The organism is Azoarcus sp. Soil_N_20 (assembly GCF_057656155.1).
In genome coordinates this window covers 57,672-114,800 of the sequence record NZ_JBDGKX010000010.1, presented here as the reverse complement: position 1 = coordinate 114,800, position 57,129 = coordinate 57,672, and the positions used below count along the sequence as shown (strand labels likewise).

Here is a 57,129-nt window from a genome sequence, read left to right as displayed (position 1 = left end):
AGGGCTACCTGGACAACGCCGCCGCCACCGCGGACGCCTTCGCCGGCGGCTGGTTCCACACCGGCGACCTTGCCGTGGTGCATGCCGACGGCTACATCGAGATCAAGGACCGGGCCAAGGATGTCATCATCTCCGGCGGCGAGAACATCTCCACCCTGGAGGTGGAGGAAGCGCTCTATCGTCACCCCCGGATACTGGAGGCCGCGGTGGTCGCCCGCCCCGACGACAAATGGGGCGAGACCCCGTGCGCCTTCGTCACCCTGAAGCCCGGTACCGCCCCGGTCAGCGCAGATGAGATCATCGACTGGTGCCGGAACCACCTGGCACATTTCAAGTGCCCGCGCACCGTGGTGTTCGCCGAGCTACCCAAGACCGCAACCGGCAAGATCCAGAAATTCCAGCTGCGCGAACGGGCACGCAGGCTGTAGCCAAGAACCCCCGACCTGGAGAATCGACATGATGGAACGCACCGACCGCGAAACCCTTGAAGCCTTTTTCGCGGCCTACAACGCCCAGGACGCCGCAACCATGGAAGCCCTGCTCGCACCGGACTTCGTGATCCGCGAATCCGAGGGCCTGCCCTATGCCGGCACCTACAAGGGCTTCGCCGGCTGGATGGAACTGCTCGGCAAGATCGCGGCGACCTGGTCCACCCTCACCCCGACCGTCCGCCACATCATCGCCGAAGGCCACCACTTCGCGGTGATGATGGACCTGACCCTGACTTCGAAGGCCACCGGGCGCACGCTGGAAACCTCCATCTTCGAACTGTGGACGGTCGAAGCCGGCAGGATCAGGAAGGTGGAACCCTACTACTGGGACACCACCGCGGTGGCGGCGCTGGTCGCCTGAGGCCGGCTCACCGGCTCGTGCCGCACGCACGACCTTGGTCGCCGCCGCGGGCCGGGCGCCTGTAGGCGGCGGTCGGCGCTCACGTCTTCGTGGGCCGTCCGGATACTTGACGAGATCGAGGTCGGAGCTGGCACAATCCCCCTCAATCCTGCCACGCCGCCGCTGCCGAAGCGGCCTTCCGGAGGCCCCCATGAACCTGCCCCGCCTCGTGCTCGGCTTGTCGATCCTCGCCGTACTCATGCTGTTCGCGGCCGGCCCCGGTACGCGGTTCGGCCTGTGGTCGTTCCCGCACGGCTTCCAGCTATTGAAATGGGCCGCGTTCCTCGGCGTCGGGGTCGCCGTCGTCGCCCTTGTCGGTCTCCTCGTGCCGCGACTGCGTGCCGGTGGCGGCTCGCGACTCGTCGTCGCGCTGGCGGTCGGTCTCGCGGTCGCGGCCGTGCCCGCTTACTGGTTGCAGGCGGCGCGCAAGGTACCGCCCATTCACGACATCAGCACGGATCTCGTCGACCCGCCGACCTTCGTCGCCGTGCTGCCGCTGCGCGGCGAGCACGCGAACCCGGTCGAACATGGCGGCGCGGCGATCGCCGAGGCCCAGCGCGGCGCCTATCCGGACATCCAGCCGGTGACGACCGGACTGCCGCCGGCGGATGCCTTCGCGCTCGCCCTCGATGCGGCGCGCGCCATGGGCTGGGAGATCGTCGCGCAGGACGCCGCCAGCGGTCGTATCGAGGCGACCGAGACGACCTTCTGGTTCGGTTTCAGGGACGACATCGTCGTCCGCATCATGCCGTCCGCAAGCGGCAGCCGCATCGATGTGCGTTCGCTGTCGCGCGTCGGAGTAGGCGATGCCGGCGCCAACGCCAAACGGATCCGCAAATACACCGTGCAGCTTGCGTCCGTGCCCTGAACAGGCTCACTGAAACCGGCGAGGGTGAAACCCGGATGGTAGACATCTCATCCGATCATCTTCTCCAGGGTCTCGAGCTTGCCCGCATAAGGCGGACGGGCGAAGGCCTCCATCGGGTTATCGGCGGCCTGGTAATAGACGCTGCGCTCGTGGCTGAAGGCGAGGAAGGACCAGATGCCGTGATAGGCCCCCAGTCCACTCGGGCCCACGCCGCCGAACGGCAGCTTGGGCTCGGCGACGTGCTGGATGACATCGTTGACAGTCGCGCCGCCCGATGACGTGCCCGACAGCACGGCGTCGATAAACTCCGCGCGCCGGCTGAACACATACACCGCCAGCGGCTTGGCGCGCCGGTTGATCTCGCCCAGCACGTCGTCGAGGTCGTCGTAGGTCAGCACCGGCATGATGGGACCGAAGATCTCCTCCTGCATGATCGCCGCGTCGCGCGGGACGTCGATCAGGATCGTGGGCTCGATCCGCCGCCCGTCGCGGACCTTGCCGCCGAGCGCGACGCGTGCGCCGCGGGCGACGGCGTCCGCGATCAGGTCGGTGAGCCGCTGCAGGTTGCGCTCATCGACGATCTGGCCGAAGTCGGCCTCGTTCAGGGCATCCCCGGGGTAGAACGATGCGCGCACGTAGCGCGCCACCTCCTCCACGAAGGCATCGCGCTGGGCAGCCTTGACCAGCACATAGTCGGGGGACAGGCAGATCTGCCCGGCATTCATGTATTTCCCCCAAGCGATGCGGGCTGCCGCCTGGGGCAGGTCCACATCCTCGTCGATGACGACGGGCGACTTGCCGCCCAGTTCCAGGGTTACGGAGGCCAGATGACGGGCCGCTGCCGCCATCACCAGCTTGCCCACCCGGGTGGAGCCGGTGAAGAAAATGTGGTCGAAGGGCAGTTCGAGCAGCGCGGCGGCAACTTCGGGGCCACCCTCGAGCACGGCCACTTCGGCCTCGTCGAACACCTCACGGAGCAGACGGGCGCACACGGCGCCGGTCACGGGCGCAAGCTCGGACGGCTTGAGGATGCACACGTTGCCGGCGGCGATGGCCCCGAGCAGGGGCTGCAGCAGCAGCGCGAAGGGAAAGTTCCACGGGCCGAAGATCAGCACCTGCCCCCTGGGCTCGCGGATGATACGTGCCCGCGCGCCGGGCGCCGCATGGGCGCTCGGCGCCACCTCGACGGGCTTCATCCACGCCTCGAGCTCGGCGGCGATCGCATCGATCTCGCCCAGCACGGCCATCACCTCGCTCACCGCTTCGAAGCCCGGTTTGCCGAAATCCGCGGCCAGGGCTTCACGGATCGCGGGAAGATGGGCAAGGATCGCAGCGCGCAGGGCCTGGAGCCTGGCGATGCGTTGGGTGGCCGAAGTCGCACGCACGCGCTGTTGGTGCTTGCCCTGCAGCGCGAAGATCCGCGCAAATTCCGTGTTGTCGGCGATGTCGGTCATGGTTTGTCCCTTTCAGTGATGGTCTGCATGGTCAGAGCCCCGCCGCAATGCGGACGCCCTGGTTGATTGCCCGCTTGGCGTCGAGCTCTGCGGCTTCGTCGGCGCCGCCGATCAGACGGACCCTGCCGTTCAGGTGCCGCAAACGGTCTGCAAGCGAACGCTCGGGGAGCTGGCCGGCGCAGACGACGACGGACTTCACCGACAGGATCCGATCCTCGCCGCCGACGGTGATGTGCACACCCTGGTCGTCGATGCGCCGGTAGTCCACGCCGGCGATCATCTGCACGCCGCGGCGCTTCAGTGCCGCGCGGTGGATCCAGCCCGTCGATACGCCGAGCCCGTTGCCCACCTTCGAGGGCTTGCGCTGGAGCAGCCAGACCTGCCGCGGCGGCGCTTCGACGTGCGGCGCGCGCAGCCCGCTGTGAGGGCCGTAGCGCGTATCGATGCCCCACTCCGCATAGAATTTTTGCGGATCCTCGGCCGCGCTCGCACCGCTGTGGGTCAGGAAGGTCGCGACATCGAAGCCGATGCCGCCGGCGCCGATGATGGCGACGCTGTCACCGACCGGCTTGTGCTCCCGCAACACCTCGAGATAGTCGAGCACGCTCGGATGGTCGAGCCCCTCGATCTCGGGGGTGCGTGGTGTCACCCCGGTCGCCAGCAAGATGTCGTCGAAGCTCCCGGCCTCGAGCGCCTCGGCGGTGACCCGGGTGTTCAGTCGCAGCTTCACGCCGTCGAGCTCGATCCGGCGGCGGAAGTAGCGCAGCGTCTCGAAGAACTCTTCCTTGCCCGGGATCTGCTTGGCGAGGTTGAACTGCCCTCCGATCTCGGCATCGGCCTCGAACAGGGTGACATCGTGGCCGCGCGCCGCGGCCGTGGTGGCCGCCGCGAGTCCGGCCGGCCCGGCGCCGACCACCGCGATGCGCCGGGGACGCGCGGCGGCCTGGATGCGGAGCTCGGTCTCGTGGCAGGCGAGCGGGTTGACCAGGCAGGAGGTGACGATTCCCTTGAAGCCGTGATCGAGGCAAGCCTGGTTGCAGCCGATGCAGGTGTTGATGGTGTCGGCCTGGTCGCGTTCAGCCTTGCGGATGAAATGCGGGTCGGCCAGCAGCGGCCGCGCCATCGACACCATGTCGCAGTCGCCTTCGGCGAGCAGCCGTTCGGCCACCTCCGGGGTGTTGATGCGGTTGCTGGCGACGACCGGGACAGCGACCTTGTCCTTGAGCAGGCGCGCCACCCAGGCGTAGGCCGCGCGCGGCACGCTGGTGGCGATGGTCGGCACCCGCGCTTCGTGCCAGCCGATGCCGACGTTGATGATGCTCGCGCCGGCCGCCTCGATCGCCGCGGCAAGCTCCACGCCCTGCGGCAAGGTCGAGCCGCCTTCGACCAGCTCCAGCATCGACAGGCGGTAGATGATGATGAAGTTGGTGCCGAGCGCCTCACGGGTACGCCGCACCACCTCGGCCGCGAAGCGCATGCGGTGGGCGTAGGAGCCGCCCCACTCGTCGGTGCGCTGGTTGGTGCGCGGCGCCAGGAACTGGTTGATGAGATAACCTTCCGAGCCCATGATCTCGACCCCGTCGTAGCCGGCGTCGCGGGCGAGCAGACTGCAGCGCACATAGTCGGCGATGGTCCGTTCGATGTCCTCCGGCGTCATTTCCCGCGGGACGAAGGGCCAGATCGGCGACTGGATCGGGCTCGGCGCGACGCCCTTGCCGTGCTTCACGTTGCGCCCGCAGTGGAGCACCTGCATCGCGATCTTGCCGCCGGCGACGTGCACGGCGTCGGTGACGATGCGGTGGCGCGCGACCTCTTCCGCGCCGGCCAGTTGCGGGCCGCGCTCGAAAGGTGTGCCCTCCTCGTTCACCGCCACCCCCCCGGTGACGATCAGCGCGACGCCGCCTCTCGCCCGTTCCGCGTAGAAGGCCGCGAGACGCTCGAAACCGTTCTCCTCGGCTTCGAGGCCGACGTGCATCGACCCCATGATGGATCGGTTGCGCAGGGTGGTGAAGCCAAGATCGAGGGGCTCGAGCAGGTGGGGATAAGCCTTCGTTGGTGGCGTCACGCGATCGACACTGTTCATTTGCGCTCCTTGATTGTTAAAGCCTGCGGGCTCACGAAGCCCGGATCGAGCGGCTCGAGCAGATCGGGATAAGCCTTCATTCAATGCGCCTCACGCGGTGTTTCCGCAAACCGCCATTCGACATAGCCGTCGGCGCCCGGGTGGGCGATCCCGCTCCGGCCGACGGGTTCGCTTTCGCCCGAAGTGAGGACCTGCAAGGTCGTCGCGTCGTCCTTCGGCACCCGGCAGACGAAGCGCCCACCGCCCGGTGCGCGGCCGACGATGGTGGCGAACATCGGTTGTCCGTCGCGGCCGTAGGGCGCCATGTAGGTCTCCACAACGCCGGGACCGGTATAGCCTTCGATCAATGCCGGCACCGGCCCGCGCAGGGCGTCGGCCTCGTGCTGGTAGTCGTAGCTCCGCGGGAAGGTTCCGGCGGGGACCGGAACACGGGTCAGGACGATGGAATGGTTGTGGGTGGCGTAGCCGCCATTGGCGAAGATCAGCCCATGGCGGCCGGCCTGGCGCAGCTTCTCCGTCATCGTCACCGCAGCGTGCATCATGCAATTGCCGATGGGACCGCCGCCGAAGGTCAAGCCGCCATAGACGCTGTGGCGTTTGTCCAGCGGCCAGGGCAACACCCGCCGCGCCATCTTGGGCACGCAGGGAAAGCAGCTATAGAGTTCGACCAGATCCAGGTCGCCGGCGCTGAGGCCGTTCAGCGCCAGCGTGCGCCGGATCGAAACGCTCATGCCCGACGACCCGTCGTAACGGTCGCGCGCGAGGAAATCCTCGGGTTCGTGGGCCGCGGCGCCCGGCCCGAGATAGACCAGCCGCTCCTCCGGCACGCCCATTTCACGGGCCTTCGCCAGGCTCGCCACGATCAGCGCCGCGCCCTGGTTGACGCTGTTGTTGGCGATCATCAGCTTGCTGTAGGGAAACGAGATCGGCCGGTTGTCGCTCGACGTATCGAGCAGTTCTTCCGGTTCATGGTGGCGGCGAATCCAGGCGCCCGGATTGTCGGCAGCGGCGGCGGACAGACCGGACCAGATCGCCGCCGTCTCTGCTTGCGCTTCGGTCAGGCTTTGCCCCCAGGCCGCACGGCAGGCATTCTCGTAGAGCGGATAGACATCGGTGGCGGTCAGCAGCCCATATTTCTTGCGGAACGGCCCCGCGCGCTGTTCCGTCACCTCGCGGATCAGATCCCGTTTCGGCGCCGCCCGGCGCGCCGCGGTGCGCAGCGCTTCGCCGCCGACCAGCGCTGCCACCGCGATCTCACCCGCACCGATGCGGTTGGCAGCCTCGTTCAACAGGCGCACGGGACTGTCGCCACTCGGCTCGTCGGTCAGTTCGACATGGGCCGGCGCGATGCCGAGTGCATCGAGGAGATAGGGCGTGATCTTGTGCGGTCCCGGCCAACAGGCGGTGGACCATGACATCTGCTCGACGATGCCCAGCGACTCGACCTGGCGCAAGAATCCGCCGCCCGCATCGCGGTCGGCCAGATCCAGCGCCACCTTCATCAGCTCCAGGGTATCGAGCGCCGCGGCATCGTCGGCCAGCCGGTCATTGATCTGGCCGACACCGACGATGACCGGGATACGATGCGCCCCGTGTTCTTTCGCGACCATTTTCTGCCCCTTTTGCGACACTCAGCTTTTCCAGACCGGCGCACGTTTGTCGACAAAGGCGCGCGGTCCCTCGGTCGCGTCCTCGGAAGCGAGCACTCTCGCGGTGGCTGCGGCCGAGAGCCGGCGCAATTCGGCCTCGTCGCACTCGGCCGCGACGCGCCCCACGGCCAGGCTCTCGCGTACCGCCAGCGGTGCGTTGGCAGCAATCCGTTCGGCCATTGCCAGGGCTTCCTGAATCCGCGCGGCCTCGTCGACGACGCGATTGACGAGACCCAACGCATGGGCGCGCCGCGCATCGATGGGCGCGCCGGTGGTGAGCATCTCCAGCGCGATCGCCCGCGGGATCGCGCGCGGCAGGCGAAACATGCCACCGGCGGCCGCCAGGAGGCCGAGCTTCGGCTCGGGCAACCCGAACATGGCGCTTTCCGCGGCGACGATCATGTCGCAGGCGAGCGCGAGCTCCAGCCCGCCGCCAAGCGCATTGCCATGCACCGCCGCGATCCAGGGCTTTTCGCGGGAGGCGAACACGAAGCCGGCAAAGCCGCCGTCGGGCGTCGTCAGTGACTGTCCGCGGCCGGCCGCGACTTCGGCCAGATCGGCGCCGGCGCAGAACGCCTTGCCGTCCGCGGCGGCGAGGATCGAGACCCGAATCTCCGGCTCGCTTTCGACCACGCGAACGATCTCTTCCAGGCGCCTGGTCATCACCGCGTTGATGGCGTTGCGCGCGTCCGGTCGATTGAGCGTCACCAGCGCAATGTGGCGGCCGATGCGCTCGAACAGGACGGGCGCGGCGGCCGTGGTTTCGCTTGTTGTCATGGCGGAGCGCTCTGTCCTCATTCGGCCGTGGCCCAGACCGCCAGCGCATCCAGCGCCGCGATTTCGTCGCCGCGCACCCACAATGGGTTCACTTCCAGGGTGACCAGCTCGTCCCCGAGCGCGAGCGCCGCGTCGCCGATGGCGGCGATCACCTCGGCGAGGCGGTCCAGATCGGCCGCCGGCGTCCCCCGAAAACCGTGCAGCAGCTTTGCCGCCCGCAGCCCGGTGAGCATCGCCCTGGCCTCCGCCGGGGTGACGGGGAGCAAGTGCAGTTGCGTATCGGCCAGCGCTTCCACCCACACCCCACCGAGACCGACGGCCAGGGTCTGGCCCCACTGCGGATCGCGTACGGTGCCGACCAGGATCTCGAGGCCGCCAGCGCACATTGGCGAGACCAGCACGCCTTCGAGCACCGCCTCCGGTTTCGCCGCGCACACTGCGGCGAGGATCGCGTCGAACGCGGCGGCAACCGCCGCGTCGCCGTGCACGTCGAGCTTCACCCCGCCGACGTCGGTCTTGTGCGCGATATCGAGCGAAGCGATCTTCAGGGCCACCGGTGAGCCCAGCGTGGCGGCGAAGTCGGCCGCCTGGTCACGGGTTGTGGCGAGCCTGGCCGGGATCACCGGCACACCGCGCGCGGCGAGGTAGTCCAGCACCGCGCGCTCGCCGTCGGGACGGGTGCCGGCGAGCGGCACCGGCGCCCGCGGGACGGCGGGCTCCTGCTTCAGCCATGCACTCCAGCGGCTGATGCGGCCGAGCGCCGCCACCACGGCCTCGACCCCGCCGAACACCGCCGGCACGCCGGTCTCGGCCATGATGTCGCGGCTCTTCTGGGTGAGCGGCCTGAACGTCTGGTTGAGCATCGCCGAGGGCTTGCCGAGCCTGGCGAGCGCGCGCCCGATCGATTCGATCGCCGGCACCCTGTCCCATTTCTCGTTCCACGGCATGCTGTAGACGCAGCCGACGAAACCGATCGCCGGATCGTCGCCGAGCGCAGTGAGCACGCGTTCGAAAAGCGCCGGGTCGCGCACCGCCACACCGGTGATATCGAAGGGATTGAGCGGCTCGCCCGGCCCGGGCACGGCTTCGCGCAGCCGCGCGCGGGTCACCTCGGAGAACGGCGGCAGGCTCATGCCGTGCGCCTCGGCACGGTCGGCGATGAGGGTGCACGCCCCACCGGAGATCGAGACGATGCCGACGCCGGCCGCCGGCAGCGGCCCGGTGTGCGCGAGCAGACCGGCAGTGACGACGAGATCCTCGAGCGCATGCACGCGGATCACGCCGAGCTGACGGCAAGCGGCCTCGAATACGGCGTCGTCGCCCACCAACGAGCCGGTGTGGGCGGCGGCGACCTTGGCGGTGAGCTCCGTGGCGCCGGCCTTCAGCATGACGATCGCCTTGTTCCGGGTCGCCGCGCGACGCGCCGCGGCGGCGAAGGTCGCGGTGTCGCGGAGGGTCTCGGCAAACACCATCACGACCTCGGTGTGCTCGTCGTCGACAAGGAAATCCACGCACGCGGCGATGTCGAGCATCGCCTCGTTGCCGGTGGCGATGCACATCGACAGGCCGATGTTGCAGTCATGCGCCATGTCCACGATCTCGAGCCCGGTGGCACCACTCTGCGACACCAGCGCGACCTTGCCCGCGAGAAAGGGCGGATGAAAGGGCATCGGCGTCATCGCCGCGCGCATCGCGAGATTGGCAAAACCCAGGCAATTGGGCCCGAGGAAGGTCACCCCCGCCGCGCGCGCGCGCCGCGTGAGCTCATCCTGGAGCCTGGCGCCTTCCGCGCCGGCTTCGGCGAAGCCGGAAGTCAGGATGACGGCCGACTTGATGCCGCTCGCGGCGACGTCGTCGAACGCATCGAGCACGGCTTCGAGGGGGACCAACAGGTAAGCGCAATCCACCGCTTCCGGAATCTCCCTGCATGACCGATAGCCCGGATAGCCATGTGCCGCCGCGCCAGTCTTGTTGACCGCATGGATGCGCCCCGCGAAACCCACGCGCCGGATGTTGGCATGCAGCAGATGCGACCAGGGCGAACGTTCGGATGCACCGACCAGCGCGACCGAGCGCGGATAGAACAACCGTCTCAGCGGCTCGGTGCCGGCACCGCCGGCATTTGTGTCATGTCGCTGGCGGTCGTGGTCGGCCGCCGTGATCTGCGTGTTTTCTGCAATGTTCATCCCGTCTCCTGCACTGATCGTGAGCCTGACTAAAACGCCGTGGCCGCGGCGCTGGGGCGCACCGCCGTCCGCTCGTGCCAGGCGGCGAGCCGCCGGTGGCGCCGGTCCAGCCCCTGCCCCACCAGGGCGCCGAACTCGAGGAAGCTGAACAGGAGGAGGTCGGCCACCGTCAGGCGCTCGCCGGCAAGGTAGGGCCGCTCGTCGAGCTGCGCTTCGAGCCAGGCGAGCCCTTCGCGCGCGGTGGCCTTCAGCTCGTCGGCCGCCATGGGCAGGCAATGGACCCGGTTCCTGAAGAGCTCCAGGCCTTCGGCCCCGCGAAAGCCCTGCGTCATGGGCTGCACCACCTTGAGATCGACCCGGCGCCACCACATGCGCGTGCGCGCCCGGGCTTCCGGGGTGGCCCCGATCAGGGGCCGATCCGGATAGCGTTCCTCCAGGTACTCGCAGATGGCCGTCGTCTCGGCGAGCGCCGTGCCGTCGTCGAGCGCCAGCACCGGGATCTCGCCGGCCGGGTTGATCGAGAGGAAGGGTTCGCGCCGATTGTCGCCGGCGATGATGTCCACCTGGGTGACCGGCAGGTCCAGGCCCTTTTCGGCGATGAACATCCGGACCATCCGGGGATTGGGACCGATCGAGCTATAGAGCTTCACGCAGCTTCTCCAATGCATGGCGTATGGGTTGTATGACGCTCCGAGGATCGCGCGTCCGCCGCCTGATCGCGGATATCCCCTTCGGCTTATCCGCCCGCGCCCGCCGGACGCGCCTCAGCCGCGAACCAGTACCGACTCTTGCCCCCAGGGTGCGGCGTTCGCCGACTTGTCCTGAAAGCCTTGCGGCAATTCCTCGGTCATGTCCCATGCTGCGCCGAGGCGGCCGTAGCCGATGAAATACGCGATGAACATGCCCAGCTCGACGATTTCGGCTTCCGTGTAGTGCTGCTGAAGCTCCGCAAACGTCTCGTCGCCGATGGAGAAATGATCGTTCGCGGACAGGTCGGCGTAAGCGATCGCCACCTTTTCGGCAGCGCTGAGATCGGGCGCCTCGTGAGGCTTCTCGAGCGAACAGACCATGCCTTCCGTCAGACCATCGTCCACCGCCGACTGATAGCGAATGGCCATGCAGCTGCGGCACTGGTTATGAAAGGCGATCCGTAGCCGAACCAGTTCCAGCAAGCGGCGCGGCAAGGTATGGCTCCGCCATAGCGTGCCGCCGAAGGCGACCAACGCCTTTGCCAGTTCCGGCGCGTGAGCCATGATGCGAAGCAGCCCCTGCTCGAGGGGCGTCGCCTCCTCCGCCTGGGCCGATGCCCGCAGGTCGGCATCCCATTGTTCCGCAGGCAACTTTGATAGTCTTGTCATATCGATTTCCTTCGCTGGTGATCCGGCGCCAGACCGGGTTGTCCGTCCTTCGGACCGCCTCCTAGAACTGCACGCGCTTGGTGTAGCCGCCGTCGATGACCACGTTGGTGCCGGTGATGTAGGACGCAGCCGGGCTGGACAGGAAGACGACCGCGCGGGCCACATCCTCCGGGGCGCCGAAGCGGCCCAGCGGCATGTCGGCCAGGGTCTTGTCGTAGAGCTCGGGCATCGCGCCCTTGATCATTTCCCAGTTGCCGCCCGGATAGGAGATCGGGCCGGGCGAGACCATGTTCACGCGGATGTTCTTCGGTGCCCACAGCTGCGACAGCTGCTTGCCGTAGGTGAGGATCGCGGCCTTGATCGCGTTGAAGGCCTGCGGGTAGATGAAGGTTTCCACCGCGGCGGTGCTCGACATCAGGATCACCGAGCCGCCGCCGGACGCTTCCAGCGCCGGTTCCAGGGTCTCGCAACCCTTGACCGCGCCCATCATGTCGAGGCGGAAGGTGAGGTCCCAGTCCATCGTGCCCTGGGCACCGGAGGAGCTGGCGTTGTGGATGAAGATGTCGCAGCCACCGAGCTTGTCCGCGGCGCCCTTCAGCCAGGTCTGGTAGGCGTCGAGGTCGTTCATGTCGAAGGCATCGCCGACGACCTGGCCGCCGCCGACCCTGAGCTTGTTGATGGTTTCATCGACGCGCTTGGCGTCGCGCGAGAAGAAGGCGATGTCGCAGCCCTCCGCGGCGAAGATTTCCAGCGCCGCCAGGCCGAGCCCGCGGCTGCCGCCGTTGATGATGACTTTCTTGCCTTTGAGTCCGAGATCCATGGTCTTTCTCCTCTTGGGGTGGAGCGGTTTGAAGGTGCCCCCGGTCGCGGCGCGCCGGATGCGCAACCTTTGCGGGGGCGGCCCGGCGTCGCCTGTTCAGGACGCCGGAACGGGTTTGCGGGTGGCTTCGGCCGCGGGCGCCTTGGCCCAGCCCAGGCCGCGGCGCAGCAATTCGTGGAACACCGGCAGGTCCCAGGCGCAGCGGTCCACGCTGGGCCAGTAGTCCATCAGCGGCTGCAGGTCGTAGTGGCCGCGGCAGTGGCCGAGGGTCAGGTAGAGCACCGCGCCCTGCCCCAGCGGGCGCACATACATCACCGGATGGCGCGCGCGGCGCCACTGGTGGCGCACGAAGCCGGTGGCCTCGCCCTCGAACTCGGTGTCGAGCAGCACGTGCACTTCGCCGTGGAGGTCCGACAGGTACAGCTCGTCGCTGGTTTCGAACGGCTCGATCCCGCGCACCAGCTCGTGCCCGGGGTCGGCGACCTCGACCCGGTAGGGTGCGATCGGCGGGTGGGCGATGAACTGCGAGCCCAGCGTCTCCATCCAGTGCGGCGCCCAGTCCGGGGTATCGACCAGGCCGCTGCCGAGAAAACGCAGGATGGAGTTGGTGCCGTGCAGCGCGTACCAGCGCCCGCCCGCCTCCACCCAGGCGCGCAGCGCCTCCTGCTGCTCCAGGCTGGGGATGACGTCGCAGGTGTAGGTCACCAGGAAGTCGGCGTTGCGGATGGCATCGAGATTGGCGTAGTCCTCGAACACGCGCACGCGCACGCGCTCATCCTCGGCGAGGAGCTTGAGCAGTTCGAGGCGGGCGAAGTCGATGTCGTGATACTTGCCCGAGGCCACCAGCACGCAGTCGATGCGGGCGGGCGGTGCGGGCGGTTGGGACAAATCGGTCATGGCGTTCATTCCTTTTCAGCCGAGCGTGCGGAGCGGATCGCGTCCGTCCCAGTTCCTTGCCTCTTCGCGCATGAAGGCGAAGAAGTCGCGCGAGGCCGGCGGCAGTTCGATGAGCTCGATCAGGCCGCCCGGACCGCCGCCGGCGTCGACGTAGATCGCCTCGCCGCCGCCTGCCATCCACACCTCCTGCTCCACCGTGGCCCCGGCCTGGCGGCACACCTCGCGCGCCGCGCCGATGTCGTCGACGACGATGCACACGTGATGCAGCCCGGCGCGCCCTTCGTCGCGCCAGCGCTGGTAGATCGACGGCGTATCGTCGTGCTGCTCGACCAGTTCGATCTGCAGATCGCCCCAGTAGCCGATGCTGACCGAGAAATCGACCTCCACCTCGGCGCCGCGGTAACGGTTCTTCTCCAGCGCGATGTGCGCCAGGCGATAGAAGGGGCCGGCGCCCATGGTTTCGGTCCAGTAGCGCAGCGCGGCGTCGATATCCTGCGGCACGTAGGCCAGCTGCATCACGGCACCCAGGCGGGCGATCAGCGGCTTGTCGGTCATCTCTGTCTCCCGTTCATGCGTTGTTCGCCTGCGCGGCCGCATCCCGCTCCATGGCGGCGGCGACCGCGGCGGCGATCTCGTGGTTCCACGGATTGCGGCGCAGGGTCAGGCCGCCGTTCACCTGCAGGTTCTGCCCGGTCATGAAACACTCGTCGCTCGCCAGCCACACCGCGGCGGCGGCGATGTCTGCCGGGGTGCCGATGCGGCCCAGCGGGTAGCACGGCAGGAAGCTGTCGAACACGCCCGGGGTCTCCTTCGCGCCGGCGGTCATCGGCGTGTCGGTGAGGCCCGGCGAGATCGAGTTGGCGCGGATGCCGCGCTCGCCGAAGTCGTTGGCGATGCAGCGGATGACGTGGTCGGTGCCGGCCTTGGTGCCCATGTAGGCGGCATGATCGTTGAGCATGATGGTGGCGGTTGCCGAGCTGATCTGGATCAGCGAACCGCCCCGCGCCATGACCTCGATCATCGCCTGGAAGAACATGAACGGCCCCTTGAACTGGAGCGCGGAGATGCGATCGATCTCGTCCTCGGTGGTCTCCAGGAAGGGCTTGAGCAGGCCCCAGCCGGTGGCATTGAGGCCGATGTCGACGTGGCCGCCCCAGTCGCGGGCGAACGCGGCCAGCGCGCGGACATCATCCTGGCGGGTGATGTCGCAGCGCCTGGCCGCGCCGCCGATGGTGGCGGCGAAGCGTTCGAGTTCGGCCTCGTCGCGCCCGGCGACCACCACCCGGGCGCCTTCCGCGGCGAAGCGGCGGGCGAGCGCCTGGCCCATGTTGTCGCGGCCTGCCGCGCCGATGACGACGGCGACCTTGCCTTCCAATCTACCCATGTCTGTCTCCCCCTTCAGCCGGCGGCGACCAGCGACGCGCCGTTGTCCAGTACGATTTCGGCGCCGGTCATGTGACCGGATTCGTCCGAGGCCAGGAACAGGACCAGGTTGGCCACGTCCTCGGGCGCGCCGGCCCCCGGCATCCGGCCCACCACCGACACCGCCAGCGGGGTGTCGATCAGGCCCGGAAAGATCGCGTTGCAGCGGATGCGGTAGGCCTTTTCGCGGCAGTGGGCGGCGACGGTGGTGGTCATCGCACGGATCGCGCCCTTCGCCGCGGCGTAGGCGAACACTTGTGGATAGCCGCGCAATGCGGACAGCGAGCCCAGGTTGATGATCGAACCGCCCTCCGCCTTCATCACCTCGATCCCGTACTTGCAGCCGAGGAAAGTGCCTTCGGCGTGGATAGACTGGAGCAGCCGGTACTGCTCGAGCGTGGTGTGCTCGACGTCGGCGACGACCACGTTGCCGGCGTTGTTCACCAGCACGTCGAGCCTGCCGAAGCGCTCCAGCGTGCCCCCGATCGCATCGCGCCAGTCGGCCTCGCTGCGCACGTCGTGGCGCACGAACACGCCGTCGATCTCGCGCGCCAGCGCGCGGCCGGCGTCCTCGTCGATGTCGCTCACCACCACCCTCGCGCCTTCGCGGGCGAGCAGGATCGCGTCCGCCCTGCCCAGCCCGGAGGCGCCGCCCGTGATCAGGGCGACCTTGCCGTGCACTCGTCCCATCCCTTCCGTCTCCTTGTACCCGTCGGCCATGCTTCGGCCGGGGCATCGCCGCAGCCCCGATGGCGCCCCGACAATAAAAACCAGTACATCTGTTTGTTATCAGCCACCGAACCGGGTCGGCATCTGCTCCATCCCGGATCTGCGCGACGGGGGCCCGTGCGGCGCCCCGTCGCGGTCGATCAGCGGTAGTTTTCCGCCAGCCGCCCGCCTCCCGACGCCGCGCGCGCATCGGTCCGCGCGACGGCCTGGTCGGCGACCGTTCCGGCCGCGGCCGCCGCGTCGTCCGCCAGCGGCGCCGGCCCGTCGTCGGGCAACGCGATCGCCTCGCGCCGGGTCTCGCCGCGCAGCAGGTAATGCGACAGCGCCGGGATCAGGATCAGCGCGCCCAGCATGTTCCACAGGAACATGAAGGTGAGCAGGATGCCCATGTCGGCCTGGAACTTGATCGGCGACCACACCCAGGTCACCACCCCGGCGGCGAGGGTGACGCCGATCAGGCCGACCACCTTCCCGGTGAAGGCGACCGCACGGCGGTAGGCCTCGGTCAGGTCCATCCCCATGCGCTGCTGGGCGAGCTGCACGCTCAGCAGGTAGAGCGCGTAGTCGACCCCGATCCCCACGCCGAGCGCCACCACCGGCAGGGTCGCGACCTTGACCCCGATCCCCAGCATCACCATCAGCGCCTCGGCCAGGATCGAGGTCAGCACCAGCGGCAGCACCGCGACCACCACTGCGCGCCACGAGCGGAAGGTGATCGCGCACAGCAGGATCACCGCCCCATACACATAGAGCAGCATGGTGTGGTTGGCCTTGCGCACGACGATATTGGTCGCCGCATCGACCCCGGCATTGCCCGCCGCGAGCAGGAATTTGCGCGACTCGGTGTCGTGCGCGGCGGCGAAATCGCTCGCCGTCTTCACCACGCGTTCGAGGGTCGCCGCCTTGTGATCGGACAGGTAGGCGAGCACCGGGATCAGCGAACACGGCGCATCGAGGAACTCCGAGTTCCAGCTCATCGCGTTGTTGATCTGGGCGTCGATCAGGCTCTGGTTGTCGCTGATCGTGAGCCACTTCGGGTTGCCCTCGAAGCCGCCGGCGGTATAGGCGCGGACCGTGTCGGCCAGCGAAACCGTGCGCTGCACGCCGGGCACCTGGGCCAGCTGCCAGCTCAGGCGATCGGTCTCGGTCAGGGTCTCGAACGAACGGCACTCGTCGGGCGGCGTCTTCACCATCACCGCGAACACGTCGCTGGAGATCCCGTAATTGGCGGTGATGAAGGCGTTGTCCTGGTTGTAGCGCGAATCGGGACGCAGTTCCGGCGCCCCGGCGTCGAGATCGCCCACCTGCAGGTTCAGGCTGTACATGTAGCCGACCACGCCCAGCACCACCGCGCCGCCGATCGCCCCGGCCGCCCAGGCGCCCCCGGTGAAGCGGTCGAGGCCGCGCCACAGCGCGCCAAGGCCGCGGCTACCGGTCTCGTCGCGCTCTTCGGCCAGGCTGCGCTGGGCGGCCGCCGGGCTGACGCCGACGTAGGACAGCAGCACCGGCAGCAGGATCAGGTTGGTGAAGATCAGCACCGCCACCCCGAGGCTGGCGGTCAGCGCCAGCTCGCGGATCACCGGGATGTCGATCACCATCAGCACCGCGAAGCCGACCACGTCGGCCAGCAGCGCGGTCAGCCCGGCGAGGAACAGGCGGCGGAAGGTGTAGCGCGCCGCCACCAGCTTGTGCGTGCCGCGCCCCACATCCTGCATGATGCCGTTCATCTTCTGCGCGCCGTGCGAGACGCCGATCGCGAACACCAGGAAGGGCACCAGGATCGAGAACGGATCGAGGCCGTAACCCAGCGTGACCACGGTGCCGAGCTGCCACACCACCGCCACCAGCGAGCAGGCCAGCACCAGCAAGGTACTGCGCACGCAACGGGTGAACAGAAAGATGATGAGGGTCGCCACCAGTGCGGCGACCATGAAGAAGCCCATCACCAGGCTGAGCCCGTCGATCAGGTCGCCGATCAGCTTGGCAAAGCCGATCGCATACATCCGCACCGAACCGTCGGGCCCGGCGTACTTGGCGCGGATCTTCTCCAGCCCCTCGGAGAAGGCGCGATAGTCGACCGCCCTGCCCTCGGCGTCCTTGGCCAGCAAGGGGATCACGATCATGCTCGAGCGGTAGTCGTTGGACACCAGGCTGCCGACCACCCCGGCGCGCCCGATGTTGACCCGCAGGTCCTCGATCGATCTGGCACTTCCGTTGTAGTCGTTGGGCATCACCGGCCCACCGGAGAAGCCTTCCTCGGTGACCTCGGTCCACCGCACCACCGGTGTGTACAGCGACTTCATCCACGCCCGGTCGACGCCCGGCAGCAGGAAGATCTCGTCGTTGATCCGGGCCAGCGTGGCCAGGTAGTCCTTGTCGAAGATGTCACCGTTCGGGTTCTCCACCGCGACCCGCACCGAATCGCCCAGGCCGCGCAGCTGGCCGCGGTTCTCCAGGTAGTTGTGGATGTAGGGGTGGCCGTGGGGCAGCATCTTGTCGAAGCTCGCGCCCACGGTCAGGTCCTTCATCTGGAACGCGAAGAAGGCGGTCAGCAGCGCGCAGGCGATGACCAGGACCATGCGGTGGTTGAAGATCAGTCGCTCGAGGAGGGTTCCCGACCGGTTGTCGAAATCCTTCGGGTCGGCGATCACCGCCATGGGTTGTTGCTTGCCGATGTCCATTATCGTGGTCCGCTCAGGGGTTGATGCGAATTTCCAGCCTGATTCATTGGGCCGATCCGGTCATTACTGCGTCGTGGCGGCTGCGGCGGCCGGGCCGATCGCCTCGATCCGCACGCCTTCGCTGCCCACCAGTCCGACGCGATCGCCGCCGAGCGCGGCGATGCCGAAGTAGGGCATCGGCACCGCGGCCCTGACCGGCGCGAACACCTTACCGCGATCGCCCGACACGCTGACTCCGCCGGCCTGGTTGGCGAGCACGACCTGCCCGTCCGGCAACAGCACGCCACCGACGATGCCCGCCGGGCTGCCGGTGTCGATCCGCTCCCAGTGCGTGCCGGAGGCCGAACCCCGGAACAGGCTGCCGCGCATGCCGAATACCAGCAGATCGTCCGCGCCGGCGCCGACGATGCCGAACAGGGTGCCGTTGTATGGGGTCTGGATGCCGACGAAGCGCTCGCGGGCGGGATCGAACTTCCACACCATGCCCTGCTCGCCGGTCAGGTAGATCTGGCCGCCAATCTTGCTGATCGAATACAGATGAAACTCCTGCGGGTTGTCGACCCGGTCCATCCACGGCACCCAGCTCTTGCCGCCATCGACGGTGCGGTAGATGCGGTTGAACGCGCCGACCACGAAGCCGCTGGTCTCGCTGTCGAACAGCACGTCGAGGAAGGCCTGGGTGCCGCCCGCGTCGATCAGGCTCTGTTCGCGCTGAAGAAAGCCTTCGGCCTCGGGATTGGCGTCGAGCCGCGCGGTGAAGTGGCCGACCGCAAGCGCGGCCGCCTGCCTGCCTTCGAGCTGGCGGGTCCAGGTCCGGCCCCCGTCCGCACTGTGCAGCACCACCCCGCCGTGACCGACCGCCCAGCCCTTGCCCGGGGTCGGAAAGGACACCCCGACCAGATCGTTGCCGACCGGCACCGCGGCCTGCTGCCACGTCGCACCGCCGTCGTCGGAGGTCACGATCACGCCGCGCAGCCCGACCGCGACCACCCGCTGCCCCGCGGTGGTGACCGCGATCAGCGGACTGCGCGCGGCCAGTGCGCTGTCCATGGCCGCCACCTCCTGCGGATTCTGAAACCCGTGGGCGGCCACCGAAATGGCCAGCGCCAGCCCCGCCACGACGCCACACAGCACCGAACGGGAGCGGCGCTGCCGGGACCCTGTTTCCTCGATCATCTTGCCCAACCCTCCATCAGCGACGACCGCATTGCGGTCGATCGCGACTACCGACCCTCGCCCGAGGCGCGCCGGCCGCAGCCGGCGCCTCGTGCATCAGCGTACGCCCGAACCCGCCAGCGCCTCGGCGCTGTAGAAGGAGAGGGGTTTGGCGGGGGTCATGACCCAGCCGCCGCTGTCGGTGGTGTCCTCCTGGCGCGTGTAGTTGCCGGTTTGCAGGTCGTAGGTCACCCACTGGTCGGTCTGGTGCCCCTGCGTCTCGTACATCACGATCGGCAGCGAGTGGCTGACGCGGTAGATCGCGCCGCTGGAGTCGTAGTTGTCCGAGATGCCGACCCCCGGGAGGTCCTCATCCCAGTAGATCGTGCGCTTGGGGTAGACGTGGCGCATGCCCGGCTTGAGCGTGGCCTCGACGACCCAGGTGCGGTGCAGCTCCCAGCGCACGCAATCCGGATTGAGGAAGTTCTTCGCGTTCATCGCGACCTCGCTGGGACACACGCCGGGGTCGTTGATTCTGAAGGCGTTGTAGGGGATGTACGTCTCCTTCTTGCCGACCAGTTTGAAGTCGTAGCGCTCGAGGGAGCCGTAGAACACCGCCGATTCATCCACGACGCTGGCCCCGCCGCCGGTCGGACTGGGGGTGTCGAAGGCGATGTCGGGCGCAAGCTTGACGCGCCGCTGCCCCGGCAGGTAGGACCAGGCGCGGCGACCCGGATCGATGAGGTCGATGGAGTCGCGCACGATCAGCTTCTCGCCCGCCTTGCGCGCCGGGCTGCTGTAGTCGATGCGCAACATCTCGAACAGCTCCTTGCTGTCGATGGGGGTCGTCCGGGCCGGATCCATGACCGGATACTGAATCCACATCGTGCCGACGCCGGTGACGGTGCGATTGCCCTGGGTGTCGACCAGCGTGCCCGTCATGCCGTGGGTCATCATCGAATGACCGTCGAACTTGAGCAGGCGGTTCCACATCACCTCGGCGCCGGTCTTCGGGAAGGGAAAGGGCCAGCCGGCGTAGCAGCCCTCGAGCCGGAGCCCGTCTTCCGTGGTCTTGCAGTTTCCGGCGGCATTCTTCTTCGCGTTGTCGAGGATGTACTGCGGATAGTTGGCGGTGCGGTGCGTGGGATAGACGTCCATCCGGTAATCCGGATATTTCTTGAAGATCGCCTGTACGCCGGCAGACAGCTTGTCGGCGTGCTGCGCCATGTTCTCTGCGGTGATCGAGAACAGGGGCTTCTCGTCGGCGAACGGATCCGGCCTCACGTGGGGCTTGCCCGGGTCGTAGCTGGCGGGCGGCTTGATTCCGCCCCCCTTGTATTCGGGGATCGTCCCCTCCTTGTTGCCGGCCTTGACCGCGCCCCATGGGGTCAGCGTGGTGCCGAGCTGGGCAAGCTCTTCCGGGGTCGCGGCCGCAAGGGCCGAACCGGCGCAGGCGATCGCCATGGCGGTGACGAAAGGTTGGATGCGGCGAGTCATCTTGGTGTCTCCTGATGGGTCTGAGGATGCATTTTTTTGCTTATTAGAATGTGGTCTTGAACGTGAAGGACAGCCAGCCGCGATCGTGGATCAGCGCGTTGCCACCGTTCGACGTGTACATCTGCTCCGGCCCGATCCCCGGGACCCCGGCAAAGATGTTGGCACCCGACTTGTAGTCGCCGAAGTAGTCGGTATAGGCGATATCGAACTTGTACTTGCCCTTGTAGTCGGCGCCGAGGCCGATGCTCCAGGTGCCGCTGTCCTCGTTGCCGCCGAACGGCACCGGGGAGTTGCCCTTGAGGCCGCGATCGTAGTGGATCGGCATGGTGAGATCGACGCTGGGCAGCACTTGGTACCACAGCGGGGTGAAGGTCATCGAGATCCCCCACGCATCATCGGTGGCACAGCCGTCGGACTTCTTGCCGCCGGGGGTGCCGAACGGGTCGCTCGAGCAAGTGTGGTCAACGTGGTTGAAGTTGCCACGCGTGCTGCCGTACACCTTGTCGAGGCGGCTGTAGCTGAGCTCGGCCAGGAAGGTCGCCGAATCGAACAGCGGCGTCTTGCCGATGAAGGCAATGGTGTTTACCAGGGCGTGCCAGGAATCGCCACGCGCCAGGCCGGGCGCGCCGAACACGGTATTGAGCGCGGTGTTTTCGCGATGCACTACCTCGGCGCCCACCGACATCCCGCCGATCTGCTTGGACAGGCTGACGCCCCACAGTTTGACGTCCTCGGCGTAGGCATTGTGCAGCTCGACCAGACCGGCGCCGGTGTAGGTGCCGAGCACCGCCGGTACCTTGTCGTCGAACTTGCGGTAGTACAGGCCGAAGGTCCCGAACTCCTGCGACGCCTTGACGCTCACGCCCCAGCTGCCGGCATCGCCGGGAACCTTGTCGGGCCCGGAGTCGAGGTCGCCGCCGTAGGGAATCCCGAGGAAGTTGGTGCCCTCCTGGAAGAACGGGTCGGCAAAGGTGAAATAGGTGCCGCCCTCGTAGATGCGGTAGGGCTTCCACTCCAGGTAATACTGCGCGGCCACCGAAATGGAGTCGGTGATCTGGGCGGTGGCGGACAACTGATTGAGCGGCAGGAACAGCTCCTTCGCCTCCGAGCCCGGGGTGGCCACCGCCTTGCGGAAGTCGACCGGCCCCTGCGAATAGGACACGCCGTGTATCGGCGTGAACAGCGACTCGCCCCAGTAGATGTTGTGGCGGCCAGCCTTGAGGTCGACCGGCACGGCGCCGAGATTGAGGCGGGTGAACACGAAGGCATCGAGCAGTTCGGCGGACTGGGTGTAGTAGCGCTTCACCGTGCCGGTGTACTTGTTGTTCGGGTAGGCGGTACCCAATCCGGCCGCCTGATAGGCCGGATTGCCCTTCACGTCGCCATCGTAGGCGGCGTCGTACCATGCTGCCCCGGATACGCGAAAGCCGTGGTACATGTTGTAGACGACATCGAACTCGCTCAGCAGGTCGATCCGGTTGGTGACCGTGTCGCCGCGATCGAACCGGTACTCGCCGGCCTGCAGCGCCCAGCTGTCGCCGAGGGTATCGTCGCGCTTTTCCATCCGCCAGCCGACGTTGTAGCGAACGGTGTTGTCCCAGCGGATCTGCAGGTCCTGGTTATCGACATCGAACTGAAAAGCCATCGCCGAGCCACTCAGGGATGCCGCAACAGCGACAGCCACGATGGACAGGGACGGCGGACGCACCAACCGGATAGCGCTCATGTTTCTCACTGCCTCCTTTGTTTTCGAAGCGACGACCATTGTGGCCTGCGCTTCAGTGGAAACCTTGCCTCGACGGCCAACCAAAAACAAACCGTCTTATTTGTTTTCTAGGAGATTGCACCCGATTCGATGGCTTGCCAAGCACTTTCGCACGCAGACTGCACCGTTTCGTCGTCTCCGCCGGTTCTTGCTAAAAACCGACTACTTTGTTTTTTATTATGATAAGCTTCCCAGCAACGAATGCAAGAAATAATTTTGCGCATCCTGCAGGGTGGAATCACCGCCCCGCGCGCCGCGAGGAGCACGCCGTGAGCAAACATCAGCCGCACCGCACCGCCCGCTGCTTCCGTAAAAGGGTGGCGTCATGAGCGCCCCCGCCCGGCCGCCCGAAGGGGGCGCTCGCCCTCCCGCGAGGAGGATGTCGCGCAGCGACAGGAGGGTAGTCCAGTGAGAGCCGACATCACCGACATGTTTCGCCTGCACCAGCGCACCGCGCTGGTCACCGGCGCGTCCAGCGGGCTCGGCCGTCACTTTGCACTGACCCTCGCGCGCGCCGGTGCCCGCGTGGTGGTCGCCGCACGGCGCCGCGACAAACTCGCCGAACTGGTGGCGGAGATCGTCGCCCTCGGCGGCGAGGCCTACGCGGTCGAACTCGACGTGGCCTGCGCCGACACCGTCCGCGCCTGCTTCGACGCCATCGCCGAACTCGGAGGCGGCGCCGACCTGATCGTGAACAACGCCGGTGTCACCGTGGACAAGGCGCTGCTCGAGCACAGCGAAGCGGACTGGGACTTCGTCCTCGACACCAATCTGAAGGGGTCCTGGCTGGTCGCCCAGGAAGGGGCGCGACGCCTGGTGGCCGCCGCCAGGGGCGGCAGCGTGATCAACATTTCGTCCATCCTCGGCGAGCGGGTCGCCGCCGGGGTCGCCCCCTACGCCATCTCCAAGGCCGCGCTCATTCAGGCCACGCGCGCGATGGCGCTGGAACTGGCGCGCCACGACATCCGCGTCAACGCTATCCTGCCCGGGTACATCGCGACCGACTTCAACCGCGAATGGATCGCGAGCGAGGCCGGCGAACGGGTGCGAAAGCGCATCCCCAGCCGCCGCTTCGGCCAGCCCGCCGACCTCGACGGCGCCTTGCTGTTGCTCGCCTCCGCCGCCGGGGCGCATATCACCGGCGCCGCGCTGGCGGTCGATGGCGGCCATCTGCTGAAGTTCATCTGATCGATGGGAACGCAAACCGACATGAACGACAAGGCAAGCCCCGCAATGGAACCCTGCGCTGCCCGCAGCGGGCCGGAGGCGGCGTCGATACTCACCACCGACAGGTGTCCCCCTGCCCTGCCCGGCACCCGCTGCCGGCGCCGCATCTATTTGATGCGCCACGCCGCGGTCAGCTACTTCGATGCCGACGGCCGCCCGCTCGACCCACGCACCGTACCGCTCACCGCCGAGGGCCGGCGCCAGGCGCAGGCCGCCGCGCAGCTGCTGGCCGACGTCCGCTTCGACCTCGCAATCTGCTCCGGCCTCACCCGCACCGTCGAGACCGCGCGCATCGTGCTCGGCGCGCGCAGCCTGCCCCTGCACGACGACGCCCGCTTCAAGGAAGTGCGTGCCGGCCGCTTCGCCGACATCGCGCCCGAACAGCGCGAACGCCTCATCGGCTACGCCTACGAGACCGCCGGCGAACCCGACGGCAGCTTCATCGGCGGCGAACGGTGGACCGATTTCGGCGCCCGCGTCGGTGCCGCATGGAACGCGCTGATCGCCCGCGACGACTGGTGCAACCTGTTGCTGGTGGCGCACGACGGCGTCAATCGGGTACTGATGGCGCAACTCGTCGGCGCCGGGCTCGCCGGCCTCCGCGCCTTCGAGCAGGACCCGGCCTGCATCAACATGATCGAACTCGACGTTACCGCCGGCACCATCGAGCGCGCCTGGCTGCGCGCAGTCAACCTCGCCGCCTACGACCTGGTGCGCGACGGCAAGCACCAGATGGTGATGGAGCAGATCCACCGCAGCTACGGTGCAAGGTGATCGATCCGGGCCAGGCGCCCATTCCGGATGCCGGCGCCGAAGGGACTGTTATTAATACGGCGGAAAGCGCGCATGGTAGGCAGGGATCCCAAGTCCGGCTAAGATCGGACGAAAAACATCCAGCCCTGTTTCCGGAAGCCTCGCCCGACGGCGACACATCCGGAAAACCATAAATACGAGGAGCGAGACGCCCCCATGACCCAGCATCAACGCCTCGCCGGCCGCGTGGCCATCATCACCGGCGCCGCTTCCGGCATCGGCCGCGCCACCACCGAACTGTTCGCCGCCGAAGGCTCCGCGGTGGTCGCGGTGGATCTCCCCGGCTCCGCCATCAACGACGTCTTTGCCGACAACGCGAACATCGCGCCGCTCGCGATCAGCGTCACCGACGAGGGTGCGCCCAAGGCCATGATCGACCTCGCGCTGGCCCGCTTCGGCGGCATCGACATCCTCTACAACAACGCCGGCATCGTGCCCACCGCACCGATCGCCGACCTGCCCGACGACGTCTGGCTGCGCACCTTCGACGTCAACGTGCACGCCATCCTGCGCACCTGCCGCCACGCCATTCCCTATCTGATCGAACGGGCGAAGGACAAGGGCCGCGCGCGCATCATCAACACCGCCTCCCTCCTCGCCCTCTACACCGACAACCACTGCGCCGCCTACACCGCCTCCAAGCACGCGGTGGCCGGGCTGACCAAGACCCTGGCCAAGGAACTCGGCCGCCACGGCATCACCGCCAACCACCTCGTGCCCGGCGCGATCCTGACCAGCATGACCGAGGGCCTGTTCGCGATTCCCGAAGTGCGCGCGCAATGGGAACAGGCTGCCGCGGTCAAGCGCCTCGGCCGCCCGGAGGACGTCGCCCGCGCCGCGCTCTTCCTGTGCAGCGACGACGCCGACTTCATCACCGGCCACGGGCTGGTGGTGGATGGTGGCGTCACCCTGACCGCCGGCCCGCAACTGCCGCTTTAAGCCCCCGCCGGAGACCCCGATGACCGAATCCGCTTCCCCCCTGCTGCTCGGCCGCGAAGGCGCCGTCGCCCACATCCGCTTCAACCGCCCGCAGGTGCTCAACGCCATCGACAGCACCATGGCCGCCGCCTTTCTCGACGCGTGCAAGGCCATCGCCGCCGACTCCGCGGTGCGCGTGGTGGTGATCAGCGGCGAAGGCCGCGCCTTCATGGCCGGCGGCGACATCGCCCAGTTCCGCGACGACCCCGCCTCCATCCCCGCCACCCTGATCGGCCCCATGCACCAGGCGCTGCAGATCCTCACCACCCTGCGCGCCCCGGTGATCGCCAGCCTGCAGGGCGCGGTGGCCGGCGCCGGCATGAGCCTCGCGCTCGCCTGCGACCTCGCCATCGCCGCCGACAACACCCGCTTCAACCTCGCCTACGTGAACCTCGGCACCAGCTGCGACCTCGGCGCCTCATGGAGCCTGCCGCGCATCGTCGGCCTGCGCCGCGCACTGGAAATCGCCCTGCTCTCCGACCCCATCGACGCCGCCGAGGCACTGCGCCTGGGCCTGGTGAACAAGGTCGTCGCCACCGACGCGCTCGCCGAGGAAACCGCCAGCCTCGCCCACCGCCTCGCCGCCGGGGCGCCCGCCGGTCAGGGCATGCTCAAGCGCCTGCTGCGCGACGCCTACACCCGCGACTTGCCCGCCCAGCTCGAAGCCGAACAACAGGGCTTCGCCGCCTGCTCGGCAACGCGCGACTTCGGCGAAGCAGTCGCCGCCTTCCTCGAAAAGCGTCCGCCAAAGTACACCGGCAACTGAACCCGAAAACCCGCCCTGCCAGGGCGTGGATTAGGCAGCCCCCCGCGCCTGCCCCATCCACCCCGAATTCACACCAATCCCACCCCGTAGGGGCAGCCCCCCGTGGCTGCCCCCATCCGGCACCGACACCAGATCTGGGGCAGGCACGGGTGGGGGCAGGCACGGAGTTGGGGCAGGCACGGGGGCCTGCCCCTACGAGGACCGGCGCCACATTGCGCATCTATCCGGCCAATTGCGTCCGCGGCCCCTTCCGCGATACTTTCGCCGCAATCTTCCATACACCCGCCAGGGAGCCCCGCAGCCATGAGCGACATCACCATCTATCACAACCCCCGATGCGGCACCTCGCGCACCACGCTGGAGACGATCCGCAGCAGCGGGGTCGAGCCGCGCGTGATCGAGTACCTCAAGACCCCGCCCCAACGCGCCGAACTGACCGCCATCGTCGCTGCCAGCGGCCTGTCGGTGCGCGAGCTGATGCGCAGCAAGGAAGCGATCTATAGCGAACTCGGCCTGGCCGACCCGAAATGGAGCGACGATGAGCTGATCGACGCCATGCTTGCCCACCCCATCCTGATCAACCGGCCCATCGTCGTCACCCCGCTCGGCACCCGCCTGTGCCGGCCGGCCGAAATCGTGCGCGAAATCCTGCCCTGAGGGCATTCATCCCGTCCGACATCAGACGGTTCGGCCCAACGCAGGGCATCACCCACACCCATCCGGGCGCCGGCCTGTCGGGCATCGCTGCCGGCCATCGCGCGCCGCGCCGCCGGGCCGCGATCGCATCGCCATTGGCCCTTGTTCCGCATCCGGCAAACACCGGAAATCCTCGGGTTGGGGTTGACCAAAGCTTGGCCTACTATTCATTGTCAATGCCCAACAGGGGAAAACCGGGGGCCGCCCTTGCTCATCGCACGCAACGAGCAACGCGGCCCGTGTTCAATGCTGCGCGGCCGGCCTCGCCCGGTCCGAGCGTCCTTTGGCCGACGCGGCCAGCCAGGCGGGAGACGGCAATGCCCGACACAGACGATGAACTCTATGTTCATGAGCAGTACAAGTTCGGGAGCTGGGAGCAGGAACTTGCGGAATTCAACGATCACGTCAAACGCGTGCTCGAAGCGCAAAAGGCACTCGCGGCGCAGCACACCCAGGGGAGCCCACAGCGCGTTTTTCATGCCAAGAACCACGCGTGCCTGGCGGGCAGGCTGATCCTGCTCGACGACCGCCCGCCGAGCGTCCGCCACGGCATCTTCGGACCGAACGGAAAGAGCGCCTACAACGTGCTCGCCCGATTCTCCAACGGCGTCGGTCTGGACCAGCACGACCTGAAACCGGATGTCAGAGGGCTCGCCCTGAAGATCTTCGGCGTCGGCAACGGCGACGACTCGCTCGCTGCCAACACGCAAGCGCCACGCACGCTCGACTTCCTGATGACCAACTCGACCAATCCGTTCGGCAGGGATCAGGACGAGTTCGTCCAGTTCATGGAAGCGAACGTGCACCCCGGCCCCCTGGGCATCCACCTGATCGGCTTCCTGATCCACCACACCGAAGTCGCCCGATTGCTGCTGAAGGCCACCTTCCGGGTGATCCCGAGTCTGGCCACCGAGCAGTACTGGAGCGGCCATCCCTACCTTCTCGGCATGCATCAGGCGATGAAGTTCAATGTTCGTCCCCTGGAAGACGGCCGGACCGAAATCGACGACGAACTCCGCGGCGAGGCCTCCAGACTCGAGGCCACGGCTCCCCCGGACGGCGACAAGCTGGAACATCAGGTCAGACACTGGTTCGCGTTGCGAACGGGTGGCAACTCGAAGGTGAACCCGAACTACCTGAGCATCGAGTTGCGCGAGCGCCTGCAGCGGGGACCGATCAGGTTCGTGTTCTCGGTGCAACTGGAGAAGGACCCGCAGTCCACGCCGATCGAAGACGGCCTGATCGAGTGGAAGGAGAGCGACAGCCCGTCGATTCCGGTGGCCGAACTGGTGCTCGATCGGGAACTCGAGGCCGACGTGTGTGCGCAGCTGAGGTTCACCCCCGGGCATTTCGTCCCCGAGCACCGCCCCTTGGGCAACCTTGGGCGGGGCCGCGTCTTCACCTATGAAGCCAGCCAGATCGGCCGCAACGCCGCCCTGGAAGAACCGCCCGAGCACATGCTCTTTGGCATTTGAAGCACCCACCCCGATCCGTGCCCCTGGGCGAAGCCGCGCGGCTCGTTCCGGCGGCTCCGGCAGCACCGGGCCCGGTCCACGGAGCGCCTGCCGCGCTGAAATTCTTCAATTCCTGCAATACCTTTGTCGGTAAATCTTACAGGTTTCGCCAGGCTCCATTTCCGCGTTTTCAAGGACCTGAAAACGCTGCGTTTTATTTCTTGGCATGCGCTTTGCTCGATAATCGAAACCAGAGGATCCCGCGTACTCGATCAATTCAATCAAGCCTTACCTGGAGGATTGAACCATGATTGATAAATGCAGATTTGGATTGGACGCCGCCAGAGTCTTTCTCTCCGCAGTGCTATTGGCGGGCAGTGCCGTTCTTGTCGCATCTGAAGCCAGGGCAGCCATCCTCTGGGCCTCCGCTACGGGTGGAGCCGTTGATTCCTCCCCCACCGTCGTGGACGGCGTCGTCTACGTCGGCTCGGACAGCGGCAGCGTCATCGCCATCAATGGGACAACCGGCGCGTTCCTGTGGACGACGGCAACCGGCGGAGCCGTCGACTCTTCGGTCGCCGTGGCGAACGGCATTGCCTACGTCGGTTCCGACGACGGCCTCATGTACGCCCTCAATGCGACGACCGGCGCTCCGATCTGGATTTCCAATACGGATGGCGCGGTGGACTCCTCACCCACCGTCGTGAACGGCATCGTCTATGTCGGCTCCGACAGCGGCAAGGTCATCGCCATCGACGGGACAACCGGCGCGTTCCTGTGGACGACCGCCACCGGCGGAGCCGTCGACTCTTCGGTTGCCATAGCGGATGGCATTGCCTACGTCGGTTCCGACGACGGCTTGATGTACGCGCTCAACGCGATGACCGGCACTCCGATCTGGATTTCCAATACGGATGGCGCGGTGGACTCCTCGCCCACCGTCGTAAATGGTGTCCTCTATGTCGGCTCCGACAGCGGCAAGGTCATTGCCATCGACGGGACAACCGGCGCATTCCTGTGGGCGACCGCCACCGGCGGACCCGTCGACTCCTCGGTTGCGGTAGCCGACGGCATTGCCTATGTCGGCTCCGACGACGGCTTCATGTACGCGCTCAATGCGGTGACCGGCGTGCTTATCTGGGTTGCCAATACTGATGGCGCGGTGGACTCCTCACCCACCGTCGTGAACGGCATCGTCTATGTCGGCTCCGACAGCGGCAAGGTCATCGCCATCGATGGGCAGACAGGGCAGTTCCTCTCGGTGACGCAGACCGGCGGCCCCGTCGATTCGTCGCCGGCCGTGGCCAACAATATCGTCTACGTCGGCTCGGACGACGGCATCATCTATGCGATCGCCGCAATCCCCGCAGCGACCGTCCCCGAACCCACCACGCTCGCGCTGCTCGCCCTGGGCCTTGTCGGTCTCGGACTCTGGTGCGGACGCAGACAGCGGGGCAATCGAGGCGGACCGGGCTGAGGTGTGAAGCTGGAGGTCATCGGCTCGCGCCCGAAAGGATCGCTGGCACCGCCTTGCGACCCCTGAACGGAGGACGCTCCCCTGTCGCGACGCCGGCGCGGGTTCATACCGGCGCGGCCACATGGCGGCAGGGCCAGCAGCGCCATCGGCCGCCCAGATGTTCTATGCCGGTAAGGCGTGCGGCAGTGCCCTCCGGCGCGTCGCAGAAAAACAGCGCGTGGCGCCTGTCGAGCGAGATCAGGATATGCATGGGCTCGACACCGCATACCTCCAGGCATTCGGCGCGCGCGAGGGCCAGCGCGCGGCGTGGGTCGCCGCGCAGCGGCTGCGCGAACTCGCGTTCCAGCACCAGGTTGGCCGTGCCGCCGCTGCGCCCGACCAGGGTGGCCGTCCACACCTCGCCGTCGGATTCGGTGCAATGCAGGGCCAGGCGCACGGACTCCGCGTCGGGCGCACGAAAACGGCAGACCAGGCGGTGCGTGTCCCGGGCCAGGTAGGCCTCGCGCCAACGCACGCGATGTAGCGTCGGGCAGGCGCCGCCGGCCATCGCCTGCGCAAGCGCGGCGAAGTCCGGGCTGTCGCCGGCGCCCACCCAGACCACGTTGGCCATCGCGTCGTCGTCGGACATGGTTATAGCGCGACCCGTTCGCGGCACCGGCTGGCCTGCGTCTCGAGGTGGCCGGCAAGATGCGCGGCGAGTTCGCGCGCATCGTCCTCGGCACCGTGCATGAAGCTGGACTTGCGCCGGCGCAGGAAGGGCAGCCCCATGACGTACAGGCCCGGCGCATCGGCGACGCCACCATGGTGGCGGATGCCGCCCTTGCGGTCGAGCACCGGCACGCCGAGCCAGGAATAGTCGGGCCGGAAGCCGGTCGCCCAGATCACCGTGCGGATGCCTTCGCGTTCGAGATCCAGGCAGGTGGCCGGCGCGGCGGCGATCCGAGTGGGTTCGAAGCGCTCACCGCGGATCGCGGCGTCGGCATGGCCGCATGCCCCTGCCCAGTCGTCCAGCGCGGCGAGCAGGCGCCCCATCTTCAGGTCGGCGAGCGCGCAGACGTTGCGCAGCGAACCGGAGAACAGCGCCTTGCCGTCGCGCACGCCGGCGAGCCGCCCGACGATGCGCGCGCCTTCTGCGGCGAGCGCGTTCAGATCCATGATCGGGCGCTCGCGCGAGCCGATCAGTTGCGGCGAGGCCACCGCGCGGGCGCGGGCGAGATCATCGTGGCCGTTGCGCAGCGCGTCGTAACGCTCGTCCAGGAAGCCGGCGGCATGCATCCACCACTGGATGTCGCGTCCGCGATAGACCCGGGGCATGCGCACGTGCTCACCCACCGCGAGGGTCACCGCGTGGCCGGCGCGCTGGATCTCGTCGGCCAGTTGCAGACCGGTCGCCGAGGCCCCGACCACCAGCACGCCGCCGTCCTCGATCCGGCCCGGATTGCGGTAGTCGAAGGGCGTGAGCTGGGTGATCCCCGGCGGCATCCCGGCCGCCAGCCGGGGCACCACCGGCCGGTTGAAGGGGCCGCTGGCGATGACCACGGCGCGGCAGCGCCAGTCGCCGCGGTCGGTGCTCACGCGGTAGCCGGCCCCGTCGGCCTGCAGCCCGGTCACGGTCGTGCCGGTGTGCACCGGTGCCGCGCTGACCCGCGCATAGCCGGCGATGAAGTCGACCACCTCGGCGCGGGTCATGTAGCCGTCCGGGTCGTCGCCGGTGTAGCGGTAGCCGGGCAGCCGGCTGAGCCAGTTCGGGGTGAGCAGGCGCAGCGAGTCCCAGCGCTCGTGGCGCCAGGCGTTGGCCACCTCGCCACGTTCGAGCACGACGTGGTCGATGCCGCGCGCGACGAGGCAGTGGCTCATGGCGAGGCCGCTGTGGCCGGCGCCGACGACGACCACGTCGATGGTGCGTCCCGGCGGGCGCCCGCCGGCCCCTGCCGGGGCCATGGGAGGCTGTCGGGCCTGAGGCTGATCTACTGCGCCAGCGCGAGAAACGGTCCATATCCGTCCGTTCTCTCGTTCCATGGAATGACCATGCGCCTCAAGAACGGACGAATCTGTCCTCGCCGACTCTGTCCTTGTTTTCCCAATCGGCTCGCTACGGTCGCTCATGTCCGACAGCCTCCTGGCGAGCGCGGCGTTCATGCCACCATGACCGACACGTCGGTCGGATTGGTGAAGATGTCGAACACCGCGGAACGCTTCTGCGACTGCGCCACCAGCGCCTCGATCTCCTCGCGCGAGGCATCGGCGTCGATCATGTAGGTGACCTTCACGCCGTCGAAGCCGTTGCGCACGTCGCTGTCGATGCCGAGGATCCCTTGCAGGTCCATGCCCGCCTCCAGCGTCGCCTCGACCGAGCGCAGCTGGATGTTACGATTCTGCGCCACCGCGGCGATGCCCGCCGTCAGGCAGCCGGCGAGGCCGGCGAGCACGATCTCCACCGGCGTGGCGCCGTGGTCCTCGGACGCGAACAGCTCGGGGTGATCGCTATCCACGCGATGCGTGCGCTTGTGCTGCTGTTCGGCGCCGAGGCCGAAGAAGCTGTCGATGCTGGTGCGGGCGTGGGTGCCCTTGACCCACTCGCAGCGCGCACGCCAGTTGAAGCGCGCGGCCTCGGGGGCCTGGGTAAGTGCTTCACGTGCGCCGAGCAGGGCTTCGACGTTGACGCCGTTGTCGGCCATAACGGTTTTGGTGTCCATTTTCTGTCTCCTTGAAGGTCGGTGGTAGATGCCCGCTTGCTCATCGGACAGGTGCCACTTTTGACCGCGTGCGTTGGAGCCAGCGTGAAAGGGAGCGTGTTATTTTGGGCGCAGCGTGGAATTTGCCAGAGAGAAGCGCCTGGATGCCGCTCAGGGCCGCACGTTGACGAAAGCCCAGACGTCTTCGACCGGCATGTTCGCCTGGCGCTGGGCCTGGCGCACGGATTCGGCGTCGGGCGCGCGGTAGAGGCAGATCATGCGTTTGCAGTCGGTCGAGAAGTAAGTGCGGATGAACTTGACGCGGCGCGCTTCCAGGCACCAGGCGCCGGCGTCCTCGAGCGCCTGGATCTCGTCCACGCTGACCGGCTGCTCGAAGCGGCGCCGCACCAGCACGTTGGCCGATGCACCCTCGGCCTCGGTCAGGCCCGGCCGCTCGTGCAGCGTCCCGGGCCACAAGCAGCGCAGGTCCACCACGCCAACGGTGCGGAACACGATGCGCAAGGATTCCGCGTCGGGGGCGCGGAAATGGCACACCATCCTGTGACCGTCCGGCGACAGCAGGCTGCCCATCCACTCGACCCGGTGCAGCTCGAGGCAGCCCTGTCCCCGCAGATTCCGGCTCGCTGCGCGCACCATGGCAGCGCGCAGCGGTTGGTCGAATTCGCGTTCCAGAAAGAGCTCAGGCATGTTGTCTCCGCCCGCATTCCTTCGCCCGGTGGGCGATGTCGACGGCCCAGGCGGCCACGCCCGCGGTCTCGAGCCGCTCCACGGCGTGCACATGGGCCTCGGCACCGGCGTGGTCGCCGCTCGCGAGGGCGCATTGCGACAGCACCGCTTGCGCCACCAGCATTTCGGTCGCGCGTTCCAGCACCTGCGCGCAGGCCAGCGCCTCGCCGGCGCGCGCCCGTGCGGCGTCGTGGCGGCCGCGCTCGCAGTCGAGCAGCGCGGCGCGCGTCTGCACGTAGGCCAGCCGATGCTTGGCGTCGGCCAGGCGCAGGTCTTCCAGGGCAGCATCCAGCGTGGCGGACTCGTCTTCCAGGGCAAGCGCGCACAGGCCGAGCAGCGCGTGCGCGAACGGCGCCTCGCTCCCCCAGCTCAGCTTCCCGCCCAGCAGCGCCAGCTCGGTGCTGCGCTCGCGGGCGGCCTGCCAGCGCCCACGCTGGATGTCCACCATCACCAGATACTCGTTCGCCAGGTACTCGTTGATCCGGTCGCCCGCCGACTTGCACAGCGTGCGCGCCTGCAGGAACAGCTCCTCGGCTTCGTCCAGGCGGTTCTCGTAGAAGCGCAGCATGCCCAGGCCGGCGGGAACCGCGCGGTGGACGAATCGCTGGCGGCTGGCCAGCGCCTGCGCCTCCATGAGCATGGCGTCGGCCTGCGCCAGGTCGCGCTCGAGCATGACCAGGCAGCGGGCGGTCTCGGCCAGGCCGACGATGTGCTCCTCGTCCCCGCAGCCCCGGGCCACGCGTTCGGACTGCAGCGATTGCTCGCGCGCACCGGCCCAATTGCCGTGCTCCCAGCGCAGCCAGGCCGCCATCTGGTAGGCCCGCCGCGCGTGGGCCAGCGCGCCGTGATCGAGCGCCTGTTCGGCCAGCACCGTGAACCGGCGGGCGGCGTCCTGCCAGTCGTCCGGGGGGGCGGCCCAGAGCATGACGCCGTGCAGATCGATGCTCACCCGTACCTGCTCGGCCGCCGGCAGTTGCGCGGCCAGCTGCAGGCCCTTGCGTGCCAGCGCCAGGGCGTCGTGATTGGCGAAAAAGCGCAGGCACAAGCGGCCCGCGGCCACCAGCGCACGCGCGGCCAGGCCGGCATCGCCGCTATGGGTGGCGTGGTGCGCGAGGTCCGCGGCGCGCGATAGCTCGAAGGCGAGATCCTGCTCCATCCACTCGGCGACCCGGCGATGCATCAACTGGCGGCGCATCGGCGAGATCCCGGTATAGACGGCGCGTGCGATCAGCTCGTGGGCAAAGCGCAGGCCGCCGCCGTCGATGGCGCGCAGCATCGCCTGATGCATGGCCTCCTCCAGCACCTGGCCGACCGCAGCCTGGTCCACACCGGTCAGCTGCGCGAGCGCCGCGAGCTCGATGCGCGGGCTGAGCACGGCCGCCCAGCGCAGCACCTCGGCGCCCTCCGGATCGAAGCGCGCCAGCCGTTCGCGCACCAGTTCCTCGAGCGATCCGCCGGCATCGGTTCCGCCTTCGCGTTCCGCGCGTGCCAGTTCGAGTGCGAGCAAGGGGTTGCCGCCGCACTCGCGGCCCAGGCGGCGGGCGTCGGCGGCGGGCGCCTGGGCACGGATCAGTTCCACGATGGCCGCCTCGGTCATCGGTTCCAGCCTGAGCTCGCGCAGCAGTCCGTCACGCCGCAGCCCGCGCAGGGCTTGCTGGAGCGGCATGTTGTCGCGCAGTTCGGAGTCGCGCGCGGCCAGCACGGCAAGGATGGGCCGATCGCCGTTCATGCGCATGACGTAATGCAGGGCGGCCGCGCTGGACTCGTCGCACCAGTGCACATCGTCGAACATCAGCAGCACGCAGTGTTTCTGCGTCTCGGCCGCAATCAGGTCGCTCAATCCGGCGAACAGGCGGTCGCGGCTGTCCGCCCGCATGTCGCCGAACCCTGCTCGCGCCTTCTCGGCCGCGCTTGCGCGCAGGGCGTCGAGCCACAGCGCGAACGGACGGATGGCCTCGGTCTCGAACGCGCTGGCGCGCAGCAGGTGGGCGGTGGCGCGGGCGTGCTCCGCCAGGCATTCGAGCAGACGCGACTTGCCCATCCCCGGTTCGCCGCGCAACAGGATGACCTGCGCCTGACCCGCGGCGCTCGCGGCCAGCGCAGCGGCCAGCGTGCTCCACTCCTGGTCACGGCCGATGAGCGTGTCGTCGCCTGCCGGCGTGCGCGCGGGCAGCGTCGATTCGGGGGCGGGCGGCGGCGGAGGCGTCGGTGCCACTGCCGCTGCGGGCGTGTCGCGTCGCGCCCGCAGCAGGGCTCCGGTGGCGGCGATCCCCGCCTCCTTCAGTATGCGCATGCCCAGCTGTACCTGCTGATCGGCCTCGTCGACATGGCGCGCCGCGACCAGCAGGCGGACCAGGGTTGCGCGTGCGGCCTCGTCGTAGGGGCCGATCCCGACCAGCGCCCGGGCGTACGGCAGGGCGCGCTCGGGGTCGTCCGCCAGGCGGGCCACCAGCTCCTGCAACACGGCGGACTGCGCGCGCGCCACGCGGTCACGCTCGGCGACGCACCACGAATGGAAATCGTGGAAGTCGGAGAACTCCAGGCCCTCGAGAAAATTGCCGGAATAGCGCGCGGCGGCCGCTTCCAACGTCCCGGTCGAGGCCTGTGCGAGGTCGCTGGCCGCCAGCGCCTGCAGCGCCAGGCTGTCGACGAACAGGCCGCCGGCGTCGAACGCGACGTGGGTGCGGTCGGCAACGATATGCGTCCGCCCGTCGTCGTCGAGCACGCCGCGCAGCTTGGACAGGCTCCAGCGCAGCGAGCCGCGCGGATCGTCCGGCACCTCCCAGAGCAGCTCGCACAGCTGCTCCCGCCGCAGCTTCCGGGCGTTCAGGCACAGGTAGGCGAGCAAGGCACGGGTCTTCTTCGACGGCGGCAGAGGCAGCGCACGACCGTCGCGGAAGACGCCGAACTCGCCCAGGAATTTGAGCTCAAGTGTAGCCAAGGCACAGCGTCCCGCAGTCACCCACCTGAATATAGGTCCTGCGCGTCGCGCTCCACAAGTTGGCGTTTTCCCGACGGGGTTCAGGGTGGCGCCGGGGGTGACAACAGAAAAACCACGCTCACTTCAACGCTCGCTTCCTCGATACGCGCGAAAGATGGCACCAGGATCAATAGCCGACAGGCACAGGAGACGACCATGGCCAAATACGACAGCATTCTCGGGACGATCGGCGACACGCCGCTGGTGAAGCTTCGCAAGCTGGCGCCGGCCGGGGTCAATGTTTACGTGAAGCTCGAATCCTTCAATCCCATGGGTTCGGTCAAGGACCGCATGGCGCTGGCGGTTATCGAAGCGGCCGAGCGCAGCGGCGAGCTCGAGCCGGGGCAGACGGTGATCGAGGCGACCAGCGGCAACACCGGCATCGGGCTGGCCATGGTGTGCGCCGAGCGCGGCTATCCGCTGGTCATCGTCATGGCGGAGAACTTCAGCCTGGAACGGCGTAAGATGCTGCGCTTTCTCGGCGCACGGGTGGTGCTGACGCCGGCCGCGGAGAAGGGCACCGGGATGCTCAGCAAGGCAATCGAACTGGCCCGGGCGCACGGCTACTACCTGTGCCGCCAGTTCGAGAACGAGGCCAATGCCGAGGTGCACACGCGCACCACGGCACAGGAGATCCTGGCCGACTTCCGCGGTGAAGCGCTGGACTACTTCGTGTCCGGCTTCGGCACCGGCGGCACCCTGCTGGGCGTGGCGCGCGGCCTGAAGCAGGCCGGCAAGGGCACCCGCATCGTCGCGGCCGAGCCGGACAACGCCCAGGTGCTCGGCAGTGGCATCGCCCAACCGCGCGACCACGACGGCCAGCCCTCGGCCAGCCACCCGAGCTTCCGCCCGCATCTGATGCAGGGCTGGAGCCCGGACTTTGTCTCGCGCCTCACCGAGACGGCGGTGGACGAGGACCTCATCGACGAGATCGTGCCGGTGGGCGGCGCCGAATCCATGCAGCTGGCGCGTGAGCTGGCGCGCCGCGAGGGCATCTTCGTCGGCACCTCGGCGGGCGCCACGCTGGCCGCCGCGCTCGCGGTGGCAAAGCGCGCCAAGGCGGGCAGCAACATCGTGGCCATGCTGCCCGACACCGGCGAGCGCTATCTGTCGACGCCGCTGTTCGAGGGCATCGGCGAGGAGATGGATGCGGCCGAGCTGGCGCTGTCGCGCTCGACCCCCGGCTTCCGCTTCGACCCGCCGGCCGTCTGCGCCCTGTCCGCGCGCAGCCCTGCCAGCGCCGAGATCGATCCGGAGGCCGCGCGCTTCGTCGCCGATCTGGTGCGCGACGAGCCGGTGGTGATGTTCGCGCTGGAGTGGTGCGAGTTCTGCTGGTCCGTGCGCAAGCTCTTCAAGCAGCTCGGCATCGCCTATCGCAGCGTCGATCTCGACTCGGTGGAGTACCAGCCCGGCGGGCGCGGCGGCAAGATCCGCGCCGTGCTGGCGCGCGACACCGGCAGCCCCACCATCCCGCAGATCTTCATCGGCGGCGCGCACGTGGGCGGCTGCACCGAGCTCTTCGACGCGATGCGCGAGGGCGCGCTGCAGCGGCATCTGCAAGCCAGCGGCATCGACTACGACACCCGCGTCGAGCTCGATCCCTACTCCCTGTTCCCGAAGTGGCTGCAGCCGCGGGCAACGGCCTGAGCACCGGAGCGACACCATGAGTTCAATCCAGATCCCCGTCATCGACATTGCCGAGCTGGAGCAGCCGGCGACCCTGCGCGCGCTCGACGCGGCCTGCCGGGAGTGGGGTTTTTTCCAGGTGACACACCACGGCCTCGACGCTGCGGTGCTGCGCCGGGTGCAGGCAGCGGCGCGAGATTTCTTCGCGCTACCCATCGCCGCCCGGCAGGCGATCACGCGCAGCGACGAAAACCCTTGGGGCTACTACGACGCCGAGCTGACCAAGAACACGCGCGACTGGAAGCAGATCTTCGACTACGGCCCGGCCGACGGCGGCGCCCTGCGCCCGCAGTGGCCGGCCGGGCTGCCGGCGTTCGAGCCGGCCGTGCGCGCGTACTACGTCGCCTGCGAGCGCCTGGCGCAGCGCCTGATCGGCGCCGTGAGCACCAATCTGGGCATGCCCGCCGACACCCTTCAGGGTTTCTTCGGCGCGGCGCAGTCGAGCTTCATCCGCCTGAACCATTACCCGGCCTGCCCCACGCCCGCGGCGCCCGAAGGCCTGGCCACGCCGCAGCAGGGCTTTCTCGGCGTCAATCACCACACCGATGCCGGCGCGCTGACCCTGCTGCTGCAGGACGAGGTGCCCGGGTTGCAGGTGTTTCGCGACGGGCGCTGGCACCTGGTGGAGCCGCGCGCCGATGCGCTGGTGATCAACCTCGGCGACGTCGTCCAGGTGTGGTCGAACGACCGCTACCGCGCCGCGCTGCACCGGGTCCTCGCCAACGGCGAGCGGGCGCGCTACAGCGCCCCCTTCTTCTACAACCCTTCCTACGCGACCACCTACGCGCCGCTGCCATCCACGGTGGACGCCGGCCATCCGCCCCGCTACCGGCCGATCAACTGGGCCGAATTCCGCGCGCTGCGCACCGCCGGCGACTATGCCGACCTCGGCGAAGAAGTGCAGATCGACCACTACACCCTGTGAGGAGACAACCGCCATGTCCTTCATCCACACCGTTGCACCCCGTCAGGCGACGGGCGAAGTGCGCGCCATGTACGAGCGCCAACAGGTGCACTGGGGCTATGTGCCCAACTACGCCAAGGCCTTCAGCCACCGCCCCGAGGTGCTGGCGCGCTGGGGCAAGCTGCTGGCCGAAATCCGCCGCCCCGTGGATGCGCGCCGCTTCGAGCTGATCACCTTCGCCGCCGCCCACGCGCTGCGCAACTCGGCCTGCGCGCTGGCGCACGGCAAGGCGCTGACGCAGTTTTTCAGCGCGGACGCGGTCGTTGCTCTGGCCGAGCACGGCGACGCCGAGACCCTGAGCGCAGCCGAGCGCGAGATGATGGCCTTTGCGCGCAAGGTCGCGTGCGACGCGTGCAGCATCGATCAGGCCGACACCGATGTCTTGCGCCGCCACGGCTTCAGCGACGCCGACATATTCGACATCGTGGCGATTGCCGCCGGGCGCGCCTTCTTCACCAAGATTCTGGATGGCCTGGGGGTGCTGGCCGACGCATCGGTGGGTGGTATGGATGAAGGGCTGCGGCGTGCGCTGACCGTCGGTCGGCCGATTGACGGAGGGGCTACGGAGTTCCTGCCGGATGAACTGGAAACGGCATCAAAGGTGTGACACCGCCCAATCCCGCAACAACCCGTAGGGGCAGCCCCCCGTGGCTGCCCCGCTCGGCGCCGGATTCGGATCCAGGGCAGGCACGCGGGCCCCCTACGAGCACGATGATTCCCTGAATGTGGTTGGGCATGACGACGAACCCGTCGATGCCTACACCCAAAAAAATCTGGTAACTCACTCCACACCTTCTTTACATCCGGCCGGCGCCGTTCAACCGCATCTCGCCATCATCATCGATTTCACCAAACGAGCGTTCCCGACTCTGCGCGCAAGTCGTTACGAAATGCGCGCAGGAACCGCGAAAGTACAGGGGACAGACCACGGCTCGTGCAACTCGAACTTGCGTTCCCACTCGATGCGACAAAACAGCCGTCCATGTGTGTCTGCAGCCCGGTATGTCATCTCACCCTGGGCCAGACGGGTCGGCGCCGTAAGGCCTCGGGCAAGAGCAACGGCGTGTCGATTTGTCGGCCAGACTCGCCAGTCATACTCCGTTGGCAACGACGTCTTCTGTAGGGCGAGCTGCACTTGCGTCAGACCGAGGCTTGGGTTCCGGAAAGGACAATCCAATTCCGCGAGAAATGGCAAAGCGCCTTCAAACGAAAGACGGCTATCTGCCCATCTCGAAGACATACTCCACATCCCTCGAGATGCTCACTTGGTACTCTCGTTCCGCTCTACCATTTCATCCCGTGCCAGATCCGCGGATCACGATATATCCGTTCGTCACAAAGTAACCCGCGCATGGTCGGTGAACGACCGTGTTGGTCGAAAGTCCGCCTGCGGCGGACAAACATCCACTCATCAAGGATCCGAGCAATGGCGAGTCGAGAGCCGCCCTTCCAGGATGAAGCCAGCGATGCTGCGTCACTGGCCCGCCATGTTTGTACCCCCGATGGGAGCGCGCGCGAAGTGCGCACCCTCCGTCACCGGCTGCGCGCCGAATTTTCGCCAAACGCAAATGCAGGTTTGTCCCTGCTGAATCGAATTCTCGCTTTCACGATCATGCTGAGTGTCGTACTCGGCATCGCAGGCACTGAGCCCTTGGTCGTGGAGCGCTTCTCGGCACAACTGCTGGCCTTCGAGGCGGTGATAGGCGCATTGTTCATCGTCGAATTCTGCCTCCGCCTGTGGTCAGCCGGTGTTGAGGATCGATATGCAGGCTGGCGGGGCATCCTCCGATATCTCCGCCGCCCACTGGTGTTGATCGACCTGGTGGTCATCGCCACTCTGGTAGCCCCCATCTTCGGCGCCGAGTTCGTCGTCCTGCGGCTGCTTCGCCTCCTGCGTATGGTCGCCCTGGCAAAATTTGGACGCTACTCGACGGCATTGCGGACACTGGCCCACGCCGTCCACAAGCGCCGCTACGAACTCTCGCTGAGCGTCGTGATCGCCAGCCTGATTCTGCTACTCGCGGCCACCGGGATGTATCTTCTGGAAGGTGCCGTCCAGCCCGACACGTTCGGCAGCATTCCACGCGCACTCTGGTGGTCCGTCGCGACCCTGACGACCGTCGGCTATGGAGATGTGTACCCCATCACCGCGCCCGGAAAATTCTTCGCAGGGTTGACCGCAATCGCGGGCATCGGATTGATCGCCCTGCCGGCGGGAATACTCGCTTCTGCATTCTCGGAACTCAGTAACAAAGGTGAATGAATGCGGCGCCTCAGGCTGAGGCGCGACCGCTTCGCGACGCATGGCCAAGTCGTCGCGCGCACCGAACAACACCTCGAAGAGTTGAACGACCATGGGCTTGAGATTTCGGAAATCGGTTCGTCTGGCCCCGGGCCTGCGCCTGAACTTCTCCATGAGCGGAGTGAGTCTGACGGCCGGCCCCCGCGGGGCATCCCTCGGGATCGGAAAACGCGGCACTTACCTGAACACGGGGATCCCGGGCACCGGTCTTTACGCCCGCGAGCGAATTGATCGCCCGAGCCAAAGGGCGGCGGGGCGAACTGCAGGAGCGACGACTGCGGATACCTCCACCACCTTGCGGATCGTGGTCTCGGTCGATGACGAGGGCGCTATCAGCTTTCGGGATGAGCACGGCAACCCACTGAGCGAAAAGCTCATAACCGCCGCCAAGAAGCAGCAAGGCGAACGTATTCGTGAGCTGATCCAGGCGAAGTGCGACGAAATCAACGCTCAGACCGAAGCACTTGGAGAAATCCATCTCCACACTCCCGGCAGCACCGTCCCACTCACGGTCAATGAAATGCCATTCGATGTTCCGGCGCCATCGCGCCCGGACATGAAGAAGCCGGGTTTCCTGGCCAAGCTGTTCAAGAGCCTCGCGGCCAAGGTGGATGCGAAGAATCGCGCTGCAATCGCCGCATACGAACAAGCCAGAGCAGACTGGGAAGCACAATGGAGCGCCTTCAACGCCGAACAGGCCCGCCAGCGAATTCTGATCGAGAAGGTCAAATCCGGGGCTGAGACGGCGATGGAGATCTTTCTGGAACAGAGACTGCAGGAGATCGCCTGGCCGCAGGAGACTCAGATTTCGTTCGAGATCAGTGGCGCCGGCACGCGGGCCGCCTTAGACGTCGACCTGCCGGAAATCGAGGACATACCCCGACGGATGGCAACCGTCCCGCAACGTGGCTACCGTCTCGGCGTAAAGGAGATGAGCCCTGTTCAGATTCAGAAGCTCTACATGAATCACGTACATGGCATCGGCTTCCGCCTGATCGGCGAGACGTTTTCCGCGCTTCCAACCGTTGCGGAGGTGGTCGTCTCGGGCTATTCACAGCGATCTGACAAGGCTACCGGAAACATCGGTGATCAATACTTGTACTCGGTGCGTGTCAAACGGTCCGCATGGGAAACCATCGATTTCGGCAACTTGCCAGCGATCGACGTCGTGGATGCACTGGCTCGCTTCGAACTGCGCCGGGACATGACAAAGACCGGACTGTTCAGACCGATTCAGGCGCTGGAATCAGATGCGCCACCAACCGACTAATCGGGGGCACATCTCCATTGTCATGCGGCGTTCAGCCCTTCCGCAGGGCCAACCGCTCAGTGGTAGTCGTGTTCCCGCTGATGACGCACCGCGAGGACAGTAACGCTCCGATCACTGTCGATCTCGAACAGCGCCACATAACCCATCGCACCGAACGGAATGATCAGCTCGCGCAACAAAGGATTGCCAGCCACGGACGGAACAGGGGACCGACCACGGTTCTTCGCGACGACTATCAGAAAAATCTTGGTCTATCCCCTGTTTCCCGTGCTTCGTTCTTCCGTTATCGCCCTTGGGATCGCAATTCAAACAAGGCGACAACTCTTCTGACCCAGAGGGAGGGCCATGGGGCACAATCGCCGCTTACCCTCCAAGCATCTCAGATCAAGACTATCTGGATACGCATGCCCATTCCTGACTACCAATCGCTGATGCTCCCACTATTGCGATTTGCTGCCGATGGAAACGACCATACGGCCCGTGAAGCCGTTGAGGTTCTCGCCATCGAATTTCAACTCACTCCGGCAGAACGCACTGAGCTTCTAGCCAGCGGTCAGCAAGCCATCTTCAACAATCGAATCGGATGGGCAAATTCCTACCTCAAGAAGGCTGGCCTTCTGGAGTCTCCCCGCAGAGGCTCATTGCGAATCACTACTCGTGGAAAGAAGGTGCTTGGGGAAAATCCATCACGAATTGACGTCCGGTTTCTTGAGCGCTTTCCAGAATTTATCGAGTTTCGTGAAACGCCCCGGAACAATCGAGGAGTGGTAACGACTGAACCGGCTGTTGCGGCGGCGGAACAGACCCCAGAGGAGGCGCTTGAGGTTGCACACCAAAGCCTTCGTCTCAGTCTCGCACAGGACCTTCTGACGCGGATTCTCTCGTGCTCCCCTACCTTTTTCGAGCGGCTTGTCGTCGAGCTTCTAGTCAAAATGGGCTATGGAGGGTCACGACGTGACGCCGGCGAGCGAATCGGACAAAGTGGTGATGGTGGCATTGACGGAATCATCAAAGAAGATCGTCTCGGCTTGGACACCATTTTTATTCAAGCCAAGCGCTGGCAAGGATCAGTAGGTCGGCCTGAAATTCAAAAGTTCGTTGGCGCTCTCCAAGGTCAGCGTGCAAAGAAGGGGGTCTTCATCACCACTTCTTCGTACACTGCCGACGCAATTGACTACGCCTCCCGAATCGACACGAAGGTAGTTCTGATTGATGGCCGGCTTCTTGCGAATCTTATGATGGACTTCGATGTTGGCGTTTCTATTTCGGCTTCATATATCGTCAAGCGAATCGACTCAGACTACTTTGAAGAAGGCGAAGTCGGCTCGTAACATCGGGACCACTAGAACATAAATTCCATTGACCTACCTTAAATCGATCCACAAAGCAAATCATGAAAAATACAGCAACTATATTCATCTTAATCATACTGGCTGGTTGCTCAAGCGTAAGCTCCACACGAAGTGGAGCGTTTGATACAACACAGAAAACAGTCTTCATCCAGCCTGGAAAGATAAGAATTCTCTATCCGATCAAGGAGGCCTTCACGGAAAACGGATGGACTATCGAGGAATTTGAGAAGAGCAACGCCCGGTATATGATTCACCTGAACACCAAGAGCACACAAATGCTCTGCTGGAATGAGTTCAGCGAAATTGAAGTCGAACTAATACTATTGGACACAAAACTAAGATCCGAAATATTCTCGATCGAAAGCAAAACATGCGATACCTATAGCAACTTCAAACAAGAGTTACACAAGATGTTGTTGCAATAGAAAAACGAGCACCAGCAGCACACTTCAGCCAATCGAAAGCACATTCAAACCACGAAATAGTTTTCTTACTGTGGATATTGCTATCCACTTGACATTATCAACCCTCTTGGATACAGATGACAAATTGGCGTAACAGGATTTTGAGAAAGCAGGACAGGAGGCTCAGCACTGACGCAGGACACAATAGATTCAATACCATGCGGTCTTTACGAGGACAAATATCGAGACGAATAGCACTATTCGAACTGATACATCTCTTCTATGCCATATCAACATCGAGGACCGTATTGCTCCACACCACCGTTTGTGCCGCATGACGCAATCGACGGCGCGCCCGATCAATCTATAATTCCCTAAAAATAAAACAAATAAAATTATCAGAAAATACAAACAGGATCATTAGAATAACATTCTTCTCAATTCTATCTATTCTCGGAGCAATATTATTCACTACCGCAGTCCTCTCTAGCACATATGGTCTAGCAATTATCGGACTCGGAATCGCGCTCTCAAGCGCATACGAGGTATACATTCTAAATAGAACCACAATTGATGAGTTTATTGATTCAGAAATTTCGCTACCAAACATTTCCTACCAGTCCATCGAATCCAATACAAGAGACTGGCTCAACAAACAATCTGACACCATTAATGGGATTGGAAATAGGGCAATCAAGTCCTTTGAAGACGGACGAGAACATGCAGCGCAAAAATCAGTATTCATTGAAAGAATGAAAGTCCGGGTTAATCACACACCTCTTGAAGTTACCGTACTTGGAGGCTCCGGATGGGAATCCCAATCTGGCGCTAAACTTCACCTGTCAATTGACGAAAACAACGTATACATAACCGACCTAACGGCCCTTAAGGACAGATCCATTCCAATTAATAATTTTACCGAGATCGAAATTGATGGCCCAGGAAAAGTGACAAATGACGCAGGTGCAATTGGCGGCGGCTTCGACGTAGAAGGCATTCTCAAAGGCATTGCGGCGGCAACCATTATTAATATGCTTACCACCCACAGCAATACAAAAACGGCTATTCGTTTATCTCACGATGATTCAGAACTGATACTACTTACATCAAAAATGGAGCCTGAAATGGCTAGAATCCTGCTATCTAGAGTTTTCGTACAGGTAAAACGAAGACAGACGAGCGCATCTTCAGCGAATAGCATTAGTGACGAGTTAGTCCGTCTTCATAAACTCAAGGAGGATGGCGTGATTACAGAAATCGAGTTTTCAAAAGCAAAGAGATCGTTACTTGGACGATAGTTCATCGCTTCGACCTAATACCATCCATCGAACCTTGACGGAACAGGGGACAGACCACGACTTTCATGAGAGGACGACGGAACAGGGAGCACGACGGAACAAGGGACAGACCACGGTTTTTGGCGATGAGCATCTGGAAAATCGTGGTCTGCCCCCTGTTCCTTGTTTCTTGCCATCGGCAACTACGAGCGGAAGCTCCTGCAACTGGCCCGGGTTCCGGTGCTCATCATCGATGACTTTGGCTTGAAACCGCTGCGCGCGCCCGCCGATGAAGGCCGCCACCATCGTCACCAGCAACCTCGACTTCACCGAGTGGGACCAGGCCTTCCCTGGCAATCGGCTACTGGCCTCGGCCACCGTGGATCGGTTGCGCCACAACGCCTACTGCCTCACCCTCGACGGCGCCTCTTACCGCGCGCCCAGACAGGGACCCAACAAGGCAAAAACGCCGCTTGCAAGCACCCCGAAAAACAGCGAATCTTGACCCCCCGCAGACGTCCGTCAGAGCCTCTTCCAAGTGGCTCCTATATGCCGATCATCGGTGGCTCTATTGTGCCGGTCAGTGACAGTCGAGACTCACCCTGCACTTCGAGGCAGGTTCCGGCTAAGCGATGACGGGTCCAAGCTCAAGCTGGATACTAAAGTCTCTCAGGATCTCTTCCTTAAACTTCTGAATGACGACTTTCTGCAGTCTGAATTAACGAAGCGCTACTATGCGAGTCTTGCAAAGGACAATCTCGAAGCTGCCGCAGCGCCCTAACATGGCGGTCGAGAGGGACCGCCTCCGCGCTTCGCGCTCCGGCGCCCCCCACCTCTACGTTAGCCCACGGACGCGGACGACTCAGACATGAAGTGCATGTACCGTTTCCCTGTTGAAGGGCGTATCCGACCCAGCGTAAATGTCCCCATCCCTGCTAGAGGATGGCTCTTTGAGTTCAAGACTGCGAACGGATTAATAACTCACGTTGAGGTAACTGTTCCTCTCCCAAACGAAAGTGACTGGCCATCCATCCAAGAGAGCCCTGCAGATTGTGTCAAGCTCCATCTCAATCCAAAGACTCCTCACCTTCCGTGGGTTCAGCGCGAACTTCGAGTGCTCCAAGGACTTCTTGGGGTTTTTGGGTTGCGCTCAATCGATCTGGATAGTCCAGAGGTGGAGTGGATTCCCGAGTCTGAGGAAGAGCGCCGCAAGCTAAAGCTACACTTCTTTTCCTCGAAGTCAGAACCTCTACCGGATGATCAAATTCCACCGTTGTCCTTCGATCTTATCGCTCGTTCGGTCCTCGCCGCCGATGCAGCGTCGGACATTGAAGTTGCTCTGAATTTCTTTCGCCGGGGCATGCTTGACGTTTTCAGCCGAAGCTATATTGAGGCGATCTACGACTTTTACTTCGTCTTGGAAAGTGAGTTTGGCGGCGGAAAATTTAAGAAGGCCGCAATCCTAACGTCATTTAATGAATCACCGGCGCTTCGGTCTCACATAGAGCGAGCCATTTTCAATCCTGGTCTGATGCTTCACGACAAGCATACCCACGATCAGTTTGCGAGTTCCTACGCAAAAATGACTGTAGAGCAAGCTCTCTCCCGAATCGTAGATCTCAGAGGCTATCTACACCACCACACGGCGAAGCGCCGAGATAACTGGCATCCAGACGATCAACGGCGCTACGAAGTCGACGCTCTTTTTCTTCAGTCCGTTGCGTATAACGTGGTCTTTGGTCTTGCCGAGCGGTATCTCTGGGACACAACAGTAGTGAGTCAATATGAAGCTCTCGCCAAACAGTATCGTGGGTAGCCATTGTGGGCTAACCCATCGTTCCAAGGGGTTGGCTGCAGGGAGTATCTCAGCTCTCCCGCCTATTTCGGGCGGCGTTGCGCTTACATTGTGAATCCGCGATCAAAAACAGGGGACCACGATCTTTCTGTGCAAGAAACAGCACGCATACGAAAAAGGTTAACCGACGGAGATGATGGCGTCGAGGTTGAAGTACTCGACTTGATAGGTTCTGCCGTCGGCAGCAGTTGTTGCATTTTTTGCAACAACTGAATCCCGCACCAACTCCCCGGTCTCGAAGACACTCTTCAGGTGGCGCGAGATCACGGATTTTCCCCGCCCGAACAGATCGGCAGGCTGTTGCAGGCTCAACCAGACGGTATCGCCCTGCAGGCGGACTTCCGCCGATCGATCGCCGGATGTGAAGATCACGATGTCAGTCATGGGTTATGCCCTTGAACTTTTTTCAGTCGAGAAATCCACAGCCCACCGAACCAAGCGGGTCTGCCGGACGCGATCTCGAGCCGAATTAGGTCGACCAGGTTATGTTCTGGAGATTCAGGACCGACCCCAGATTCAGCCCAATCCCCCCAACAACCGTAGGGGCAGCCCCCCGTGGCTGCCCCCGTTCGGCGCCGGATTCCGATTCAGGATGGGCACCAAGATCAGGGCAGGCACGGCGGCGGGACACCAAGATCAGGGCAGGCACGGGGGCCTGCCCCTACGGGCTTCGGGGCGGCTATTTTTCTTCGGCTTTATCCTCTATGGCCTCGCCTCCGCGCTGGATGTCGCGTCCGGCGCCCGCCATCGTTTCGCAGCCCGTGACCGAGATCAACAGTCCCGTTGCCATCAATACCGCCATTATTGCTTTCAACATGTTTGAGCTCCTTGGAAGATGCCGCATCCGCATGGCCGAACGGGTTTGGAACGAACCCCGCCGGGTTTGGCCGTGCCGTTGGGTGTCCGATGGACGCGGAGCATGTCCTTGTCCTGCGTTCCCTTTGTGTCGACAAGACGTCGGCGCGAAAGGTGCCCTCGGCACCATATTGCTGCCTTCGTCGCTCGCTGCGACAAAGCATCCCTACCCTATCAGGGTGCCGCCGCCGAGAAGCGCAGATCAGGTGCCACAAAAAGTGCGAAACGTCTGGCTGAAGGACTCGGGGGCTGGTTCGGCGAAGCGGGCCATGGCCGGGCGTTCCTCGTAAGGTAGGCGCAAGGCTTCGAGCAGTTGTTCGAAGGGTTTCAGGTCGCCCGCTTCCGACGCCGCGTCGAGTGCTTCCTCGACGAGATGATTGCGCGGAATCAGCCACGGATTGACGCAGCGCATTCGTTTCGCGCGCGCTTCGGCGTGGTCATGCGACGTGCTCGCCTCCGCCTGGGCGTCCTCGGCGGCGCAGCGTGCCCGCCAGCGCACCAGCCAGTCCTCGAGCGCCTGGTGTTCGCCAAACAGCGCCCGCAGCGGGCCTTCGTCGCCGCCTGCGATATCGGCAAGCCGCCGCCAGGCCAGCGTGAAGTCGACCTTGTTCGCCTGCAGCAAGGCCAGCCAGTCCTCGGCGAGGGCGGTATCGATGCGCTCGCCGTCGTCCACTTGCGCGGCCAGTCCGAGCTTGGCGCGCGCACCTTCGAGCCAGTGGTGCCGGTATCGCGCCGGGAAGGCGTCGATCACCGCGGTGGCCAGTTCGATCGCACGTTGCTGGTCGGTGTCGATCAGGGGCAGCAGCGTCTCGGCGAAGCGCGCCAGGTTCCAGCGCGCGATCTTCGCTTGCTGATCGTAGGCGTAGCGGCCGAAATCGTCGATCGAGCTGAACACCGTGCCGGGATCGTAGGCTTCCATGAAGGCGCAGGGGCCGTAGTCGATGGTTTCGCCCGCCAGGCTCATGTTGTCGGTGTTCATCACCCCATGGATGAATCCGATGTGCATCCATTGCGCCACCAGCGCAGCCTGCCGTTCGGCCACCCTTTTGAAGAACTGCAGGTACCGATCCGCGGCACCGACCAGTTCGGGATCGTGCCGCGCAATGGTGTAGTCGGCCAGCTTCGTCACCTCTTCGACCGAGGCATGGGTGGCGAAGAACTGGAAGGTGCCCACCCGCAGGTGGCTGTCGGCAATGCGCGTGAGCGTCGCACCCGGCAGGGGCCGGTCGCGATATACCTGCGCGCCGGTGGCCACCACCGCCAGGGCACGCGTGGTCGGAATGCCCAGGGCGTGCATCGCTTCGCCGATCAGCACCTCGCGCAGCATCGGACCGATCGCGGCCTTGCCATCACCGCGGCGCGAAAACGGCGTTTTCCCCGACCCCTTGAAGGCGACGTCGCGGCGTCGGCCTTGGCGGTCGATGACCTCCCCGATCAACAGCGCGCGGCCATCGCCGAGCTGCGGCGAGAACTGGCCGAACTGATGGCCGGCGTAGGCCTGAGCGATCGGCGTCGCCCCCTCGGGCAAGCGGTTGCCGGAGAAGATGGCGGCCAGCGCGGACGGATCGTGGCCGCCAGGCTCGAGCCCCAGTTCTGCCGCCAGCTCGTGATTGAAGTAGATGAGCTTCGGATCCGGGGCCGGCTCGGGCTGGCAGGGCACATAGAACCCGACCAGGTCCCGGGCGTAGGTGTTGTCGAACGCAATACTTGTCTTATCCATGAGGTGGTCCTGAATCCGTCTATCTGTGTTGTCGCTATGCACGGCCGCTGGAGTTCCGCGCCGGCCAGGTCCGGTATGCGATTGAGCTTCGAGTGCAGCCCTCGCGAAGCCGCCAAGAGGTCAAGCCACCCGGCCGTGGGTTGACCGCCCTGGTCTATGCACTCAACCCTTCCGGCCAAAAATGTGGCCCAAACCTCGGACGCTTGCGGAAATCCCCGCCGGCCTCCTTGCCGTTCGCCGTCAGGTAGTGCTTACCTTCCCACATTTCCAGCATTCCCGCGACCACCAGTCGTTGATGTAGGGGCAACCCCCTGTGGTTGCCCTTGCGCAGGGCAGGCACGGGGGCCTGCCCCTACGGGAATCGCGTGGGGTGCCGGTGTTGGGGCAGGCCCCTGTGTGCCGGGGTAGGGGCAACCCCCTGTGGTTGCCCTTGCACGGGGCAGGCACGGGGGCATGCCCCTACGGGCACCCATTCCGGCGCGGCAAGGCTGCCGCGCGCGCGATTCCACAAGTGTGAATTTGTGCACATTTTCGGGCAGTCCTATTCACGCGTGGCGCGGGCCATCCACTCCTAGAGTGACAGTGACGGCGGACGATGAACGCCCGGCAGGCCGAACCGGCAACACGACGGTGGCCGCCAAACCCGACAAGCCGTCAAGTAAGCCAAGGAGACTGCCATGACCCGCCACCCCCAAAACGCGATCGCTGCCGCCCTCACCACCATTCTGCTGATTGGTGCCGTGCACGCCGATTCCACCGCCTTGCCGGAACAACGCCGGGAGGCTTCGCCAGCCCAGACCACCAGCCAGACTGCCGCACGCGACAGCGGCCGCCCGGCATCCACGGCGCAGCGGGCGCCCGCCAGCGCTTCGCCCTTGTCGTTTGTCGTCCAGGGGCCCGCAGGAAACGAAGTGCGTCTCGACTATGTGCCGGGCAACGGATGGCGCGCGACGGATGCCGCGGCTTCCCGCGGCGAGATGCTCAAGGTCGGGACGAAGGAAGCCGACATGACCGCGGCCTCGCCCGCTTCAGCGGACGCCTCGTCCGACGAACAACCGCTCAGCGTGGTCGTCGATGGGCCCACCGGCTTCGTGTACGTGTGGTCCCACGACAGCGCGGGCTGGAAGTTCGTCGGCCAGCTCAGCGACCGGCGCCCCTGATCATGTCGCGCGCCATGGGCCAACTTTTCGTCGAACGGGAAGTGATCGCCATGCCTCGCCCACGTCGGGCATCGGGTGCAGGCGAGCCGATCGAAACGGATCGGCGGCGCCGGCAAGCGACGCGGCGCGGCGCGGCGGCCCGCCGCCATGTCGCCGTGATGGCGATCGCACTGATCCTGCCGTGCCTCGCGCAGGCCGCCGATACGGCCGGCTGTACGCGCTGGCCGGCCGACGACGGCGAGCTCGAGACTGCCTGGCAAACTCTGCGCGTCGTCGATTGTGCGCGCTGCCACGGCAAGGACTACGACGGGCTCGCGGCGCCTTCGGTCGTCGAGTACGTCCGGGCGACCCGGAGCCGCGAGCGCTTCGAGCGCATCGTGCTCGACGGCGATCCGCCGCGCGGCATGCCCGGCTATCGGGGCAACCCGCTCGTCGCGCAGACGATCGACGCGTTGTACCGCTACTTCAGCGGGCGTGCCGCAGGCGATATCGGGCGCGGGAAACCTTGCGCCGAGCGGCGCCCACCGGCGCCGGCTGCATCCGGTACAATTTTCCGGGCATCCGGCGATGCAGGGGAAGGCAATGATCGACGCACTCAAGAGAGTTTCCCTGTTCGACAGCCTGAGCGAAATTGAACTCGGTTCGCTGGCGGCAGCAGTCGTCGCACGCAATTACCCCAAGAACACGGTCGTGGTCAGCGAAGGCGACCACAGCGACGCGCTCTACCTGATCCTGTCGGGCCGTGTGAAGGTGTATGTCGGCGACGACGGCCCCCACGAGCTGGTGTTGACCATCCTGGGGCCCGGCGATTACTTCGGCGAAATGGTGCTCGACGAGGGCCCGCGCTCGGCGTCCGTCATGACGCTCGAACCCTGCCGCCTCGCGATGCTCACCCGCGAGCGCTTTCGCAGCCACCTGCACGCGCATCCCGACGTGGCGATCGCGGTGATCCGCAACCTGATCCGGCGCTGCCGGGCGCTCACCGACACCGCCCGCGATCTCGCCCTGCTCGACGTCTATGGCCGCCTGGCGAAGTTGCTGCTGTCCCTCGCCGAGCAGGACGGCGACCGGCTGGTGGTGGCCGAGCACCTGACCAAGCAGGCGATGGGCGAACGCATCGGCGCCTCGCGCGAGATGGTGAGCCGCATCCTCAAGGACCTCACCGCCGGCGGCTACATCAGCATGCAGGGCGGAAAAATGATCATCAACCGCAAACCGCCGGCCAATTGGTAGGCGCGCCGGCGGGCGGCCGCGCTCGACGAGCCTTCCGGATGGCGTGATCTCAGGACACCAGCGCCAGGCGTACCGGCTCGCGGTGGCGACGCAGGAGCGCCTCGATCTCCGGCGGTACCGACGTGAAACGGACGCAGCACGCGGTGTCGCTGCCCGCCACCGTCCCGACGACCTTGGCGTAGAAGGCCCCGGGGATTTCCTGGCCGGCCGGGTCGACGAGATTCATCCGCAGATTGCTGAGCGTCGCCACCGGGGCGTCCAGGCGGGCTTCGGCCGCACGTGGAGAGAGCTTGGTGAGCCCGCCACGGAACACCTCGCCGGCGAGATGACTGCCTTCCACCACCGCCCAGGTCACCGGAAGCTCCTCGGCGAGCGGCACGAGGGCATCCGCCGTTACCGGCAGATGGAGCCCGTGCCTTCCGCCGATCCCCAGCACTTCGGTGACGAGGACCGGATGCTCGATCCCCTTCGCCCGGATTTCCGACTGTTCGCCGGTGCGCAGGATCGCCCCGACCTCCTGGCGCGTGGGCTCCGAGATCAGGATCTGGCCGCCGATGGTGTAGGACTGGATGCGCGAGGTGAGATTGACGTGACTGCCGACCACCCCGTACTTCATCCGCTCGGGCGAGCCGATATTGCCCACCACCACCTGACCGGTATGCACGCCGATGCCCATTTCCACCTCGGGCAGACCGTCCTCGCGGTTCTGCTCGTTGACCGACGCCATCGCCAGCTGCATCGCCACGGCACAGGCGACCGCCCGCTCCGAGTCGTCCTCCTGCCACACCGGCGCGCCGAACAGCACGAAGATCGCGTCGCCGATGAACTCGTCGATGGTGCCCCCGTACTCCTTGATGATCCTCACCATGGTGACCAGATAACGATTGAGCAGCGCCACCACGCGCTCCGGCGCCAGACGCTCCGACAGTGAGGTGAAGCCGCGCAGGTCGGTCATCATCATCGTGACCTTGCGCTTCTCCCCGCCCATCTGCAGCCCGGTGGGCGATTCGAGCAGGTTGGCGACGACCTCGTCGGTCAGATAGCGGCCGAAGGTCTGGCGGATGAAGCGGTTGCGCAACTCGACCTGTTCTGCCAGACGCTGCAGCGCGGCCTCGACCTGCTTGCGATCCGAGATGTCCGCCCACGAGCCGACCAGCTCCTTCGGCTTGCCCTCGGCGTCGTACATCACGCTGAAGGTATCCTGGATCCAGATGTAGTGTCCCCGCCGGTGCCGGAAGCGGTATTCCACCGTGCCGCCGCCGCGTTCGATCAGCGGGGCCATTTCAGTGAAGATGCGCGGCGCGTCTTCCGGGTGCAGGCGCTTCGACCAGAACTTCGAATCCTCACGCATCTCCCACGGCGCGTAACCCATGGTCGACTTCAGGTTGTCGCTGACGAAGGTGCACGCGTAGTCGCCGGTGACCTTGGTCGTGTAGATGACCGCGGGGCTCGCGGCGACGAGCGTCTGCAGGTCGTTCATGAGCGCCATGCGTTCGCCCAGCGCCTGCTCGGCCTGCTTGCGGTCGGAGATGTCCGCCCACGAGCCGACGATCTCCAGCGGGCGGCCGGCGTCGTCGCGGATGACCTTGAAGGTGTCCTGGATCCACACGTAGTTGCCGTCGCGGTGGCGGAAGCGGTACTCGATGGTGCCGCCGCCCTTCTCCATCAGCGGCGTCATCTCCGCGAAGACCCGCTCGACATCCTCCGGATGGACGCGCTTCGCCCAGAATTCGCGGTCCTCCAGCATTTCCCATGGGGCGAAACCCATGACCGGGTCCACGTTCTCGCTGACGAAGGTGCAAGTGTAGTCCGAGGGCTGGTTGGTGTAGATGATGCCGGGGGTGACGGTCAGCAGGTATTGCAGGCGCTCGCGCGCCGCCTTCAGTTCGGTGGTGCGCTCCTCGACGCGTTTTTCCAGCTCCTCGTGCCCCTGCCGCAGCGCCTCTTCCGCCCGCTTGCGCTCCCGCAGGTCGGTGTGCAGCCCGACCGTTCCAACCTCGTGGCCGTCCTCGTCGACGAGGAAGGACGCCGAGATGAGCACAGGAATGCTGCGCCCGTCATTCGCCAGCAGCACGCTCTCGTAGGCCGCCACGGTGCCGCCGCGCTTGCGGATCTCGCGCCACACCTCGTTCGCGCGCTCCTGGCTACCGTAGAGCGTCGCGATGTGCCGCCCGATCACCTCGTCGGCGCGAAAGCCCATCATGGTCTCGGCGCCCTCGCTGAAGAGCACGACATTGCCCTGGCGGTCGGTGGAGATGATGGCGTCGGGAGAGCTCTGGATCAGCCGCGTCAGGTAGCGCTTGGTCTCCTGAAGCTCGGCGTTGGCTTTCAACGCCTCCTGTTCCGCCCGCTTGCGCTCGGTGATGTCGGCCCACGCGCCGACCAGTTCCGCCGGGTGGCCCGTTTCGTCGTGGATCACCTTGAAGGTGTCCTGGATCCAGACGTAGTGCCCGTCGCGATGGCGGAAGCGGTATTCGATGCTTCCGCCGCCGTGCTCGATCAACGGCACCATCGCCTCGAAGACCCGCGGCGCGTCCTCCGGATGGAGGCGATCGGGCCAGCACTTGGGGTCGGTGGTCATCTCCTGCGCGGAGTAGCCCATGATCGCGTGCAGGTTCTCGCTGACGAAGGTGCAGCCGTAATCGCCCGACGCGTGGGTCGTGTAGATGATGGCGGGGCTGACCGCGAGCAGGTATTGCAGACGCTGGCGGGTGCTTTTCAGCTCGGCCTCGAACGCTTCCCGCTCGGTCTCCAGGGCCTCCAGCGCACGGACCCGCTCACGCAGACCGGCCAACTCGCCGATGAGTTGCTCCTTGGTCTTGCGTTCATCGTCCATATGGGCCGCCCCTGATCGGCGAGGCGGGCATCTCCGGGCGCGGTCGCCCCGGCCATCACATGCATGGGCGGACCCCGCGTGCCCTGCCTCCCGCTTGCTGTAGGTGTAGGCAATGCCACTCCCAAAAGCAATCGTGCGCGGCTCGCCGACCGACATCAATGTCGGCTGCGGGGGGGCCTGCCGTAGGGGCAACCCCCCGTGGTTGCCCCAATGCAGGGCAGGCACGGTGGTTGCCCGAAGGCAGGGCAGGCACGGTGGTTGCCCGAAGGCAGGGCAGGCACGGGGGCCTGCCCCTACGGGAATCGCCTGGGGTGCCGGTGTCGGGGCAACCCCCTGTGTGCCGGTGTAGGGGCAACCCCCTGTGGTTGCCCTTGCGCAGGGCAGGCACGGGGGCCTGCCCCTACGGGAACCGGCTGGGGTGCCGGTGTCGGGGCAACCCCTGTGTGCCGGGGTAGGGGCAACCCCCTGTGGTTGCCCTTGCACGGGGCAGGCACGGGGGCCTGCCCCTACGGGAATCGCCCGGGGTGCCGGTGTTGGGGCAACCCCCTGTGTGCCGGGGTAAGGACAACCCCCTGTGGTTGCCCTTGCACGGGGCAGGCACGGGGGCCTGGCCCTACGGGAATCGCCTGGGGTGCCGGTGTCGGGGCAAACCCCTGTGTGCCGGTGTAGGGGCAACCCCCTGTGGTTGCCCCAATGCAGGGCAGGCACGGTGGTTGCCCAAAGGCAGGGCAGGCACCGTGGTTGCCGAAAGGCAGGGCAGGCACGGGGGCCTGCCCCTACGCGACCCAGCCCCGGGCGATCCCGTCCCCGTTACCCCTTCGCCATCCGCACGATCTCCTCGGTTGCCTTCGAGGTCTGGGTGGCGAGCTTGCCGACTTCTTCCGCCACCACGGCGAAGCCCCGCCCGGCGTCGCCGGCGCGTGCCGCTTCGATACCGGCATTGAGGGCGAGCAGGTTGGTGCGCTTGGAAATGTCGCTGATCACCGCCGACACGCTGAGGATCTGGCGCATATTCTCGGCCACCTTCGCGCGCTGTTCGGCCTGCAGGGCTTCGGCCATTTTCTCGGCGGAGATGTCGCGGAACGAGCCTACGCAGCGCAGCGGTTTGCCGTCGGCTTCGCGCACCGTCTCGGCGCGGCCGCGGAACCAGCCGAACGCGCCGTTCTTGTTGCGCATGCGGTATTCGACGACGAAGGGGGTGGCGCCGCTGCGGTCGTTCAGGTGGCGCTGGAGCGCTTCCGCGGCGATGGCGAGGTCCTCCGGGTGGATCACCGAAAACCAGGTTTCCGGGGTGTCGGGAAAGTCGGTGACGTCGCGGTAGCCGAGCAGCACACGAAACTGGTCGGAGAAGCGTACGAGGTTGGCCGGGTTGGCGGGGTCGCCGTCGACGATGTGGTAGGTCCAGGTGCCTTCGGTCATCGCTTCGCGCATCAGGCGTTCGTCGGCAAGCCGGCGTTCCAGCGTGGCGAGCCCTGCCTCCAGCTCGGCGACCCGGGCTTGCGCCTGCTGCAGCACCCCGCAGGCCGCGTCGCGCTCGCGCCGCGCCGCATCGCGTTCGTCACGGCAGCCGGCGAGATCGGACTGGATCTGGCCGTGGTGGGCGCGCAGCACTTCCATCTCGTCGTGCAGCCGGCGCTCGGTGTGTCGATCCCGTTCCGCGAGCGCCTGCAGCGTGCTGCGGATCGGGTCGGGCAGGCCGTGCAATACGGCGGCGCCGTCGCCGGACCAGGCCGAGATGCCCTGGCTGTGGGCGGATTCGAGCGCGGAAAGCACTTTCCGCAGGGTCTTGCCGGTGGTGAACAACATGATTGCCAGTCTCCTCCTTCGGGGGTTCTTCTTCGTATGGCGTGCGGACGACGATCGGCCCGGGGCGCGGTGGTCGCGCCGCCCCGGCGCGGGGCCTCAGCCGCCCTTGTCCGCCGCCTGCGCCGGCACCGGGCTGCCGCCGCGCAGGTTGAGGTACAGCCCCAGGCTGATCGTCGCCGCCCCCGCCCACACCTGGGGCGGCAGCGTTTCGTCGTTGAGCAGGTGGCCGATGAAGAGCGCCAGCAGCGGGGTGAGCACGGTGATCATCGCCAGCGCGCCCGCCGGCAGATGCTTCATCAGGTGAAAGTAGAGGGCGAAGCCGAGCACCGAGCCGAACACGCCGAGGTAGGCGATCGCCAGCGTG

Annotated in this window: 50 protein-coding genes (2 of these 50 running past the window's edge); 22 read left to right on the top strand and 28 right to left on the bottom strand. The window is 65.9% G+C overall.

Annotated features, from left to right (window positions below):
* From AC3A35_RS19150 to AC3A35_RS19140, 3 genes are all read left to right on the top strand, one after another.
* Window positions 1–428, top strand: partial view of an AMP-binding protein gene (locus AC3A35_RS19150; RefSeq protein WP_487437831.1) — the final stretch only. 1,237 nt of this gene lie to the left of the window's left edge; the window shows 428 of its 1,665 coding nt (coding positions 1,238–1,665); the start codon falls outside the window, past its left edge; the stop codon is at window positions 426–428.
* A gap of 28 nt (window positions 429–456) precedes the next feature.
* Window positions 457–852: a nuclear transport factor 2 family protein gene (locus AC3A35_RS19145; protein ID WP_487437830.1), complete on the top strand. Its 396-nt coding sequence runs from the start codon at window positions 457–459 to the stop codon at window positions 850–852.
* A 190-nt stretch (window positions 853–1,042) separates the two neighbouring features.
* Window positions 1,043–1,759, top strand: coding sequence for a DUF1499 domain-containing protein (locus AC3A35_RS19140; protein WP_487437829.1), 717 nt, complete (start codon window positions 1,043–1,045; stop codon window positions 1,757–1,759).
* Between the two features lie 47 nt (window positions 1,760–1,806).
* Here AC3A35_RS19140 and AC3A35_RS19135 read toward each other — a convergent pair whose 3' ends face one another.
* From AC3A35_RS19135 to AC3A35_RS19060, 16 genes are all read right to left on the bottom strand, one after another.
* The gene (locus tag AC3A35_RS19135; protein WP_487437828.1) at window positions 1,807–3,213 is read right to left on the bottom strand and encodes an aldehyde dehydrogenase family protein; all 1,407 of its coding nucleotides are present in this window, start codon (window positions 3,211–3,213) and stop codon (window positions 1,807–1,809) included.
* Between the two features lie 31 nt (window positions 3,214–3,244).
* On the bottom strand, window positions 3,245–5,296 hold the full coding sequence (locus AC3A35_RS19130; RefSeq protein WP_487437827.1) for an oxidoreductase: 2,052 nt from the start codon (window positions 5,294–5,296) through the stop codon (window positions 3,245–3,247).
* A gap of 80 nt (window positions 5,297–5,376) precedes the next feature.
* Window positions 5,377–6,906, bottom strand: coding sequence for a hypothetical protein (locus AC3A35_RS19125; protein ID WP_487437826.1), 1,530 nt, complete (start codon window positions 6,904–6,906; stop codon window positions 5,377–5,379).
* A gap of 21 nt (window positions 6,907–6,927) precedes the next feature.
* Window positions 6,928–7,722 (bottom strand): enoyl-CoA hydratase-related protein, encoded by a 795-nt coding sequence (locus AC3A35_RS19120; RefSeq protein WP_487437825.1) that lies wholly within the window; start codon window positions 7,720–7,722, stop codon window positions 6,928–6,930.
* Window positions 7,723–7,739: 17 nt separating this feature from the next.
* Entirely contained in the window at window positions 7,740–9,908 is a 2,169-nt protein-coding gene (locus AC3A35_RS19115) for an acetate--CoA ligase family protein (protein ID WP_487437824.1), read from the bottom strand.
* A gap of 29 nt (window positions 9,909–9,937) precedes the next feature.
* Entirely contained in the window at window positions 9,938–10,558 is a 621-nt protein-coding gene (locus AC3A35_RS19110) for a glutathione S-transferase family protein (protein WP_487437823.1), read from the bottom strand.
* A 114-nt stretch (window positions 10,559–10,672) separates the two neighbouring features.
* Window positions 10,673–11,266, bottom strand: a complete 594-nt coding sequence (locus tag AC3A35_RS19105; protein WP_487437821.1) for a carboxymuconolactone decarboxylase family protein — start codon at window positions 11,264–11,266, stop codon at window positions 10,673–10,675.
* A gap of 61 nt (window positions 11,267–11,327) precedes the next feature.
* Entirely contained in the window at window positions 11,328–12,086 is a 759-nt protein-coding gene (locus AC3A35_RS19100; RefSeq protein WP_487437820.1) for an SDR family NAD(P)-dependent oxidoreductase, read from the bottom strand.
* Between the two features lie 96 nt (window positions 12,087–12,182).
* Window positions 12,183–12,983 carry a ThuA domain-containing protein gene (locus tag AC3A35_RS19095; protein ID WP_487437819.1) on the bottom strand — a complete coding sequence of 267 codons (801 nt, stop codon included), beginning with the start codon at window positions 12,981–12,983 and terminating at the stop codon, window positions 12,183–12,185.
* Between the two features lie 15 nt (window positions 12,984–12,998).
* Window positions 12,999–13,538 carry a VOC family protein gene (locus AC3A35_RS19090; protein WP_487437818.1) on the bottom strand — a complete coding sequence of 180 codons (540 nt, stop codon included), beginning with the start codon at window positions 13,536–13,538 and terminating at the stop codon, window positions 12,999–13,001.
* 13 nt (window positions 13,539–13,551) lie between these two features.
* The gene (locus AC3A35_RS19085; protein WP_487437817.1) at window positions 13,552–14,367 is read right to left on the bottom strand and encodes an SDR family oxidoreductase; all 816 of its coding nucleotides are present in this window, start codon (window positions 14,365–14,367) and stop codon (window positions 13,552–13,554) included.
* A gap of 14 nt (window positions 14,368–14,381) precedes the next feature.
* Window positions 14,382–15,095 carry an SDR family oxidoreductase gene (locus AC3A35_RS19080; protein ID WP_487437816.1) on the bottom strand — a complete coding sequence of 238 codons (714 nt, stop codon included), beginning with the start codon at window positions 15,093–15,095 and terminating at the stop codon, window positions 14,382–14,384.
* Window positions 15,096–15,274: 179 nt separating this feature from the next.
* Window positions 15,275–17,815 (bottom strand): efflux RND transporter permease subunit, encoded by a 2,541-nt coding sequence (locus AC3A35_RS19075; protein ID WP_487437815.1) that lies wholly within the window; start codon window positions 17,813–17,815, stop codon window positions 15,275–15,277.
* Between the two features lie 63 nt (window positions 17,816–17,878).
* Window positions 17,879–18,991, bottom strand: a complete 1,113-nt coding sequence (locus AC3A35_RS19070) for a WD40/YVTN/BNR-like repeat-containing protein (RefSeq protein ID WP_487437814.1) — start codon at window positions 18,989–18,991, stop codon at window positions 17,879–17,881.
* Window positions 18,992–19,087: 96 nt separating this feature from the next.
* Window positions 19,088–20,467, bottom strand: a complete 1,380-nt coding sequence (locus tag AC3A35_RS19065; RefSeq protein ID WP_487437812.1) for a DUF1329 domain-containing protein — start codon at window positions 20,465–20,467, stop codon at window positions 19,088–19,090.
* A gap of 43 nt (window positions 20,468–20,510) precedes the next feature.
* On the bottom strand, window positions 20,511–22,193 hold the full coding sequence (locus tag AC3A35_RS19060; protein ID WP_487437811.1) for a DUF1302 domain-containing protein: 1,683 nt from the start codon (window positions 22,191–22,193) through the stop codon (window positions 20,511–20,513).
* A 447-nt stretch (window positions 22,194–22,640) separates the two neighbouring features.
* Between AC3A35_RS19060 and AC3A35_RS19055 the strand changes: the two genes are divergently transcribed.
* The 7 genes from AC3A35_RS19055 to AC3A35_RS19025 all read left to right on the top strand — a co-directional run bounded on the left by AC3A35_RS19055 (window position 22,641) and on the right by AC3A35_RS19025 (window position 29,643).
* Entirely contained in the window at window positions 22,641–23,420 is a 780-nt protein-coding gene (locus AC3A35_RS19055; RefSeq protein WP_487437810.1) for an SDR family NAD(P)-dependent oxidoreductase, read from the top strand.
* Between the two features lie 21 nt (window positions 23,421–23,441).
* Window positions 23,442–24,233, top strand: coding sequence for a histidine phosphatase family protein (locus AC3A35_RS19050; protein ID WP_487437809.1), 792 nt, complete (start codon window positions 23,442–23,444; stop codon window positions 24,231–24,233).
* A 195-nt stretch (window positions 24,234–24,428) separates the two neighbouring features.
* Window positions 24,429–25,211 carry an SDR family NAD(P)-dependent oxidoreductase gene (locus AC3A35_RS19045; RefSeq protein WP_487437808.1) on the top strand — a complete coding sequence of 261 codons (783 nt, stop codon included), beginning with the start codon at window positions 24,429–24,431 and terminating at the stop codon, window positions 25,209–25,211.
* Window positions 25,212–25,230: 19 nt separating this feature from the next.
* Window positions 25,231–26,016 (top strand): enoyl-CoA hydratase/isomerase family protein, encoded by a 786-nt coding sequence (locus tag AC3A35_RS19040; RefSeq protein ID WP_487437807.1) that lies wholly within the window; start codon window positions 25,231–25,233, stop codon window positions 26,014–26,016.
* A gap of 303 nt (window positions 26,017–26,319) precedes the next feature.
* The gene (gene arsC, locus AC3A35_RS19035; protein ID WP_487437806.1) at window positions 26,320–26,673 is read left to right on the top strand and encodes an arsenate reductase (glutaredoxin); all 354 of its coding nucleotides are present in this window, start codon (window positions 26,320–26,322) and stop codon (window positions 26,671–26,673) included.
* A gap of 356 nt (window positions 26,674–27,029) precedes the next feature.
* Window positions 27,030–28,187 (top strand): catalase family protein, encoded by a 1,158-nt coding sequence (locus tag AC3A35_RS19030; RefSeq protein ID WP_487437805.1) that lies wholly within the window; start codon window positions 27,030–27,032, stop codon window positions 28,185–28,187.
* 286 nt (window positions 28,188–28,473) lie between these two features.
* Entirely contained in the window at window positions 28,474–29,643 is a 1,170-nt protein-coding gene (locus AC3A35_RS19025; protein ID WP_487437804.1) for an outer membrane protein assembly factor BamB family protein, read from the top strand.
* A 103-nt stretch (window positions 29,644–29,746) separates the two neighbouring features.
* On the opposite strand, the gene AC3A35_RS19020 is transcribed toward AC3A35_RS19025, so the two are convergent.
* The 5 genes from AC3A35_RS19020 to AC3A35_RS19000 form a co-directional block, all read right to left on the bottom strand.
* The gene (locus AC3A35_RS19020; protein WP_487437803.1) at window positions 29,747–30,271 is read right to left on the bottom strand and encodes a hypothetical protein; all 525 of its coding nucleotides are present in this window, start codon (window positions 30,269–30,271) and stop codon (window positions 29,747–29,749) included.
* A gap of 2 nt (window positions 30,272–30,273) precedes the next feature.
* Complete coding sequence (locus AC3A35_RS19015) at window positions 30,274–31,584, bottom strand: NAD(P)-binding domain-containing protein (protein WP_487437802.1); 1,311 nt, start codon at window positions 31,582–31,584, stop codon at window positions 30,274–30,276.
* A 194-nt stretch (window positions 31,585–31,778) separates the two neighbouring features.
* Window positions 31,779–32,339, bottom strand: a complete 561-nt coding sequence (locus AC3A35_RS19010; RefSeq protein ID WP_487437801.1) for an OsmC family protein — start codon at window positions 32,337–32,339, stop codon at window positions 31,779–31,781.
* A 150-nt stretch (window positions 32,340–32,489) separates the two neighbouring features.
* Complete coding sequence (locus AC3A35_RS19005; protein ID WP_487437799.1) at window positions 32,490–33,026, bottom strand: nickel-binding protein; 537 nt, start codon at window positions 33,024–33,026, stop codon at window positions 32,490–32,492.
* Window positions 33,019–36,006: an ATP-binding protein gene (locus tag AC3A35_RS19000; RefSeq protein ID WP_487437798.1), complete on the bottom strand. Its 2,988-nt coding sequence runs from the start codon at window positions 36,004–36,006 to the stop codon at window positions 33,019–33,021. The genes AC3A35_RS19005 and AC3A35_RS19000 overlap by 8 nt, the downstream gene beginning before the upstream one ends.
* Before the next feature lie 195 nt (window positions 36,007–36,201).
* On the opposite strand from AC3A35_RS19000, the gene cysK reads away from it, so the two are divergent.
* The 5 genes from cysK to AC3A35_RS18975 all read left to right on the top strand — a co-directional run bounded on the left by cysK (window position 36,202) and on the right by AC3A35_RS18975 (window position 42,267).
* Window positions 36,202–37,692 carry a cysteine synthase A gene (cysK, locus tag AC3A35_RS18995; protein WP_487437797.1) on the top strand — a complete coding sequence of 497 codons (1,491 nt, stop codon included), beginning with the start codon at window positions 36,202–36,204 and terminating at the stop codon, window positions 37,690–37,692.
* A gap of 16 nt (window positions 37,693–37,708) precedes the next feature.
* Complete coding sequence (locus AC3A35_RS18990) at window positions 37,709–38,656, top strand: 2OG-Fe(II) oxygenase family protein (protein WP_487437796.1); 948 nt, start codon at window positions 37,709–37,711, stop codon at window positions 38,654–38,656.
* Between the two features lie 13 nt (window positions 38,657–38,669).
* Window positions 38,670–39,302, top strand: coding sequence for a carboxymuconolactone decarboxylase family protein (locus AC3A35_RS18985; RefSeq protein WP_487437795.1), 633 nt, complete (start codon window positions 38,670–38,672; stop codon window positions 39,300–39,302).
* A gap of 819 nt (window positions 39,303–40,121) precedes the next feature.
* Window positions 40,122–40,958 carry an ion transporter gene (locus AC3A35_RS18980; protein WP_487437794.1) on the top strand — a complete coding sequence of 279 codons (837 nt, stop codon included), beginning with the start codon at window positions 40,122–40,124 and terminating at the stop codon, window positions 40,956–40,958.
* 91 nt (window positions 40,959–41,049) lie between these two features.
* The gene (locus AC3A35_RS18975) at window positions 41,050–42,267 is read left to right on the top strand and encodes a DUF4236 domain-containing protein (protein WP_487437792.1); all 1,218 of its coding nucleotides are present in this window, start codon (window positions 41,050–41,052) and stop codon (window positions 42,265–42,267) included.
* A 56-nt stretch (window positions 42,268–42,323) separates the two neighbouring features.
* Here the strand turns inward: AC3A35_RS18975 and AC3A35_RS18970 are convergent, their stop codons facing one another.
* A complete protein-coding gene (locus AC3A35_RS18970) occupies window positions 42,324–42,461 on the bottom strand; it encodes a hypothetical protein (RefSeq protein WP_487437791.1) in 138 nt (45 codons plus the stop codon).
* Window positions 42,462–42,671: 210 nt separating this feature from the next.
* Here AC3A35_RS18970 and AC3A35_RS18965 point away from each other — a divergent pair, with 210 nt between their 5' ends.
* From AC3A35_RS18965 to AC3A35_RS18950, 4 genes are all read left to right on the top strand, one after another.
* The gene (locus tag AC3A35_RS18965) at window positions 42,672–43,598 is read left to right on the top strand and encodes a restriction endonuclease (protein ID WP_487437790.1); all 927 of its coding nucleotides are present in this window, start codon (window positions 42,672–42,674) and stop codon (window positions 43,596–43,598) included.
* 1,177 nt (window positions 43,599–44,775) lie between these two features.
* A complete protein-coding gene (locus AC3A35_RS18960) occupies window positions 44,776–45,321 on the top strand; it encodes an SHOCT domain-containing protein (protein ID WP_487437789.1) in 546 nt (181 codons plus the stop codon).
* Between the two features lie 268 nt (window positions 45,322–45,589).
* Window positions 45,590–45,805, top strand: coding sequence for an ATP-binding protein (locus tag AC3A35_RS18955; protein ID WP_487437788.1), 216 nt, complete (start codon window positions 45,590–45,592; stop codon window positions 45,803–45,805).
* A 609-nt stretch (window positions 45,806–46,414) separates the two neighbouring features.
* On the top strand, window positions 46,415–47,116 hold the full coding sequence (locus AC3A35_RS18950; protein WP_487437787.1) for a hypothetical protein: 702 nt from the start codon (window positions 46,415–46,417) through the stop codon (window positions 47,114–47,116).
* 159 nt (window positions 47,117–47,275) lie between these two features.
* Here the strand turns inward: AC3A35_RS18950 and AC3A35_RS18945 are convergent, their stop codons facing one another.
* The 3 genes from AC3A35_RS18945 to AC3A35_RS18935 all read right to left on the bottom strand — a co-directional run bounded on the left by AC3A35_RS18945 (window position 47,276) and on the right by AC3A35_RS18935 (window position 49,730).
* Window positions 47,276–47,539 carry a virulence RhuM family protein gene (locus AC3A35_RS18945; RefSeq protein ID WP_487437786.1) on the bottom strand — a complete coding sequence of 88 codons (264 nt, stop codon included), beginning with the start codon at window positions 47,537–47,539 and terminating at the stop codon, window positions 47,276–47,278.
* A gap of 295 nt (window positions 47,540–47,834) precedes the next feature.
* Window positions 47,835–47,972 carry an entericidin A/B family lipoprotein gene (locus tag AC3A35_RS18940; protein WP_487437785.1) on the bottom strand — a complete coding sequence of 46 codons (138 nt, stop codon included), beginning with the start codon at window positions 47,970–47,972 and terminating at the stop codon, window positions 47,835–47,837.
* A gap of 240 nt (window positions 47,973–48,212) precedes the next feature.
* Window positions 48,213–49,730, bottom strand: coding sequence for a protein adenylyltransferase SelO (locus AC3A35_RS18935; protein ID WP_487437784.1), 1,518 nt, complete (start codon window positions 49,728–49,730; stop codon window positions 48,213–48,215).
* 677 nt (window positions 49,731–50,407) lie between these two features.
* Here AC3A35_RS18935 and AC3A35_RS18930 point away from each other — a divergent pair.
* The 3 genes from AC3A35_RS18930 to AC3A35_RS18920 are packed head-to-tail and all read left to right on the top strand — an operon-like array spanning window position 50,408 to window position 52,123.
* Window positions 50,408–50,890, top strand: a complete 483-nt coding sequence (locus AC3A35_RS18930; RefSeq protein ID WP_487437783.1) for a hypothetical protein — start codon at window positions 50,408–50,410, stop codon at window positions 50,888–50,890.
* A 2-nt stretch (window positions 50,891–50,892) separates the two neighbouring features.
* On the top strand, window positions 50,893–51,525 hold the full coding sequence (locus AC3A35_RS18925) for a c-type cytochrome (protein WP_487437782.1): 633 nt from the start codon (window positions 50,893–50,895) through the stop codon (window positions 51,523–51,525).
* Window positions 51,473–52,123: a Crp/Fnr family transcriptional regulator gene (locus tag AC3A35_RS18920; protein WP_487437781.1), complete on the top strand. Its 651-nt coding sequence runs from the start codon at window positions 51,473–51,475 to the stop codon at window positions 52,121–52,123. The genes AC3A35_RS18925 and AC3A35_RS18920 overlap by 53 nt, the downstream gene beginning before the upstream one ends.
* Window positions 52,124–52,172: 49 nt before the next feature.
* Here the strand turns inward: AC3A35_RS18920 and AC3A35_RS18915 are convergent, their stop codons facing one another.
* The 3 genes from AC3A35_RS18915 to AC3A35_RS18905 form a co-directional block, all read right to left on the bottom strand.
* Window positions 52,173–54,959, bottom strand: coding sequence for a PAS domain-containing protein (locus tag AC3A35_RS18915; RefSeq protein ID WP_487437780.1), 2,787 nt, complete (start codon window positions 54,957–54,959; stop codon window positions 52,173–52,175).
* Between the two features lie 810 nt (window positions 54,960–55,769).
* A complete protein-coding gene (locus tag AC3A35_RS18910; RefSeq protein ID WP_487437778.1) occupies window positions 55,770–56,765 on the bottom strand; it encodes a methyl-accepting chemotaxis protein in 996 nt (331 codons plus the stop codon).
* 96 nt (window positions 56,766–56,861) lie between these two features.
* A protein-coding gene (locus tag AC3A35_RS18905) for a DMT family transporter (protein ID WP_487437776.1) crosses the window boundary here: on the bottom strand, window positions 56,862–57,129 show its final stretch. 656 nt of this gene lie beyond the right edge of the window; the window shows 268 of its 924 coding nt (coding positions 657–924); its start codon lies beyond the right edge, outside the window; its stop codon occupies window positions 56,862–56,864.

What these genes read in the sequence shown, in the direction of transcription:
- AC3A35_RS19145 (WP_487437830.1), top strand. Translation starts at nt 457, where the DNA reads ATGATGGAACGCACCGACCGCGAAACCCTTGAAGCCTTTTTCGCGGCC.
- AC3A35_RS19140 (WP_487437829.1), top strand. Translation starts at nt 1,043, where the DNA reads ATGAACCTGCCCCGCCTCGTGCTCGGCTTGTCGATCCTCGCCGTACTC.
- AC3A35_RS19135 (WP_487437828.1), bottom strand. Translation starts at nt 3,213, where the DNA reads ATGACCGACATCGCCGACAACACGGAATTTGCGCGGATCTTCGCGCTG.
- AC3A35_RS19130 (WP_487437827.1), bottom strand. Translation starts at nt 5,296, where the DNA reads ATGAACAGTGTCGATCGCGTGACGCCACCAACGAAGGCTTATCCCCAC.
- AC3A35_RS19125 (WP_487437826.1), bottom strand. Translation starts at nt 6,906, where the DNA reads ATGGTCGCGAAAGAACACGGGGCGCATCGTATCCCGGTCATCGTCGGT.
- AC3A35_RS19120 (WP_487437825.1), bottom strand. Translation starts at nt 7,722, where the DNA reads ATGACAACAAGCGAAACCACGGCCGCCGCGCCCGTCCTGTTCGAGCGC.
- AC3A35_RS19115 (WP_487437824.1), bottom strand. Translation starts at nt 9,908, where the DNA reads ATGAACATTGCAGAAAACACGCAGATCACGGCGGCCGACCACGACCGC.
- AC3A35_RS19105 (WP_487437821.1), bottom strand. Translation starts at nt 11,266, where the DNA reads ATGACAAGACTATCAAAGTTGCCTGCGGAACAATGGGATGCCGACCTG.
- AC3A35_RS19100 (WP_487437820.1), bottom strand. Translation starts at nt 12,086, where the DNA reads ATGGATCTCGGACTCAAAGGCAAGAAAGTCATCATCAACGGCGGCAGC.
- AC3A35_RS19095 (WP_487437819.1), bottom strand. Translation starts at nt 12,983, where the DNA reads ATGACCGATTTGTCCCAACCGCCCGCACCGCCCGCCCGCATCGACTGC.
- AC3A35_RS19090 (WP_487437818.1), bottom strand. Translation starts at nt 13,538, where the DNA reads ATGACCGACAAGCCGCTGATCGCCCGCCTGGGTGCCGTGATGCAGCTG.
- AC3A35_RS19085 (WP_487437817.1), bottom strand. Translation starts at nt 14,367, where the DNA reads ATGGGTAGATTGGAAGGCAAGGTCGCCGTCGTCATCGGCGCGGCAGGC.
- AC3A35_RS19080 (WP_487437816.1), bottom strand. Translation starts at nt 15,095, where the DNA reads ATGGGACGAGTGCACGGCAAGGTCGCCCTGATCACGGGCGGCGCCTCC.
- AC3A35_RS19075 (WP_487437815.1), bottom strand. Translation starts at nt 17,815, where the DNA reads ATGGACATCGGCAAGCAACAACCCATGGCGGTGATCGCCGACCCGAAG.
- AC3A35_RS19070 (WP_487437814.1), bottom strand. Translation starts at nt 18,991, where the DNA reads ATGATCGAGGAAACAGGGTCCCGGCAGCGCCGCTCCCGTTCGGTGCTG.
- AC3A35_RS19065 (WP_487437812.1), bottom strand. Translation starts at nt 20,467, where the DNA reads ATGACTCGCCGCATCCAACCTTTCGTCACCGCCATGGCGATCGCCTGC.
- AC3A35_RS19060 (WP_487437811.1), bottom strand. Translation starts at nt 22,193, where the DNA reads ATGAGCGCTATCCGGTTGGTGCGTCCGCCGTCCCTGTCCATCGTGGCT.
- AC3A35_RS19050 (WP_487437809.1), top strand. Translation starts at nt 23,442, where the DNA reads ATGAACGACAAGGCAAGCCCCGCAATGGAACCCTGCGCTGCCCGCAGC.
- AC3A35_RS19045 (WP_487437808.1), top strand. Translation starts at nt 24,429, where the DNA reads ATGACCCAGCATCAACGCCTCGCCGGCCGCGTGGCCATCATCACCGGC.
- AC3A35_RS19040 (WP_487437807.1), top strand. Translation starts at nt 25,231, where the DNA reads ATGACCGAATCCGCTTCCCCCCTGCTGCTCGGCCGCGAAGGCGCCGTC.
- arsC (WP_487437806.1), top strand. Translation starts at nt 26,320, where the DNA reads ATGAGCGACATCACCATCTATCACAACCCCCGATGCGGCACCTCGCGC.
- AC3A35_RS19030 (WP_487437805.1), top strand. Translation starts at nt 27,030, where the DNA reads ATGCCCGACACAGACGATGAACTCTATGTTCATGAGCAGTACAAGTTC.
- AC3A35_RS19025 (WP_487437804.1), top strand. Translation starts at nt 28,474, where the DNA reads ATGATTGATAAATGCAGATTTGGATTGGACGCCGCCAGAGTCTTTCTC.
- AC3A35_RS19020 (WP_487437803.1), bottom strand. Translation starts at nt 30,271, where the DNA reads ATGTCCGACGACGACGCGATGGCCAACGTGGTCTGGGTGGGCGCCGGC.
- AC3A35_RS19015 (WP_487437802.1), bottom strand. Translation starts at nt 31,584, where the DNA reads ATGGCCCCGGCAGGGGCCGGCGGGCGCCCGCCGGGACGCACCATCGAC.
- AC3A35_RS19010 (WP_487437801.1), bottom strand. Translation starts at nt 32,339, where the DNA reads ATGGACACCAAAACCGTTATGGCCGACAACGGCGTCAACGTCGAAGCC.
- AC3A35_RS19005 (WP_487437799.1), bottom strand. Translation starts at nt 33,026, where the DNA reads ATGCCTGAGCTCTTTCTGGAACGCGAATTCGACCAACCGCTGCGCGCT.
- cysK (WP_487437797.1), top strand. Translation starts at nt 36,202, where the DNA reads ATGGCCAAATACGACAGCATTCTCGGGACGATCGGCGACACGCCGCTG.
- AC3A35_RS18990 (WP_487437796.1), top strand. Translation starts at nt 37,709, where the DNA reads ATGAGTTCAATCCAGATCCCCGTCATCGACATTGCCGAGCTGGAGCAG.
- AC3A35_RS18985 (WP_487437795.1), top strand. Translation starts at nt 38,670, where the DNA reads ATGTCCTTCATCCACACCGTTGCACCCCGTCAGGCGACGGGCGAAGTG.
- AC3A35_RS18980 (WP_487437794.1), top strand. Translation starts at nt 40,122, where the DNA reads ATGGCGAGTCGAGAGCCGCCCTTCCAGGATGAAGCCAGCGATGCTGCG.
- AC3A35_RS18975 (WP_487437792.1), top strand. Translation starts at nt 41,050, where the DNA reads ATGGGCTTGAGATTTCGGAAATCGGTTCGTCTGGCCCCGGGCCTGCGC.
- AC3A35_RS18965 (WP_487437790.1), top strand. Translation starts at nt 42,672, where the DNA reads ATGCCCATTCCTGACTACCAATCGCTGATGCTCCCACTATTGCGATTT.
- AC3A35_RS18960 (WP_487437789.1), top strand. Translation starts at nt 44,776, where the DNA reads ATGAAAGTCCGGGTTAATCACACACCTCTTGAAGTTACCGTACTTGGA.
- AC3A35_RS18955 (WP_487437788.1), top strand. Translation starts at nt 45,590, where the DNA reads ATGAAGGCCGCCACCATCGTCACCAGCAACCTCGACTTCACCGAGTGG.
- AC3A35_RS18945 (WP_487437786.1), bottom strand. Translation starts at nt 47,539, where the DNA reads ATGACTGACATCGTGATCTTCACATCCGGCGATCGATCGGCGGAAGTC.
- AC3A35_RS18940 (WP_487437785.1), bottom strand. Translation starts at nt 47,972, where the DNA reads ATGTTGAAAGCAATAATGGCGGTATTGATGGCAACGGGACTGTTGATC.
- AC3A35_RS18935 (WP_487437784.1), bottom strand. Translation starts at nt 49,730, where the DNA reads ATGGATAAGACAAGTATTGCGTTCGACAACACCTACGCCCGGGACCTG.
- AC3A35_RS18930 (WP_487437783.1), top strand. Translation starts at nt 50,408, where the DNA reads ATGACCCGCCACCCCCAAAACGCGATCGCTGCCGCCCTCACCACCATT.
- AC3A35_RS18925 (WP_487437782.1), top strand. Translation starts at nt 50,893, where the DNA reads ATGTCGCGCGCCATGGGCCAACTTTTCGTCGAACGGGAAGTGATCGCC.
- AC3A35_RS18920 (WP_487437781.1), top strand. Translation starts at nt 51,473, where the DNA reads ATGATCGACGCACTCAAGAGAGTTTCCCTGTTCGACAGCCTGAGCGAA.
- AC3A35_RS18915 (WP_487437780.1), bottom strand. Translation starts at nt 54,959, where the DNA reads ATGGACGATGAACGCAAGACCAAGGAGCAACTCATCGGCGAGTTGGCC.
- AC3A35_RS18910 (WP_487437778.1), bottom strand. Translation starts at nt 56,765, where the DNA reads ATGTTGTTCACCACCGGCAAGACCCTGCGGAAAGTGCTTTCCGCGCTC.